The organism is Streptomyces sp. NPDC055099 (assembly GCF_053607685.1).
Genome location: NZ_JBSGUA010000008.1, coordinates 207403 through 264029 on the forward strand (window position 1 = coordinate 207403; position 56627 = coordinate 264029).

At 71.5% G+C, this 56627-nt stretch carries 50 protein-coding genes (2 of these 50 only partly in view); 19 read left to right on the plus strand and 31 right to left on the minus strand.

Annotated features, from left to right (window positions below; translation table 11 throughout):
* From ACWFRU_RS21410 to ACWFRU_RS21420, 3 genes are all read left to right on the plus strand, one after another.
* Positions 1–654, plus strand: the 3' portion of a protein-coding gene (locus tag ACWFRU_RS21410; RefSeq protein ID WP_453689215.1) for an acetate--CoA ligase family protein. The gene continues 1572 nt to the left of window position 1, outside the view; only the last 654 of its 2226 coding nucleotides appear in the window; its start codon lies beyond the left edge, outside the window; its stop codon occupies positions 652–654.
* 85 nt (positions 655–739) lie between these two features.
* Positions 740–1654 (plus strand): enoyl-CoA hydratase/isomerase family protein, encoded by a 915-nt coding sequence (locus ACWFRU_RS21415; RefSeq protein WP_453689217.1) that lies wholly within the window; start codon positions 740–742, stop codon positions 1652–1654.
* A gap of 115 nt (positions 1655–1769) precedes the next feature.
* Positions 1770–2411 carry a flavin reductase family protein gene (locus ACWFRU_RS21420; protein WP_453689472.1) on the plus strand — a complete coding sequence of 214 codons (642 nt, stop codon included), beginning with the start codon at positions 1770–1772 and terminating at the stop codon, positions 2409–2411.
* Here ACWFRU_RS21420 and ACWFRU_RS21425 read toward each other — a convergent pair.
* Complete coding sequence (locus tag ACWFRU_RS21425; protein ID WP_453689218.1) at positions 2404–3735, minus strand: MFS transporter; 1332 nt, start codon at positions 3733–3735, stop codon at positions 2404–2406. The genes ACWFRU_RS21420 and ACWFRU_RS21425 overlap by 8 nt on opposite strands.
* Positions 3736–3794: 59 nt before the next feature.
* On the opposite strand from ACWFRU_RS21425, the gene ACWFRU_RS21430 reads away from it, so the two are divergent.
* Positions 3795–4865, plus strand: a complete 1071-nt coding sequence (locus ACWFRU_RS21430; RefSeq protein ID WP_453689220.1) for a GlxA family transcriptional regulator — start codon at positions 3795–3797, stop codon at positions 4863–4865.
* Between the two features lie 143 nt (positions 4866–5008).
* Here ACWFRU_RS21430 and ACWFRU_RS21435 read toward each other — a convergent pair whose 3' ends face one another.
* From ACWFRU_RS21435 to ACWFRU_RS21445, 3 genes are read right to left on the minus strand one after another with little or no spacing between them, the layout of a single operon-like run.
* The gene (locus ACWFRU_RS21435; RefSeq protein ID WP_453689222.1) at positions 5009–6079 is read right to left on the minus strand and encodes a Zn-dependent alcohol dehydrogenase; all 1071 of its coding nucleotides are present in this window, start codon (positions 6077–6079) and stop codon (positions 5009–5011) included.
* Positions 6076–7326 (minus strand): acyl-CoA dehydrogenase family protein, encoded by a 1251-nt coding sequence (locus ACWFRU_RS21440; protein WP_453689223.1) that lies wholly within the window; start codon positions 7324–7326, stop codon positions 6076–6078. Before ACWFRU_RS21440 ends, ACWFRU_RS21435 begins: the two co-directional genes overlap by 4 nt.
* Before the next feature lie 17 nt (positions 7327–7343).
* A complete protein-coding gene (locus ACWFRU_RS21445; RefSeq protein WP_453689225.1) occupies positions 7344–8255 on the minus strand; it encodes an SDR family NAD(P)-dependent oxidoreductase in 912 nt (303 codons plus the stop codon).
* A gap of 84 nt (positions 8256–8339) precedes the next feature.
* On the opposite strand from ACWFRU_RS21445, the gene ACWFRU_RS21450 reads away from it, so the two are divergent.
* Entirely contained in the window at positions 8340–9323 is a 984-nt protein-coding gene (locus ACWFRU_RS21450; protein WP_453689226.1) for a cyclase family protein, read from the plus strand.
* Between the two features lie 388 nt (positions 9324–9711).
* On the opposite strand, the gene ACWFRU_RS21455 is transcribed toward ACWFRU_RS21450, so the two are convergent.
* The 4 genes from ACWFRU_RS21455 to ACWFRU_RS21470 all read right to left on the minus strand — a co-directional run bounded on the left by ACWFRU_RS21455 (position 9712) and on the right by ACWFRU_RS21470 (position 13989).
* Positions 9712–10215: an ATP-binding protein gene (locus ACWFRU_RS21455; protein ID WP_453689228.1), complete on the minus strand. Its 504-nt coding sequence runs from the start codon at positions 10213–10215 to the stop codon at positions 9712–9714.
* Positions 10216–10656: 441 nt separating this feature from the next.
* Positions 10657–11583: an acyl-CoA dehydrogenase family protein gene (locus tag ACWFRU_RS21460; protein WP_453689230.1), complete on the minus strand. Its 927-nt coding sequence runs from the start codon at positions 11581–11583 to the stop codon at positions 10657–10659.
* An 8-nt stretch (positions 11584–11591) separates the two neighbouring features.
* The gene (locus ACWFRU_RS21465; RefSeq protein ID WP_453689232.1) at positions 11592–12758 is read right to left on the minus strand and encodes an acyl-CoA dehydrogenase; all 1167 of its coding nucleotides are present in this window, start codon (positions 12756–12758) and stop codon (positions 11592–11594) included.
* A 1-nt stretch (position 12759) separates the two neighbouring features.
* Entirely contained in the window at positions 12760–13989 is a 1230-nt protein-coding gene (locus ACWFRU_RS21470) for an amidohydrolase family protein (protein ID WP_453689234.1), read from the minus strand.
* Positions 13990–14162: 173 nt separating this feature from the next.
* Between ACWFRU_RS21470 and ACWFRU_RS21475 the strand changes: the two genes are divergently transcribed.
* Complete coding sequence (locus ACWFRU_RS21475) at positions 14163–15740, plus strand: class I adenylate-forming enzyme family protein (RefSeq protein WP_453689236.1); 1578 nt, start codon at positions 14163–14165, stop codon at positions 15738–15740.
* A gap of 16 nt (positions 15741–15756) precedes the next feature.
* Here the strand turns inward: ACWFRU_RS21475 and ACWFRU_RS21480 are convergent, their stop codons facing one another.
* Complete coding sequence (locus tag ACWFRU_RS21480) at positions 15757–16269, minus strand: EF-hand domain-containing protein (protein WP_365821405.1); 513 nt, start codon at positions 16267–16269, stop codon at positions 15757–15759.
* A gap of 205 nt (positions 16270–16474) precedes the next feature.
* Positions 16475–16849, minus strand: coding sequence for an STAS domain-containing protein (locus ACWFRU_RS21485; RefSeq protein ID WP_453689238.1), 375 nt, complete (start codon positions 16847–16849; stop codon positions 16475–16477).
* A 245-nt stretch (positions 16850–17094) separates the two neighbouring features.
* Here ACWFRU_RS21485 and ACWFRU_RS21490 point away from each other — a divergent pair, with 245 nt between their 5' ends.
* Together ACWFRU_RS21490 and ACWFRU_RS21495 are read left to right on the plus strand one after the other, a co-directional pair.
* Entirely contained in the window at positions 17095–17694 is a 600-nt protein-coding gene (locus ACWFRU_RS21490) for a sigma-70 family RNA polymerase sigma factor (RefSeq protein WP_453689239.1), read from the plus strand.
* Positions 17691–19022, plus strand: a complete 1332-nt coding sequence (locus tag ACWFRU_RS21495) for an MDMPI N domain containing protein (RefSeq protein WP_453689241.1) — start codon at positions 17691–17693, stop codon at positions 19020–19022. Before ACWFRU_RS21490 ends, ACWFRU_RS21495 begins: the two co-directional genes overlap by 4 nt.
* A gap of 36 nt (positions 19023–19058) precedes the next feature.
* On the opposite strand, the gene purU is transcribed toward ACWFRU_RS21495, so the two are convergent.
* A complete protein-coding gene (gene purU / locus ACWFRU_RS21500; RefSeq protein WP_453689243.1) occupies positions 19059–19931 on the minus strand; it encodes a formyltetrahydrofolate deformylase in 873 nt (290 codons plus the stop codon).
* 131 nt (positions 19932–20062) lie between these two features.
* On the minus strand, positions 20063–20566 hold the full coding sequence (locus ACWFRU_RS21505; protein WP_453689245.1) for an SCO4402 family protein: 504 nt from the start codon (positions 20564–20566) through the stop codon (positions 20063–20065).
* Positions 20567–20683: 117 nt separating this feature from the next.
* Here ACWFRU_RS21505 and ACWFRU_RS21510 point away from each other — a divergent pair, with 117 nt between their 5' ends.
* The gene (locus ACWFRU_RS21510) at positions 20684–21958 is read left to right on the plus strand and encodes an ABC transporter substrate-binding protein (protein WP_453689474.1); all 1275 of its coding nucleotides are present in this window, start codon (positions 20684–20686) and stop codon (positions 21956–21958) included.
* 73 nt (positions 21959–22031) lie between these two features.
* Here the strand turns inward: ACWFRU_RS21510 and ACWFRU_RS21515 are convergent, their stop codons facing one another.
* Entirely contained in the window at positions 22032–24518 is a 2487-nt protein-coding gene (locus tag ACWFRU_RS21515) for a hypothetical protein (RefSeq protein ID WP_453689247.1), read from the minus strand.
* Between the two features lie 266 nt (positions 24519–24784).
* Positions 24785–26173 (minus strand): transcriptional regulator, encoded by a 1389-nt coding sequence (locus ACWFRU_RS21520; protein ID WP_453689249.1) that lies wholly within the window; start codon positions 26171–26173, stop codon positions 24785–24787.
* Positions 26174–26471: 298 nt separating this feature from the next.
* On the opposite strand from ACWFRU_RS21520, the gene ACWFRU_RS21525 reads away from it, so the two are divergent.
* The 3 genes from ACWFRU_RS21525 (at position 26472) to ACWFRU_RS21535 (ending at position 29646) form a co-directional block, all read left to right on the plus strand.
* Complete coding sequence (locus ACWFRU_RS21525; RefSeq protein WP_453689251.1) at positions 26472–27119, plus strand: bifunctional DNA primase/polymerase; 648 nt, start codon at positions 26472–26474, stop codon at positions 27117–27119.
* A 119-nt stretch (positions 27120–27238) separates the two neighbouring features.
* Positions 27239–28042 carry an ABC transporter ATP-binding protein gene (locus ACWFRU_RS21530; RefSeq protein WP_453689254.1) on the plus strand — a complete coding sequence of 268 codons (804 nt, stop codon included), beginning with the start codon at positions 27239–27241 and terminating at the stop codon, positions 28040–28042.
* Positions 28039–29646, plus strand: a complete 1608-nt coding sequence (locus ACWFRU_RS21535) for a transporter (RefSeq protein WP_453689256.1) — start codon at positions 28039–28041, stop codon at positions 29644–29646. The genes ACWFRU_RS21530 and ACWFRU_RS21535 overlap by 4 nt, the downstream gene beginning before the upstream one ends.
* A 293-nt stretch (positions 29647–29939) precedes the next feature.
* Here ACWFRU_RS21535 and iscB read toward each other — a convergent pair whose 3' ends face one another.
* A complete protein-coding gene (gene iscB, locus ACWFRU_RS21540) occupies positions 29940–31376 on the minus strand; it encodes an RNA-guided endonuclease IscB (RefSeq protein WP_453689476.1) in 1437 nt (478 codons plus the stop codon).
* Between the two features lie 587 nt (positions 31377–31963).
* On the opposite strand from iscB, the gene ACWFRU_RS21545 reads away from it, so the two are divergent.
* On the plus strand, positions 31964–33379 hold the full coding sequence (locus tag ACWFRU_RS21545; protein ID WP_453689257.1) for a PAS domain-containing protein: 1416 nt from the start codon (positions 31964–31966) through the stop codon (positions 33377–33379).
* 335 nt (positions 33380–33714) lie between these two features.
* Here the strand turns inward: ACWFRU_RS21545 and ACWFRU_RS21550 are convergent, their stop codons facing one another.
* The 4 genes from ACWFRU_RS21550 to ACWFRU_RS21565 are packed head-to-tail and all read right to left on the minus strand — an operon-like array spanning position 33715 to position 37227.
* Positions 33715–34923, minus strand: coding sequence for an ABC transporter permease (locus ACWFRU_RS21550; RefSeq protein ID WP_453689478.1), 1209 nt, complete (start codon positions 34921–34923; stop codon positions 33715–33717).
* 20 nt (positions 34924–34943) lie between these two features.
* Positions 34944–35645 (minus strand): ABC transporter ATP-binding protein, encoded by a 702-nt coding sequence (locus ACWFRU_RS21555; RefSeq protein WP_453689259.1) that lies wholly within the window; start codon positions 35643–35645, stop codon positions 34944–34946.
* On the minus strand, positions 35642–36709 hold the full coding sequence (locus ACWFRU_RS21560; RefSeq protein ID WP_453689261.1) for a peptidoglycan-binding protein: 1068 nt from the start codon (positions 36707–36709) through the stop codon (positions 35642–35644). Before ACWFRU_RS21560 ends, ACWFRU_RS21555 begins: the two co-directional genes overlap by 4 nt.
* Positions 36706–37227 carry a hypothetical protein gene (locus tag ACWFRU_RS21565; protein ID WP_453689262.1) on the minus strand — a complete coding sequence of 174 codons (522 nt, stop codon included), beginning with the start codon at positions 37225–37227 and terminating at the stop codon, positions 36706–36708. Before ACWFRU_RS21565 ends, ACWFRU_RS21560 begins: the two co-directional genes overlap by 4 nt.
* A 128-nt stretch (positions 37228–37355) precedes the next feature.
* Here ACWFRU_RS21565 and ACWFRU_RS21570 point away from each other — a divergent pair, with 128 nt between their 5' ends.
* Both ACWFRU_RS21570 and ACWFRU_RS21575 read left to right on the plus strand, forming a co-directional pair.
* Positions 37356–38024: a response regulator transcription factor gene (locus tag ACWFRU_RS21570; protein WP_453689264.1), complete on the plus strand. Its 669-nt coding sequence runs from the start codon at positions 37356–37358 to the stop codon at positions 38022–38024.
* Between the two features lie 146 nt (positions 38025–38170).
* Positions 38171–39337 (plus strand): sensor histidine kinase, encoded by a 1167-nt coding sequence (locus tag ACWFRU_RS21575; RefSeq protein ID WP_453689480.1) that lies wholly within the window; start codon positions 38171–38173, stop codon positions 39335–39337.
* A 23-nt stretch (positions 39338–39360) separates the two neighbouring features.
* On the opposite strand, the gene ACWFRU_RS21580 is transcribed toward ACWFRU_RS21575, so the two are convergent.
* Positions 39361–40125 carry an SIS domain-containing protein gene (locus ACWFRU_RS21580; RefSeq protein ID WP_453689266.1) on the minus strand — a complete coding sequence of 255 codons (765 nt, stop codon included), beginning with the start codon at positions 40123–40125 and terminating at the stop codon, positions 39361–39363.
* Between the two features lie 261 nt (positions 40126–40386).
* On the opposite strand from ACWFRU_RS21580, the gene ACWFRU_RS21585 reads away from it, so the two are divergent.
* Both ACWFRU_RS21585 and ACWFRU_RS21590 read left to right on the plus strand, forming a co-directional pair.
* Positions 40387–41079, plus strand: coding sequence for a metal-dependent transcriptional regulator (locus ACWFRU_RS21585; protein ID WP_361832210.1), 693 nt, complete (start codon positions 40387–40389; stop codon positions 41077–41079).
* 598 nt (positions 41080–41677) lie between these two features.
* Entirely contained in the window at positions 41678–42562 is an 885-nt protein-coding gene (locus ACWFRU_RS21590) for an alpha/beta fold hydrolase (RefSeq protein WP_453689268.1), read from the plus strand.
* Here the strand turns inward: ACWFRU_RS21590 and pdxH are convergent.
* A complete protein-coding gene (gene pdxH / locus ACWFRU_RS21595; RefSeq protein ID WP_453689482.1) occupies positions 42552–43304 on the minus strand; it encodes a pyridoxamine 5'-phosphate oxidase in 753 nt (250 codons plus the stop codon). The two genes, ACWFRU_RS21590 and pdxH, sit on opposite strands and share 11 nt — an antisense overlap.
* 309 nt (positions 43305–43613) lie before the next feature.
* On the opposite strand from pdxH, the gene ACWFRU_RS21600 reads away from it, so the two are divergent.
* The gene (locus ACWFRU_RS21600; protein WP_453689270.1) at positions 43614–44714 is read left to right on the plus strand and encodes a citrate synthase 2; all 1101 of its coding nucleotides are present in this window, start codon (positions 43614–43616) and stop codon (positions 44712–44714) included.
* A 94-nt stretch (positions 44715–44808) separates the two neighbouring features.
* Here ACWFRU_RS21600 and ACWFRU_RS21605 read toward each other — a convergent pair whose 3' ends face one another.
* The 9 genes from ACWFRU_RS21605 to ACWFRU_RS21645 all read right to left on the minus strand — a co-directional run bounded on the left by ACWFRU_RS21605 (position 44809) and on the right by ACWFRU_RS21645 (position 54845).
* Positions 44809–45426: a TetR/AcrR family transcriptional regulator gene (locus ACWFRU_RS21605; RefSeq protein WP_453689272.1), complete on the minus strand. Its 618-nt coding sequence runs from the start codon at positions 45424–45426 to the stop codon at positions 44809–44811.
* Complete coding sequence (locus tag ACWFRU_RS21610; RefSeq protein ID WP_453689274.1) at positions 45414–46148, minus strand: enoyl-CoA hydratase family protein; 735 nt, start codon at positions 46146–46148, stop codon at positions 45414–45416. Before ACWFRU_RS21610 ends, ACWFRU_RS21605 begins: the two co-directional genes overlap by 13 nt.
* Before the next feature lie 29 nt (positions 46149–46177).
* Entirely contained in the window at positions 46178–47356 is a 1179-nt protein-coding gene (locus ACWFRU_RS21615; RefSeq protein WP_453689275.1) for an acyl-CoA dehydrogenase family protein, read from the minus strand.
* Positions 47353–49257, minus strand: a complete 1905-nt coding sequence (locus tag ACWFRU_RS21620) for an ATP-binding protein (RefSeq protein WP_453689277.1) — start codon at positions 49255–49257, stop codon at positions 47353–47355. The genes ACWFRU_RS21615 and ACWFRU_RS21620 overlap by 4 nt, the downstream gene beginning before the upstream one ends.
* Before the next feature lie 44 nt (positions 49258–49301).
* Positions 49302–50909 carry an acyl-CoA carboxylase subunit beta gene (locus ACWFRU_RS21625; protein ID WP_453689279.1) on the minus strand — a complete coding sequence of 536 codons (1608 nt, stop codon included), beginning with the start codon at positions 50907–50909 and terminating at the stop codon, positions 49302–49304.
* Positions 50906–52678, minus strand: coding sequence for an acyclic terpene utilization AtuA family protein (locus ACWFRU_RS21630; protein ID WP_453689281.1), 1773 nt, complete (start codon positions 52676–52678; stop codon positions 50906–50908). The genes ACWFRU_RS21625 and ACWFRU_RS21630 overlap by 4 nt, the downstream gene beginning before the upstream one ends.
* Positions 52675–52881 (minus strand): hypothetical protein, encoded by a 207-nt coding sequence (locus ACWFRU_RS21635; protein WP_453689283.1) that lies wholly within the window; start codon positions 52879–52881, stop codon positions 52675–52677. Before ACWFRU_RS21635 ends, ACWFRU_RS21630 begins: the two co-directional genes overlap by 4 nt.
* A complete protein-coding gene (locus tag ACWFRU_RS21640) occupies positions 52878–53672 on the minus strand; it encodes a TIGR03084 family metal-binding protein (RefSeq protein ID WP_453689285.1) in 795 nt (264 codons plus the stop codon). Before ACWFRU_RS21640 ends, ACWFRU_RS21635 begins: the two co-directional genes overlap by 4 nt.
* 114 nt (positions 53673–53786) lie before the next feature.
* Positions 53787–54845, minus strand: coding sequence for an EamA family transporter (locus ACWFRU_RS21645; protein WP_453689287.1), 1059 nt, complete (start codon positions 54843–54845; stop codon positions 53787–53789).
* A gap of 210 nt (positions 54846–55055) precedes the next feature.
* Between ACWFRU_RS21645 and ACWFRU_RS21650 the strand changes: the two genes are divergently transcribed.
* On the plus strand, positions 55056–56087 hold the full coding sequence (locus tag ACWFRU_RS21650; RefSeq protein ID WP_453689289.1) for a hypothetical protein: 1032 nt from the start codon (positions 55056–55058) through the stop codon (positions 56085–56087).
* 277 nt (positions 56088–56364) lie between these two features.
* Here the strand turns inward: ACWFRU_RS21650 and ACWFRU_RS21655 are convergent, their stop codons facing one another.
* Positions 56365–56627: the final stretch of an FAD-binding and (Fe-S)-binding domain-containing protein gene (locus tag ACWFRU_RS21655; RefSeq protein ID WP_453689290.1), read on the minus strand. It continues 2557 nt past the right edge of the window; 263 of the gene's 2820 nt are visible here — the last part of the coding sequence; the start codon falls outside the window, past its right edge; its stop codon occupies positions 56365–56367.

The window sequence follows — 56627 nt, forward strand, 5'->3', positions numbered from 1 at the left end:
GGCCAGCAGCTGAGCGAGCACGCGGCGAAGCAGTTGCTGCGCGCGTACGGGATTCGCGTACCGCGCGAGCAGCTGGTGACCAGTGCGGCGGCGGCCGTGCGGGCGGCCGGGCTCGTCGGCTACCCGGTGGTGATGAAGGCGTCCGGGGCGCGGCTCGCCCACAAGAGCGACCTGGGTCTGGTGAAGGTCGGGCTGACCTCGGCGAGCCAGGTGCGGGACGCCTACCGGGACCTGACCGACATCGCCCGCTACGAAGGCATCGCGCTGGACGGCGTCCTGGTCTGCCAGATGGTGGAGCGGGGCGTCGAGATGGTGGTGGGTGTGACGCAGGACGAGCTGTTCGGGCCGACGGTGACCGTCGGGCTCGGGGGTGTGCTCGTCGAGGTGCTGCGGGACGTGGCCGTACGAGTGCCGCCCTTCGGCGAGGACCAGGCGCTCGCGATGCTTTCCGAGCTGCGCGGGCGGCCCTTGCTGGACGGGGTGCGCGGCGGGCCGCCGGTCGATGTGGACGCGCTCGTCGAGGTGGTGCTGCGGGTCCAGCGGATGGCTCTTGAGCTGGGCGACGAGTTGGCCGAGCTGGACATCAACCCCCTGATGGTGCTGCCCCGGGGGCAGGGCGCGGTCGCCCTGGACGCCTTGGCCGTCTGCCGCTGAGCGAGTCCTCGCGACACCGCTTCGCGGCACGCCTCTCCCACCTGCCCGCCTGAAAACCCCGCAGCGAAATGGAGTACGCAGCCCCATGACACCCCCCTCCCCCGACACCGAAACCGATCCAACCAATCCAACCGATCCAACTGATGCAGCCGACCCGACTGATCCAGCCGGCCCGACTGCTCCCCTCGACTCATTGGTACTCCACGCCACTGACAACGGCGTCTCGTGGATCACGCTCAACCGGCCCGAAGCCATGAACGCCGTCACCTGGGACCAGCGCGAACGCGTCATCTCGCTCCTCGCGGACGCCTCCGCCGACCCCGGCGTCCGAGCCGTCGTCCTCACCGCCACCGGCAAGGGATTCTGCGCGGGGGCGGACCTGCGCGGGTCCCCCGGCTCCGCCACCAGCTCCGCCACCGACTCCGCCACCGAGCGCGTGCCCGGCGACGTGGCCCGCATGATCAAGCTGGGCGCCCAGCGCCTGATCGCCGCCGTCCTGGACTGCGAGAAGCCGGTCATCGCCGCGGTCAACGGAACGGCCGCGGGCATCGGCGCGCATCTCGCGTTCGCCTGCGATCTCGTCATAGCCGCCGAACAGGCCAAGTTCATCGAGGTGTTCGTCCGCCGGGGACTGGTGCCCGACGGCGGCGGCGCCTATCTCCTCCCGCGCCTCATCGGCCCGCAGCGGGCCAAGGAGCTGATGTTCTTCGGGGACTCCGTGCCGGCCGCGGACGCCGAACGGCTCGGCCTCGTCAATCGCGTCGTACCGGCGGACGAACTGGAGAAGACGGCCCGCACCTGGGCGGAACGCCTCGCGACGGGCCCGACCCGCGCCATCGCCATGACCAAGCAACTGGTCAACGCGTCCCTCGAATCGGACCGCACCACAGCCTTCGCGGCGGAAGCGGCGGCCCAGGAGATCAACATGACGACGCGGGACGCGAACGAGGGCGTAACCAGCTTCGTGGAACGCCGCACACCTTCGTACGAGGGCCGCTGAACGCTACTCAGGACCGCATTCGGGCCCGCATGGGGCCGTCGACCCGGCACCCCCGCACCCTCGTCGGCTCTACCCCTTCCCATCTGACGACCCGTCAGCTTCAATGGCTGGTGTGATGGGACATGCAGGGATGGCGGCCACCGTCGTCCGATATCTCAGGTCGGTCGGAGCACCGACCGGCGCCGGGCCGGTCGAAGCCCTTCCGCGTCCGCAGTTGCGGGCCGTCGGTGAGGACGAGCGGGCGCCGCTCGGTGCGGGTGAGTTCCGGCGTGTGCTCGGGAACTTCGCGACCGGTGTGACCGTTGTCACGGCACCGGCATCCGAAGGGGAGGACGGTCCGGCCGGGTTCGCCTGTCAGTCCTTCTCCTCGCTCTCCCTCGACCCGCCCCTGGTCACCTTCATGGTCGCGCGTACGTCGACGACGTGGCCCCGCATCGCACGCGCGGGCGTCTTCTGCGTCAACATCCTGGGCGCCGACCAAGGAGACCTGTGCCGCGGCTTCGCGGTCAGCGGCGCCGACAAGTTCGCGGGGGTCGCGTACGACGCGGCGCCCGTCACCGGCTCGCCCCGCCTGGCCGGCGTACCGGCCTGGATCGACTGCACGATCCAGGCGGTGCACACCGGGGGCGACCACCTGATCGTGGTCGGCAGGGTGGACGCCCTGGACGCCACCGACGACGGCGAACCGCTGCTCTTCCACCGGGGAAAGTTCGGCAGGTTCGACGGATTCGGCGGTTCCGGCCCGTCCGCTACGTGAGCGCGGGCGACCGTACGGCCGACTCGTCACCGACCCGCCGGATCACCAGGGCCATCAGCGCCGCCGCCGCGCACAGCGCCCCCGAGGCGATCCACATCACGTCGTACGACCCGAAGGCATCGCGTACGACGCCGCCGATGACGGCCACGAGCGCGGCTCCCACCTGGTGCGAGGCGAGCACCCAGCCGAAGACGATGGCGCTGTCGTCGCCGTACTGCTCGCGGCACAGGGCCAGGGTCGGCGGCACGGTCGCCACCCAGTCGAGGCCGTAGAAGACGATGAAGAAGATCATCGGCGGGTGCACGGTCGGCGCGAGCAGCAGCGGCAGGAAGAGCAGCGAGACGCCGCGCAGCGCGTAGTACACGGCAAGCAGACGCCGCGCGTCGAAGCGGTCCGTGAACCAGCCGGAGGCAATCGTCCCCACGACGTCGAAGACTCCGATGACGGCGAGGAGCGAGGCGGCCGCCGTGATCGGCATGCCGTGATCGTGCGCGGCGGGCACGAAGTGTGTCTGGATCAGGCCGTTCGTCGAGGCGCCACAGATGGCGAAGGTCCCGGCGAGCAGCCAGAACGGTCCGGTGCGGGCCGCCTTGAACAGCACGGTGACCGCCCGCCGCGCGGCCCCCGTGGCGGGCGGCGGCTTCTCCACGAATTCCTCGGAACCGTACGGCTTCAGGCCCACGTCCGCCGGGTGGTCGCGCAGCAGCAGCCACACGAACGGGACGACGACGAGCGCGGCGAGGGCGACGGTCACCGCGGCGGGCCGCCACTTGTACGTCTCCACCAGCCAGGAGAGCAGCGGCAGGAAGATCAGCTGCCCGGAAGCGGAGGCGGCCGTCAGGATGCCCGTGACGAGTCCGCGCCGCGTGGTGAACCAGCGGTTCGTGACGGTGGCGGCGAAGGCGAGCGCCATGGACCCGGAGCCGAGCCCGACGAGCAGTCCCCAGCACAGAAGGAGCTGCCAGGCGTGCTGCATCCACACGGTGAGCCCGGAGCCGAGCGCGATCACGATGAGAGCGACCGCCACGACCCGCCGGATGCCGAAGCGGTCCATCAGCGCGGCGGCGAACGGCGCGGTGAGCCCGTACAGCGCGAGGTTGATGGAGACCGCGAGGCCGATCGTGCCGCGCGACCAGTGGAACTCGTCGTGCAGCGGGTCGATGAGCAGGCCCGGCAGGGAGCGGAAGGCGGCGGCGCCGATGATCGTCACGAAGGTGACGGCGGCGACGAACCACGCCCGGTGGATACGGCGGCGGCGCCTCGGCACCTCCAAGGGCGGCTCGACCGCCTGATTCACGTCTGTCTGGGTCACGACAACCAGCATCGGGATACGTCCATGCCCGAACGAGTGGCCCGAAGGACAGCATTGGCTAGGATCAGGCCATGACTGATCGCGCCATGATCCCAGCGAGCGTCGGCGCCCCGGGAGCGCCGGGAGTGCCGGGAGGGCCGGGAGGGCCCGTCACCGCACGTCACCGCGTGGTGGTCCTGGCCCTGGACGGCGTCATCCCCTTCGAGTTCGGCATCCCGCAGCGGATCTTCGGCCGCGCGCGGAACGCCGACGGCGCGTTCCTGTACGAGGTCCTGACCGCCTCCGTCCGCGAGCCGGGCCCGGTGCGCACGGACGCCGACTTCTCGATCCTCGTGGAGAACGGCCCGCAGGTCCTGGCCACGGCCGACACGGTCGTGATCCCCGCGTCGTACGAACTCGGGCCGGTCTACGAGGAGGGCCAGCTGACCGGCGAACTGGCGTCGGCCCTGGCGCACGTCCGGCCGGGCACCCGCATGATCTCCATCTGCACGGGCGGGTACGTCCTGGCCGCCGCCGGCTATCTCGACGGCCGCACGGCGACCACGCACTGGGCGTCGGCGGAGCACTTCCAGCGGCTCTTCCCGCAGATCACGGTGGACCCGGAGGTGCTCTTCATCGACGACGGTGACGTGCTCACCTCGGCCGGTGTGGCCGCGGGCCTCGACCTCTGCCTCCATGTCGTGCGCGGCGACCACGGATCGGCGGTCGCCAACGACGTCGCCCGCCGTACGGTGGTGCCGCCGCACCGGGACGGGGGCCAGGCCCAGTACATCGAACGCCCCGTTCCGGAACCGCAGTTCGCGACGACGACGACCGCGCGGGCGTGGGCGCTGGCCCGCCTCCACGAGCCGATCCAGCTCCGTGACATGGCGGACCAGGAGTCCATGTCCGTACGCACCTTCACGCGCCGGTTCCGCGAGGAAGTGGGGATCAGCCCAGGCCAGTGGCTCGCGCAGCAGCGGGTCGAGCGGGCCCGCCATCTCCTGGAGTCGAGCGATCTCTCCGTGGACCGGATCGCGCGGGACGCGGGCTTCGGTACGGCGCAGTCGATGCGGGGGCACTTGCAGGCGGCTCTGGGGGTTACTCCTACCGCCTACCGCCGTACGTTCCGCGCCGGAGCGTTCCCCGGGCCCGGGCGGTGAGCCCCCGTGGCGGTCGCCCCCTTACAGAACAAACCTTTCCCGCCCACCCACCCGATCACCCCGCAGCACCACCCGAACGAACAGACCCCAACTAACAGACCCCAACTAACAGACCTCTCCTGCACGCAAAGACCAACCCCCTCTCAAAACGTCAGCACCCCCCTCGCCACCCGCCCCGCCTCCGCGTCCCCCACCGCCTTCGCGAAGTCCTCCACCGGGTACGTCTCCGTCACCAGTTCATCGAGGAGCAGGCGTCCCGCCCGGTAAAGCTCCGCGTACAGGGCGAAGTCCCGTTGCGGGCGGGCCGAGCCGTAGCGGCAGCCCAGGATCGACTTGTCCAGGAACAGGGACGACACCAGGAACGACGCCTCGGCCGTGGCCGGCGGCACCCCAAGGAGGATCGCCTGGCCGTGCCGGTCCAGGAGGTCGATCGCCTGCCGGATCAGCTCGACCCGGCCCACGCACTCGAAGACGTGGTCCGCACCGGTCGGCAGCAACTCCTTGACCCCCTCCGCGTCCGCCGACGAGAAGAAGTGCGTCGCGCCGAACTGCCGTGCCACCGGCTCCTTCCCGGGGTTCGCGTCGACCGCCACGATCCGCGTCGCACCGGCGATCCTCGCCCCCTGCAGCACGTTCAGGCCGATGCCGCCGGTACCGATCACCACGACGCTGTCCCCCCGGTCGACCTTCGCCCGGTTGAGCACGGCGCCGACCCCCGTCACCACCCCGCAGCCGATCAGCGCGGCCGACGTCAGCGGAATGCCCGCCGGGATCTTCACCGCCTGCACGGCCTTCACCACCGTGCGTTCCGCGAACGCGGAGTTCGCGGCGAACTGGTAGATGGGCTCGCCGCCCCGCGAGAACGGCTGGTCCGGCATCCCGATCGCGCGCCGGCACATGGTCGGCCGCCCCCGGTTGCACTCCCCGCACGCCCCGCAGCTCGCGATGGTCGACAGCGCCACATGGTCACCGGCCGCCACATGGGTCACCCCCGCGCCGACCGCCTCCACCACCCCCGCCCCTTCGTGCCCGAGCACCACCGGCGAGGGGAAGGGGATGGTTCCGTCGATCACGGAGAGGTCGCTGTGACACAGGCCCGCGGCCTTGACGGCGACCAGTACCTCACCCGGCCCCGGGTCCCGTATCTCCAGGTCGTCGACGACCTCGACCCTGCTTCCCTCGGCCCTGCTCCTGTCGAAAACGACACCCCTCATCGCGACTCCCTCGGCAGGCCGAGCACGCGCTCGGCGATGATGTTCCGCTGAATCTCGTCCGAGCCGCCGTAGATGGTGTCGGCCCGCGTGAAGAGGAAAAGCCGTTGCAGCGCGTCGAGTTCGTAGGGGTCGGACTCGCTCCAGTCCCCTGGGCCGACCGCCCCCGCGGCGCCCCGCACCGCCATGGCCAGCTCACCCAGGCGCTGATGCCACCCGCCCCACAGCAGCTTGGCCACACTCGGCGCTCCCGCCCCGGCCTGACTGCCGCCACCGCCCGAACTCCCCAACGTAAGCAGCGCGTTCCACCGCATGACGCGCAACTCCGCCCACTGCCGTACGAGACGGTCCCGCAGCACGGGGTCGTCGACGGCGCCGCTCGCGACGGCCTCCCGGACGACGCCGCCCAGTTCCTCCGCGAAGCCGATCTGCTGCACGAGCGTGGAGACACCCCGCTCGAAGCCGAGCAGTCCCATGGCCACGCGCCACCCGTTGCCGGGGCCGCCCACCACGTGCGAGGCACGTGCGACCGCCCCGTCGAAGAAGACCTCGTTGAACTCGCTCGTTCCCGTCAACTGCCGTATGGGGCGCACCTCGACGCGCCCCGGCTGGTCCATCGGCAGGAGCAGGAAGGAAATCCCCTGGTGCCCGACGGACCCCGCCTCCGTCCGCGCGAGCACGAAGCACCAGTCCGCCTCGTGCGCGAGGGAGGTCCAGATCTTCTGCCCGGTGACGCGGTACACCTCACCGTCCCGCACCGCCGAGGTCCGCAGCCCCGCCAGGTCCGAGCCGGCCCCGGGCTCGCTGTAGCCCTGGCACCACAGCGCCTCGCCGCGCGCGATGGGCGGCAGGAACTCGTCCCGCTGCTCCTGTGTGCCGTACGCGAGGAGGGTGGGGGCAAGCAGGTTCTCGCCGATGTGGCCATAGCGCCCCGGCGCCCGCACGCGCGCGTACTCCTCGGCCCAGACGACCTGCTGGGTCAGCGTCGCCCGCCGATTCCCGTACGCACCGAGACCGGGCCCCGCGCCCGCACCATCCCCATCGCCCGCACCGCTGTCCCACCCAAGGCCGATCCACCCACCCCGCCCCAACTCCCGCTCCCAGGCCCGCCTTTCCGTCGCCCCCTCATGCTCGCTGCCGGGCCCGCCGCTCCCCGCCGCCCCGGCGAACACCCCCGTCAGGTGCTCCTCGAGCCACGCCCGTGCCTCCGCCCGGAACTCCTCGTCCCGCGGCCCGAATCCGAACTCCACCGCCCGGCCCGCCCGGCCTACGCGTTCGGCCGGTCTTTGGCGGCCGCGGCCTTCGCCATCGCCTCCAGCTGGGCCAGCATCGGCATCGGGTCGACCCCCACCGTCCCCGGCAGGAAGTCGGCGATCTTCTCCGGGGTCCAGCCGCCCTCGACATACCCGGCACGCAGCTCACGGGGCTGGGCCCATACGGCGATCTTCGGTCCGGCCACCGTGTAGACCTGCCCGGTGATCTTCTCCTGCCGGGCCCGCTCGCTCAGCAGATACGTGACCAGCGCGGCCACATCCTCCGGCTCCCCGATCTCCTTGAGCTCCATGGGGACGTTGGCGGACATCCGTGTGCGCGCGACGGGAGCCACCGCGTTCGCCGTCACGCCGTACTTGTTCAGGCCGAGGGCCGCGCTGCGCACCAGCGAGATGATGCCGCCCTTGGCCGCGCTGTAGTTGGCCTGCGCGACGGAACCCTGGTGGTTGCCGCTGGTGAAGCCGATCAGCGTGCCCGTGCCCTGCTTGCGCATGACCGCCGACGCGGCCCTGAAGACGGTGAACGTGCCCTTCAGGTGCGTGGCGACCACCGGGTCCCACTCCTGCTCGGACATGTTGAACAGCATCCGCTCGCGCAGGATTCCGGCCACGCAGACCACGCCGTCGATGCGCCCGTACTCGGCGAGCGCGATGTCGACGATCCGCTGCCCGCCCGCCATGGTGGAGATGTCGTCGGCGACGGCCACGGCCTCGCCGCCCGCCGCTTGGATCTCCTTGACCACGCCGTCGGCTATCTCACTGGTCGGTTCCGCGCCCTCCATGGAGACGCCGTAGTCGTTGACGACGACCTTCGCCCCCTCGGCCGCGGCGGCGAGCGCGACCGCTCTGCCGATGCCGCGCCCGGCACCGGTCACGGCCACCACCTTGCCTGCCAAGAAGTTCCCCACGTCCGGCCCCTTCCCGCGGTTTCTGACGGACCGTTAGATTCTATGACCCGTCAGATACCCGAAGACAAGACCCGGGGAGTACCCATGTCAGACTCGGCACCCACCGGCCCGGCATCCACAGACGCCGCGCAACCGACCGGATCAGCCCTGCCGCCCGAGTTCTTCGACATCGCCAAACGCGTGAACAACTGGGGCCGTTGGGGCACGGACGACGAGATCGGCACGCTCAACCTCATCACCGACGACGTCGTCCGCGAGGCCGCCGCGTCCATCCGCACCGGCCGCCGGGTCGCGCTCGCGCTGCCCCTCAAGGAGGACGGCGTCCAGACGGGCCTGATACCCGGCCGGGCCAACCCCCTGCACGCGATGGTGCAGATCAACCAGGAGCTCTTCGGCCCCGGCACGGTCGCCACCAGCGACGACGTCGTCACGATGGGGCTGCAGGCGGCCACCCACTGGGACGCGCTCACCCACGTGTCGCACTCGGGAAAGATCTACAACGGCCGCCCGGCGGACACCATCACCGCCCACACCCGCGCGCAGTTCAGCGGTATCGACAAGGTGCCGCACCTCGTCTCGCGCGGTGTGCTGCTCGATGTCGCCCGCGCCAAGGGTGTGGACCGGCTGCCCGGCGATCACGCGGTCACCCCCGAAGATCTCGCGGAGGCCGAGGAGTTCGCGGGGCTCACCGTGCGTGCCGGTGACATCGTCCTCGTACGCACCGGGCAGATCCAGACGTATCTGGCGGGCGACAAGCACGCGTACGGGTACCCGTCCCCCGGCCTCTCGGTGCGCACCCCGGAGTGGTTCCACGCGCGTGATGTCGCGGCGGTCGCCAACGACACCCTCACCTTCGAGATCTTCCCGCCGGAGATCGAGAACCTGTGGCTGCCCGTACACGCGCTCGACCTGGTGGAGATGGGGATGCTGCAGGGCCAGAACTGGAATCTGGAAAAGTTGTCCACAGCCTGTGCAGAAGTTTCCCGCTACAGCTTCCTTCTCTCGGCGATGCCCGAGCCGTTCGTCGGCGGCACGGGGACGCCCGTCGCGCCGGTCGCGGTGCTGTGAGCGTGCCGTGAGCGAGTCGTGAGCCTTCGGATGGCGGCGCCCCGGCTCCCGCCCCGAGCGCGATGCCGCGCGCCGCCATCCGGCTCCGGCGCCCTGGTCCTGCCCTACTCGGCCACGAAGGGACCGACGCCGACGGCGACCCACATCTCGCCGAGGTCCGGGTCACAGGTCACCGTCCCTCGACGTCCCCTCGCGGCGAATCGCTGCACACAAGCGTGATCAATCGGACACGGTACGTCAACACCCGTCCGGTGATTAATGAATTATGCCGCTTATGTACGGGACGCGCACGGCCGCGCATCGTGGCACGCGACGGCGCATGCGGGCGCCCGGGGCCGCCACACAGCCCGCTGGGACCGACAGGAGGCTCCGGACCGTCAAGCGGGGCTCAGACCGCCTCGTACGCCACGTCTTCGTAGGTCGTCCCGTCGAACGCGACCGCCGCGACGCCCGGCTCGCACCGGTCCACCTCGCACCAGATGCTCTTTCCCGCACCTTCGGCCTGCCAGCCCCAGCGGTCGGCGAGGCCGTCGACGAGTTCCAGGCCCCGGCCGTTGGTGGCGTCACCGTCGGCGTGCCGCTGCTTGGGCGGACGCGCGCTGGCGTCGGCGACCTCGACCCTGACCGTCCCCGCCGCCGTGCCCGCTCCCGCCTCCGCGGCTTCGTCGGGCACGTCCGGGACGTCGGGGAGCCGCATGCGCAGCACGGCCGGACAGCCCGTGTGCACCACCGCGTTGGTGACCAGCTCCGAGATCAGCAGGATCAGCGTCTCGGCCAGTGGCTCGTCGGCCCCTATCCCGGAACCGGCGAGCCGCGAACGCGCCCACCTTCGGGCCCGCCCCACCTCTGCGGGATCGGGCCTGACCTCCAGCTGAACTTGAAGCACCTGCACCGCTCACACCATCCGAACCGGCGGACACATCGCCTCGCGACTCCACAGGGTCACGGAACGTGATCCCCTTGAGAGACAGCATGGTTGACGTTCAGTCACCCCAACAAGCGCTTCAGGCATATTCCAGCGCGAAGGAGTACGCGTGCGGCATACTGTGCGACGCGCGCTGCGGGGGGTCGAACAGGCGGGCATACAGCCCCTTCCTGCACTGCGAGCGGCATGCATTGCCGGCTCCGGCGCCGCCTCGGGGGCAGCACCGGCATGGCTCGACCTCAGAACCACTCGCATCTGACACAAGGTACCGGAGCGGAAGCCCGACTCCATGCCGTGACGAGTCACGCATAGGACACAACCCGGTATCGACGCTCCGGTATCGACGCTCAGTAGCCTCCTCCCCCTTCGCGGACCGCACAAGTCGATCATTGCGCGCTCCTGTGGGGCTCACAGGGCCGCCGCGAGCTCCTCCTCGGCGCGGGCGGCCGACTGCCCGAGGCCGGCCCGCACCCAGGCCCGCTTCAGATGCAGGTGCACGTCGGCCTCCCAGGTGAAGCCCATCCCGCCGTGCACCTGGAGGCAGTCGCGCGCGCCGCGCACCGCCGCGTCGTCGGCGAGCAGCTTGGCCGCCGCGATCTCCGCCGCGTCACCGGTCACTGACGCCGCGTACACGGCGGCGCGGGCAATCTCGGTGCGGACGAGCATCTGCGCGCAGAGGTGCTTGACGGCCTGGAAGGACCCGATGGAGCGGCCGAATTGGGTACGTTCACGTGCATAACGGACTGCCATATCGCAGGTCCTGCCCGCACTGCCGAGCTGTTCCGCCGCGAGCAGCAGGTCGGCCTCCGAGGCTTCGGAGGCTACGGAGGCTACGGACGCTTCGGAGGCTTCGGACGCTTCGGAGGCCTTCGCGCCCTCCGTCCGTTCGCCCGGCACCCGGTGCAGCGGTGTCAGCGGGTCGACCGACCGCAGCGGCAGGGCTCCGGAGGCGTCGCCGTGGACCACGTCCGCCTCGTCGAGCCAGGGGACGAGGCCGCCGGACACGGCTGTCACCACGGTCGTTCCCTGGGCTGCTCCCGGTACGCCGGGCGCCGCGAGGAACGTGGCCACCAGCGGCCCGGGGAGCAGCGCGCGCCCCGCCTCCTCGAACGCCAGGACCGCTTCCGGAAGTCCGAGTCCGACCCCGCCCTGTGCCTCCGGCACCCGCAGCGAGAAGAACCCGGCGTCGCCGAGCTCCCGCCACAGGGCCCGGTCCAGCGTGGGCGTCCCGGAGTCCGCGGCCTCCCGCAGCGCGGCCCGGTCGAACCGCCCCTCCAGGACGTCGCGCACCCCGTCCCGCAACGCGATCTGATCCTCCGTGAGTTGGAAGTCCACGCGTGCCCTCACCGCCCCTTCGGGAGGCCGAGTATCCGCTCGGCCACGATGTTCTGCTGGATCTGCGAGGTCCCGGCGGCGATCGTGTACGAGAGGGAGGAGAGCCGGTCCAGGGTCCACTCGTGGCCGAGGTCCAGCGCGCCGGGGCCGAGGACCTCGCCGGCCGTTTCGTACAGCTCCTGGCGTGCGTGTGAGTAGCGCAGCTTGAAGACGGAGCCGCCGATGCCCGGCACTCCGGTCCCGGCCCGCTGCGACTCGCTGACGTTCCACTGCGTGAGCCGCCACAGCGCCCCGAACTCGGCGCTGAGCCTGCCGAGCCTGCGCCGGAGCACCGCGTCGTCCCAGCGGCCGTTCTTGCGGGCCTCGCGGGCGAGGTCGCCGAGGACCCGGCGGCAGGCGACGACCTCCCCCACGAAGGCCGTCCCCCGTTCGTAGGAGAGCGTCACCATCGTCACGCGCCAGCCGTCGTTCTCGGCGCCGACCCGGTTGGCGACCGGCACCCGCACCTCGTCGAGGAACACCTCGGCGAACTCGGTCGATCCGGCGAGCGTGCGCAGGGGGCGGACGGTGATGCCGGGGGCGTCCATCGGCATCGCGAGCCAGGAGATGCCGCGGTGCTTGGGCACGCCTTCGCTCACCGGTGTCGTGCGCACGAGGAGCTCGCACCAGTCGGCGACCTCCGCGTGCGAGGTCCAGATCTTGGAGCCGCTCACCACGTAGTGGTCGCCGTCGCGCCACGCGCGCGTGCGCAGCGACGCGAGGTCGGAGCCCGCGTCGGGTTCGCTGAAGCCCTGGCACCACACCTCGTCGCCGCGCAGGACGGGCGGCAGCCACCGGGCCCGCTGTTCGGCGGTCCCTTCGGAGGCGATGGTGGGGCCCGCGTGCAGCAGGCCGACGAAGTTCGCGCCCACGTAGGGCGCGCCCGCCTTCTCGGTCTCCTCCAGGAAGATCAGGTGCTGGGTGGGGGTGGCTCCTCGGCCGCCCGCGTCGACGGGCCAGTGCAGGCCCGCGTATCCGGCGTCGTACAGCCTGCGCTGCCATCCCATGTCGTAGGCCCGGCGTCCCGGCCAGTCCAACGGGTCGGGGCGCGGCGGGAGTTGGGGAAGGGTGCGGGCGAGCCATGCGCGCAGGCCCGCCCGGAAGGATTCCTCCTCCTCGGTGTAGGTGAGGTCCACGTCAGGCCCGCTTGCCCTGGTCCAGGTCGCGGTTGAGGTCGCGGTCCAGGTCGAGGCCGAGCATGCGGATGGCGTTGCCGCGCATCAGCTTGTAGATCGTCTCGTCGTCGAGGCCCTTGACGTGGTCGAGGGCGACTTCCTTGGTGTGCGGGAAGGTCGAGTCGACGTGCGGATAGTCGGTCTCGAAGGTGGCGTTGTCGCGGCCGACGACGTCGAGGGAGGCGACGCCGTGCTTGTCGCGGAAGAAGCAGCAGAACATCTGCCGGTAGTAGTACGTGGAGGGGGGCTCGGGGATCAGGTCGCGGACGCCGCCCCAGGCGCGGTGCTCCTCCCATACGTCGTCGGCGCGTTCGAGGGCGTACGGGATCCAGCCCATCTGGCCCTCGCTGTAGGCGAGTTTGAGGGTGGGGAACTTGACCAGAACCCCGCTGAAGAGGAAGTCCATCATGGAGGCCATCGCGTTGTTGAAGGACAGCGCGGCCTGGACGGCGGGCGGGGCGTCCGGGGAGGCGGCGGGCATCTGGGAGCTCGACCCGATGTGCATGTTGACGACGGTGCCGGTCTCCTGGCAGATCGCGAAGAACGGGTCCCAGTAGCCGGAGTGGATCGAGGGCAGTCCCAGATAGGTGGGGATCTCGGAGAAGGTGACGGCCCTGACGCCCCGCGCGGCATTCCGCTTGATCTCGGCGACGGCGAGGTCGATGTCCCACAGGGGGATGATGCAGAGCGGGATGAGGCGGCCGCCGCTGTCGCCGCACCACTCCTCGACCATCCAGTCGTTGTAGGCGCGCACGCAGGCCAGGGCGACCTCCTTGTCGTGTGCCTCGGCGAAGGTCTGGCCGCAGAACCGGGGGAAGGTGGGGAAGCAGAGGGACGCCTCGACGTGGTTCAGGTCCATGTCCTTGAGGCGTTCGGCCGGGTCCCAGCAGCCGCGGCGCATCTCGGCCCGGGTGATCCCCTCAAGGGTCATGTCGTCGCGGTCGAAGCCGACCGCCGCGATGTTCCGCTTGTACGGGAACTTGAGGTCCTCGTAGATCCACCAGTCGGTGGGAGGGCCGTCCGGGTCCATCGTGATCTGGTACTTGCCCGCCACGTACGCGAGTTCGCCGATGCCGGCGGTGAGGGGCTTGGGGCCGCGGTCGCGGTATCGGGCGGGCAGCCAGGTGTCGAAGAGATGCGGCGGCTCGATCACGTGGTCGTCGACGCTGACGATCCGGGGAAGCTCGGTCATGGTGTCCTGCCTTTCAAGGGGCCTCCGGTCATCTCTCCGGTCCCTCCGGGCTATCTGATGACCCGTCAGAAAGCAGGCTAGCCGCGCACCCCTGGACCGACAAGGCGGTGAGGCTTACGCTCTCGGCACGATCTGACTGGCCGTCAGTTCAGGTGCTGCCGTGAGGGGATCGCATGAGGACCTCGGAGAACGAGACCGCGTACGAGCTGGGGGCATCCCGCACCCTCTGGGAACTCATCGAGCACCGCGCCCGCCTCACCCCCGACGCGCCCGTCCTCATCCAGGCCGCGCCCGACCCCGCCGACGACCGGACCCTGACCTTCGGCGAGCTGCGCGACCGCGCCGAACGGATGGCCGCGGGCCTCCACGCGAGGGGCGTGCGCCCCGGCACCGTGGTGGCCTGGCAGCTGCCCACCCGCATCGAGACCGCCCTGCTCTCCTTCGCGCTCGCCCGCATCGGCGCCGTCCAGTCACCGGTCATCCCCTTCTACCGCGACCGCGAAGTCGGCTTCGCGCTACGGGAGTCGAAGGCGGAGTTCTTCGCCGTGCCGGGCGTGTGGCGGGGCTTCGACCACACCGAGATGGCGCGGCGGCTCGGCGCGCGGGGCGTCTTCGAGGCGTACGCGGACGACGACCTGCCCGACGGCGACCCGTCCACCCTGCCCCCGCCGCCCTCGGACGGCACGACGGTGCGCTGGATCTACTGGACGTCGGGCACGACGTCCGACCCCAAGGGCGTGCTGCACACGGACCGTTCACTGATAGCGGGCGGCTCGTGCCTCGCGCATGCGCTGCACCTCTCGGCGGACGACGTCGGCTCGATGGCGTTCCCCTTCGCGCACATCGCGGGCCCCGACTACACGGTGATGCTGCTCCTGTACGGGTTCCCCGCGGTGATGTTCGAGACCTTCGCGCTGCCCGACGCGCTCGACGGCTACCGGCGGCATGGCGTGACGGTGGCGGGCGGCTCGACCGCGTTCTACTCGATGTTCCTCGCCGAGCAGCGCAAGCTGGCACCCGGCGCGAAGGTCATCCCCACTCTGCGCCTCCTGGCGGGCGGCGGTGCGCCGAAGCCGCCGGAGATCTATCACGCGGTCGTACGCGAGATGGGCTGCCAACTGACCCACGGGTACGGCATGACCGAGGTGCCGATGATCACCATGGGCGCGCCGGACGACACCGCGGAGAACCTGGCCACGACGGAGGGGAAGCCCCCGGAGGGCATGGAGATCCGGATCACGGACGCCGAGGGCAAGGAGGTACCCGCCGGGGTCGACGGCGAAGTGCGGCTGCGCGGGGAGGCCGTCTGCCAGGGCTACCTGGACCCCGAACAGAGCGCGGGAGTCTTCGACGCGGAAGGCTTCCTGATCACCGGCGACCTGGGCCACGTACGGCCGACCGGGCACCTGGTCCTCACCGGGCGGGCCAAGGACATCATCATCCGCAAGGGCGAGAACATCTCCGCGAAGGAGATCGAGGACCTGCTGCACCGGCATCCGGCCGTCGGTGACGCGGCGGTGATCGGCCTCCCGGACCCCGAACGGGGCGAGCGGGTCTGCGCGGTGATCGAGCGGCGCCCGGGGGGCCACGAGGCCCTGACGCTCGACTCCCTGACGGCGTATCTGCGCGGGGAAGGACTCTCCACGTACAAGCTGCCGGAGCAACTGGAGCTGGTGGAGGCCCTCCCCCGCAACGAGACGCTGCGCAAGGTGCTCAAGTACAAGCTGAGGGAGCGGTTCACACAGGGCTAGTGCGCGCGAGCGCCTCTCACTCAGGGACGGTGAAGTACGCCGAGAACGCCGCGACGATCTCTTCCTCCGTCACACGCCCGTCCCCGTCGGTGTCGAGCGAGCCGCCCGCGGCGCTCGCGACGTCCGCCGGGACACCGAGGGCCTTGAGCACGCGCTCGACCTCCTGCGGGCTGACCGCGCCGTCGGCGTCGCCGTCCGCGACCGAGATCACGGCGTCCAGGAACGGCCGCGCGATCTCCGCGAACCGGGCGGGGTTGTCGCGCAGACGCTTGACCGCGCCGCCCACGAACTCCGGCTTGGTGATCCGCTGGTCACCGTCACGGTCGGCGATCCCGGCCATGCCCTGCCAGAAGGCCTCGGCCCCGATGTAGAGGGCCTGCCCCTTCTCGGAGCGTGCCGTCGCGCCGAACTCGCTGAGCAGGGCGGCGGTCGCCGTGCTGAAGTCCTCACGGGAGATGTAGCCGTTGCCGTCCTGATCAAAGCTGGCGAAACGGGCCGCGATCTTACGCTCGTACTCGGCACTGTCCATGGTGTTCGGGCCGCCTCACTTCTGCGGTTGGGTGCGTGTGCACAGGGGGTCCCCTGGGTGTGTCTGGCAGCGAGCGTACGTGTTCGGCGACCGCCCGGAGGCCGGAAGCCGACGCTTGTGCCAAGACCGGGACAAGAGAGGTTGTACCAGGAGCCCGGCCTCGGTGATCTTTTGGGTCCACCCGGGTCCCGCGCGGGGAGCGGTCTCACGCGGAGAGGGGGATCGCCTCGTCGTCCACCGCGGCGGTCACGTCCGGGAAGACCTCGAAGAGCCTGCGTACGCCGAGGGCCGCGAGGACGCGGTTCACGTGGGAGCCGTCCTCGGCGCCCTTCGCGGGCAGTATCAGGCGCAGCCGGCCCTGGCAGGAGCGGAACAGGCGGCGCGTGGCGATCAGCACGCCGACGCCGCTGGAATCGCAGAACAGCACGTCGGAGAGGTCCAGGACGAGGCTGTGCCGGCCGTCGGCCACGGCGTCGTGCACGCGCTGGCGCACGACAGGCGAGGTCACCAGGTCCATCTCGCCGGACACCCGCAGGACGGCCCAGCCGTCCTGGTCGTCCACGGCCACCTGCAGCGTCACTCGCACGCCTCTCGCTCGCTGATACCGCTCGCTCGTAGCTCGCCGATGCGGAAGCCTTTCCTACGCTTCCTACGTCGCGGCTGCCCCAGCTCCTCTCCATGAAACACCAGGGACACCGCCTCCTATCATCCGAGGCCGGGAGCTTGCGTACTTTGCCTCAAAGGGAGTGCGTTGTCGGTGGTGGCGACTACATTCGACAGAGGGTTTCGGGACGGACAAGGAACGGCACGCGCAGAGGGGGCCGCATGGCGAAGGACGCGCCGCGCCGCTGGGACCGCCGCATGCAGCAGCGGCTGGCGCACGGGGAGGCAGCCGCGCTCGGCGAGCTGTACGACCACTTCGCCTCGCTCGTGCACGGCCTCGCCCACCGCGTGCTCGGTGACGAGGACGCCGCCGACCGCATAACCCGCGAGGTCTTCGCCCACATCTGGGAGAACCCCGACGCGTACGACCCGAAGCAGGGCCCCCTGCGCTCCTGGGTCGCCACGCTCACCCACCAGCGGGCCGTCCGGCGGCTGCGCCAGACCGAGTCCGCGGCCCTGGCCCGCGGCGGGGAAGGAACCGCGGAGGACCTGGAACGCAAGGTCCGCCGCGCCTCGGCCGCCGCCCGCGCGGACTACATCGTCACGGCCATGCCCGCCCCGCTGCGGGCCGCCCTGGAGCTCGCCTACTTCCAGCGGCGCGACTACCGCCAGACGGCGGCCGACCTCGGCGTGACGGAGGACGAGGCGCGCCGCCGCCTCCGCCTGGGCCTGCAGCTTCTCTCCACGGCGAACGACGCGGCGGGCCCCGCGGAGCCGCACCCCTCACCGGGGACCCGCCCCGGGTACGGGAGAGCGCTGTGAAGGGGCCCGACCGGCAGGACCCCATCGAGGAACCGGACCTCCCGGAGAGCGGCGGGGGTACGGATGGCCCCGGCGGCCCCGGCGGCCCGGACGGTTCCGGTGACGGGGACGCCCGGCGGCCGCCCCGCATACCGCTGCCCCGCGCCTCCATAGAGGACACGGGACACCCCCTGCCCGACCCTCCGCTCGCTCTCGACCACCGGGTCCTGAAGTCCCTGCTCGGGGCCTGGGCGCTCGCCGCCTGCTCCGTCGAGGAAGCCCTCGCCGTCGAGGTGCACCTGGGGCACTGCGGCCCCTGCGCGGAGGAGGCGCTGCGGCTGCGCGACGCCGTGGGCCTGCTGCATCAGGAGGAGAGCCTCGATCTCGACCCGGGCCTGCGCAACCGCGTCATCGAGAACTGCCTCGGGCGGCGCCCGCCCCGTATCCCGGTCCCCGAGTGGGCCATTCCGTACGACGCCGAGACCGCCCGCCTCGACGCGCTCCTGAGGGACATCGGCGACTCGGAGTGGCACGCTCCGGTGCGCCTGCGGTGGTTCGACGAGGACCAGCCGGTCAGCCGCAAGACGACGGTGGCCGGGGTGATCGCCCACCTCCTCGCCGTCGACGGCCTGGTCGCACTGGCCCTCGGCCTCGACGACCCGCTCGGCAGGGAGGCGCCGGCGCGGTCCGACCCGGGCCACCGCACCGAGGCGTACTGGCGCGCCTCGTACTTCCCGCCCACGCGCGCGGTGCGCGGCCCCTGGCGCGAGCAGTCCCACGAGCTGATCCGCACGGTGTCCTTCACGGCGGGAGGCTCGCACGGCTCCGGCTCCGGCGGCCTCTCCGTCCCCTACAGCGCCCCGGACGACCAGGGCCGCCGCGTCGAGCTGCCGCTGCGGGACTCCATGCTGGACCGCGCCTTCGAGTGCTGGATCCACGCCGATGACATCGCGGAGGCGGTCGACTATCCGTACGAGCCGCCGTCGCCGCGCCATCTGCACCGCATGATCGACCTCGCCGCCCGGCTGCTCCCCGGCACGCTCGCCGAGCGCCGCCGCTCGGGGCTCGCCGCCCCGGCGCACGGTCTGGTGGCGGCGGGCGCCCCGGGCCGTAGCCTGCGCCTGGAGGTCGAGGGCATGGGCGGCGGAGAATGGTTCATTCCGCTCGACTCACCCGGCGCCAGTGCGTCGGCGGACCGCGAGGTCGCCCATGTCGCACTGGACGGTGTCGAGTTCTGCCGCCTTGCCGCGGGCCACGTGTCTCCGGAGGAGGCGGCAGCGGGTCAGGTCGGGGACCGCCAGGCGATCAGGGACGTGCTGTTCGCGGCGGCGTCACTGAGCCGGATGTGAGTCCCGAGCGGGGCCCGTAAGCGGTGACCGCCGCGATCAGGCGAAGACGACCGTGCGGTGACCGTTGAGCAGAATCCTGCGCTCGGCGTGCCACTTCACGGCGCGCGCGAGCGCCTGGCACTCCACGTCACGGCCGATCGCGACCAGTTGGTTCGGCGTGACGTCGTGGCCGACGCGCTCGACCTCCTGCTCGATGATCGGGCCCTCGTCGAGGTCCGCCGTCACATAGTGCGCGGTCGCACCGATCAGCTTCACACCGCGCGCGTGCGCCTGATGGTACGGCTTCGCGCCCTTGAAGCTCGGCAGGAAGGAGTGGTGGATGTTGATGATCCGGCCGCTGAGCTGCTTGCAGAAGTCGTCCGAGAGGACCTGCATGTAGCGGGCCAGGACGACGAGCTCCACGTCCTGAGCACGCACGAGCTCCAGGATCTGCGCCTCGGCCTGCGCCTTGTTCTCCTTCGTCACCGGGACGTGGTGGAAGGGGAGGTCGTACGAGGCGACGAGCTCCGCGAAGTCCGTGTGGTTCGAGACGACCGCGGCGATCTCGACCGGCAGCGCGCCGATGCGCGAGCGGAAGAGGAGGTCGTTCAGGCAGTGCCCGAACTTCGACACGAGCAGGACGACGCGCATCTTGTCGTCGGCGCGGTGCACCTGCCAGTCCATGTGGAAGGAGTCACCGATCGCGGCGAAACTCGCCCGCAGCTTCTCGACCGTCACCGGCGGCTCCGCCGAGAAGTGGACGCGCATGAAGAAGAGCCCGGTGTCGTGGTCACCGAACTGCTGGCTGTCCTCGATGTTGCAGCCGGTCATGAAGAGATAACTCGACACGGCGTGCACGATGCCCTGCTTGTCCGGGCAGGAGAGGGTGAGGACGTACTGCTCAGCGGGGGCGGGGACCTTCTCGTTCATGCGCCCAAGGTTCCCACAATCAGGGCACCCCACGGGACCACGGTCCATGCCCCGGACGGAGAAAGATCCAAGCCCCCGCACGGGAGAAAGGTTCGTGCCCGGACGGGGAAGCGTCTAGCTCGCCGACCGGGTCAGGTCGCCGACCGGGTCAGGATGCGCAGCACCTCGAGCGTCCGGGGAGCCTCGTCTGGGTCCTCCCCGTCACTGACGGCAAGCCGCACATGGGCCTCGCGCGCGGCGCGGACCGCCTCCGGCCACCCCGGGTGGTCGAGATAGGCGGACACCAGCGCGTCCGGCCCCACCTCGTGCATGATCCGCAGGACCCGCAGCACCGCGGTGTCGACCAGGGCCGCCTCCTCCGCGTCGCGGAAGATCGTCCCGACGTACTTCTCGGCGGACCAGTTGTCGAGCCACGTGTCCTCGACCAGGCGGTACACGGCGTCGGTCACGTCCCCGTACTCCTCGCGCCCGGCGAGCCAGCACTCACGCTGGAACCCCGGGTCGGAGAGCATGTGAAGAGCCGAGCGCACGTTGCTGCGCCAGCGCCACCATGGCATGTCGTTCGTTGGCATGCCGCCCATGGTGCTTGAGCGACGGCCGCGACGGGAAGAGTTCTCCGAACCTTGCACGGTCATCGATCGTACGTTCCCCCTCGACGCAGCCGAATCGGCCCCTGTCATTCACCTTCTTGTCACCATGCGTTGAGAACGCGTCACTCCATGGTTGGCACTGCGGCGGAATCGTGCATGACCATGCCCGTCTCGCGACGCACCTTGCTCCCCCGCCCCTCCAAGACCGCAATCCTCACCGCGACCGCTTTGGTGGCGGCGGGTGCGTCCCTGACCACCGCGTGCGGGGTCATCCCTGGTTCCACGGGGGGATCCAGGGAAGACCCGGTGACCGTCATGACCTGGGCCCCCGAGAAGACCAAGGCCACGAACAAGCCCGGAATCCCCGCGATGGCGCAGGCCTACGCGCGCTGGGTCAACGCGAACGGCGGCCTCGACGGCCGCGAGCTCAAGGTCATCACCTGCAACGACCACAACGACCCGGTGGGCGCCGCCGACTGCGCCCGCAAGGCCGTCGACAAGGAGGTCGCGGCCGTCGTCGGCTCCTACAGCCAGCACGGCCGCTCCTTCCTCTCCCCCCTCGAAGTCGCCGGCATCCCCTACATCGGCGGGTACGGCGTCACCGACGAGGAGTTCAGCAGCCCCCTGTCGTACCCCGTCAACGGCGGCGAACCGGCGCTCATGGCGGGCAACGGCCGTCAGCTCGCCGCCCGCTGCGAGCGCGTCTCCCTCGTACGCCCCGACACGATCGCCGGCGACGACCTTCCCGGTCTCCTGGACGCGGGTCTCTCCGAGGGCCGCCACAAGCCCGCCGCCGACATACGGGCGCCCGAGGACGGCACCGACTTCACCGCGCAGGCCGAGCAGGCGCTGGAGCGCGCGGGCACCGGCGGCTGTGTGACAGCGGCGCTCGGCGAGCGCACCGACACGTTCTACGACTCCTACCGGCGCACCTCGGACGCGTACCCGCCCGCGAAGATCTCCTCCGTGCTGGGCAGCGTCGACCAGTCCCTCGTCGACCGCACGGGCGGCGGCAACGGGCCGTACGAGGGCGCCTACCTCACCGGCTGGTACCCGGCCGCCAGCGATCCCCGCTGGGACGACATGCGCGAGGTCATCCGCCAGCAGGCGTTCGGCGACAACCGGGTCGACCCGACGGACGCGGGCGTGCAGACGACGTGGATCGCCTACACCGTCCTGAAGCAGACCGTCGAGTCACTGGAGGGCGGCGAGGTCTCCTCGCGGACGCTGCGGCGGGCCCTCGACGAGGGGCTCAAGGTGGAGACGGGCGGGCTCACGCCCACCTTGAGCTGGCGCTTCAAGGACATGCTCGCGGCCAGCGACTTCCCGCGCCTGGTCAACGCCGACGTCACGTTCCAGATGGTGCGCGACGGCCGCCTCGTGCCGGCGCGCAAGGGCTTCGTGAACGTCTCCAAGACCCTGGAGCAGGTCACGTAACCCGCTCCCCGGCCTAGCTACCGGCCTCGCTTCGGGCCTCGTCGCCGCTCTGCCGCTCTGCCGCTCTGCCGCTTTAGAGCTGCGACTTGTCGCGCGTGGTGAGGCCGTACTGCTTGGCGATGGCGTTCCACAGCCCGGCCGCTTCCTGCTTGGCCGTGGTCGCCTCGCCGCTCGACTTGTTCGCGGCGACCGCCTGCGGCGTCGTGCGGGCGTGGCCCTTCTTGCAGCCCTTCTTGCCCGCGACCTGGCCCGCCCAGGCGGCGTAGTGGTTGTCGGCAGCGGCGGACGCCTTCCACGCCTTGGTGAGGGAGGCCGTGAGCTGGGCGTTGGCCGGGAGCTTGTCCACGGAGAGCTGCGAGAGCCGTGTGACCAGGCCGTTGCGCTGCTTGGCCGCGTTGCGCAGGTCCGTGGCCGACTGGGCGAGGTCGGTGCACTTTCCTACGTTGCGTACGGCGGCGATCACCGAGTCGCGGCTGTTGTTGCTGTCGGCCAGGAGCTTGTCCAGGGCGACGGCCTGCTCCTTGGCGGGGTCGACGGAGGGCGAGGGTTTGTCGTCGGCGGGCGCGGACTCGGAGACGGTCTGCGGGCTGTCCTTCTCCTCGTCACCGCCACCGCCGCTGAGGAGGGCGCCCGCTCCGACGCCGACCAGCGCGATGACGACTCCGACGGCCGCGAAGAGCGGCACCTTCGAGCCGGTGCGGCCTCCGCCGCGTGACGCGGGGGCCGCGGCGGCGGCGCGGCGTGCGGCCCGGCCCCCGCCGTCGCCGCCCTGGCCGTGGCCCGCGGGCTGCGGCGCCTCGAAGCGGGGCATCTGCTGGGTGGAGGCGGGGCCTTCGTCTTCCGGAGCCTCGGTGCGGAAGAGGCTGTCGAACTCGGCGGGCGGCTGCCGGTCGCCCGGGGCGCCGGGCCGTATCCCGAAGGGGGCCTTGCCGGGCTCGGCGGGCACGGGGGCGATGAACTGCGTGGGCTCGTTGTCGGAACCGGCCGCCGGGGGCATCGGTGTGCGCCCCAGGAACTGCGTGGCCTCCCCTACGGGCGCCTCGGGCGGCAGGGCGCCGGGGGCGACGGGGGGTATGTACTGGGTGGCGCCTTCATCGATGCCTGCACCGGCGCCTGTGCCTGCGGCGGGCGTCGCGGGTATGTACTGCGTCGCGTCCGCGTCACCCGCACCGGCGGGCGCGAGCGGCGCGAGGCCGCCCGCGACGGGCGGCAGGGGTGCGCCACCGGAGCCACCGGAGGGAAGCTGCCCTGCCTGAGCGGCGGGCGGAAGCGGGTTCGCCTGCGCGGCGGGCGGAAGCTGATTCGCCTCCGCGGCGGGCGAAAACTGGCCGGCTCCCCCGGCCTGCCCGGCCTGGGGAAGCGGCTGACCCGACTGCCCGGGGTACGAGGCGTCGGCGGACTGGCCGGGGTAGGAGGCGTCGGGCGACTGGCCGGGGTACGAGGCGTCGGCGGACTGGCCGGCGTGGGCGCCACCTGCCGCCGGTCTCGCGTGCGCGCCACCCGGCGACTGGGCCGCGTGCTGACCGCTCTGGGGCTGTCCTGCGTGCTGGCCGCCGTGCGACTGGGCCGCGTGCTGACCGCTCTGGGGCTGTCCTGCGTGCTGGCCGCCGTGCGACTGGGCCGCGTGCTGACCGCTCTGGGGCTGGCCTGCGTGCTGACCGCTCTGGGGCTGGCCTGCATGCTGCCCGCCGTGCGACTTAGTCGCGTGGCCCGCCTGGGGCTGACCCGCGTGCTGACCGCCCTGCGACTGAGCCGCTTGGCCCCCCTGGGGCTGACCCGCGTACTGCCCGCCCTGCGACTGAGCCGCTTGGCCCCCCTGGGACTGCCCCGCGTGCAGACCGCCCTGCGACTGGCCCGCGTGCTGGCCGCCCTGCGTGTGGCTTACGGGCTGGCCGCCCTGAAGCTGCCCGGCGTTGTACTCACCCTGCGACTGAGCCGCGTGCTGGCCGCCCTGGGGCTGACCCGCGTGCAGACCGCCGTGCGACTGCCCTGCCTGCTGGCCGCCCTGAAGCTGCCCGGCGTTGTACTCACCCTGCGACTGAGCCGCGTGCTGACCACCCTGGGACTGCCCCCCATACGGTGCGCCCGCGCCCTGCGCCGAGCCGTAAGAGCCGCCCTGCGGCTGGCCCCCGTAGGCGCCGTCCGCAACCTGACCGCCGTACGTACCGCCGGGGGCCTGACCACCCTGCCCCTGACCGCCGTACGTCCCGCCGTAAGCCCCGCCCGGAGCCTGGCCGCCGTACGACCCGCCCTGCGCCTGACCGCCGTACGAAGCCTGCTGGCCATAGTCCTGGTGCTGGGCGCCCTCCGCGGGCGAAGGGGTGCCGTGCTGTTGCTGGTGGGAGTCCCAGGGGTGGCCCGTGCCGGGGGGTGGGGTGGCCGGGGCCGGGCCCCACGGCTGGCCCCAGGGGCTGCCGCCCGCGGGGGCCACGTGGTCGCCGGTGGTGCCGGGCATCAGGGGCTCGCTTCCGTCGGCAGGCAGCACGATGCCTTCGTGCGCGTGCCGGTCCGCGGAATGCGGATCGGAGGAAGCGGCACCCTGCCCGCCTTGCTGCGTCACCGGGACTCCTACGAATGGGGGACCTACGGAACCGTCGGCTCACGCTACCGGGTCGCCACAGCCGTCTGCCACGCAGCTCAAACCTCCGCGACCGCATCAATCGCGGAAGTAACAAAAGCTCTCCTCGAAACGCTGATTACGTCACCAGGGAGTTCCGAACGCGCACAGGAGTTGCCGTTCACGGGGCGGAAAGGGCCGGGACGGGCGACGTTCACCGGAGCGCGACACACGTCACAAACCCTTCACGCACCCGATCCCGCGCTCCCTCACGCCGCCTGGATGTCCATCCGCGCCCCGAACTCCCTTACCACCGGCTCCTCGCGGTAAGGATCGAGCCGCTGCTGGAAGTCCTCCAGATACTCGGCACCGCGGTTGGACCGCAACGTGCCGAGCAGTTCGACCGCCTTCAGACCCGTGTGGCACGCCTGCTCGATGTCACGCCGCTGCACCTGCGCCGTGGCGAGCAGGACCAGGCCGATCGCCCGCCGCCGCGCCCGTGTCTCCGGATGCCCCGCGAGGGACTCCTCGGCACTGCGCGCCGCCGCGTCCGCCTGCCCCAAGTCGCGGTGGCAGTGCGCGAGTTCGTCGGCCAGGTAAGCGTGGTCGAAGTGTTTGATCCATACCGGGTCGTCGCCCGATTCCGCCTCCGTGGACGCCCGGTCCATCGCCTCGACCGCACGGCCCGCGACGACCTGCGTCGAGCGCCCGTCGCCGAGCAGCGCGTGGCCCCTGGCCTCGGCGGCGTAGAACATGGCCTCCGCGCGCGGGGTGACCCGCCCGCGCGTCCCCTCCTGGGCCGCCCGCGCCAACTGCGCGATCTCCCGCGGGTTCCCGAGCTGGGCCGCGAGGTGGCTCATGGACGCTGCCAGTACGTAGCCGCCGTACCCGCGGTCGCCCGCCGCCTGCGCGAGGCGCAGCGCCTGGATGTAATAGCGCTGGGCCAGGCCCGGTTGGCCCGTGTCCACCGCCATGTACCCGGCGAGTTCCGTCAACCGCCCGACGGCGGCGAACAGTTCGCGTCCCACCGCCTCGCGGTACGAACCGGCGAGCAGTCCCGACACCACGCTGTTCAGGTAGTGCACGACCACCGGCCGCACATGCCCGCTGCCGTACTGGTGGTCGAGCTGCGTCAGCGCCTCCGTCATGGCCTTCACCGCCGCGACGTCGGAGAGTCCGACCCGCGGCCCGGCCATCCGGCCGACCTGCGCGTCCGGGGACGAGATCAGCCAGTCGCGGCTGGGCTCGACGAGCGCGGAAGCGGCGACGGACGAGCCGGACAGGAAGTCCCGCCGCCCCACGTCACTGCGCCACAGCTCGCAGACCTGTTCGATGGCGCCGAGCACGGTGGGCGAGAACTGCAGACCGACGCCGGAGGCGAGGTTCTTGCCGTTCGCCATGCCGATCTCGTCGATCGTGACGGTCCTGCCGAGTTTGCGGCCGAGCGCCTCCGCGATGATGCCGGGCGCCCTGCCACGCGGCTGCTGACCGCGCAGCCACCGGGCGACCGACGTCTTGTCGTAGCGCAGATCGAGACCGTGCTCCGCGCCGCACATGTTGACCCGGCGGGCCAGGCCCGCGTTCGAGCAGCCCGCTTCCTGAATGAGTGCCTGCAGCCTTTCGTTGGGCTGCCGCGCGACGAGCGGCCTTGCGGCCATGGCGTACCCCCTGATGTGCACCGTGGTTCATCTGGACGGAGGGGCCGGATTCGGCCACCCCAGATGATCAATGCCCTTGGGACAAACGGAAGATGCACCACAAACGGACCATAAGTCGGTAACTGGGCTTCTTCGGAGTGCCCCAGCCTTGGCTACCCGCACATGGAACCCATTCCCCATGCGCGCCCCCGCCCGTGCACCCATGCGCCCCACATGCAGGATCGATGCTCCGCCCCCGCGCACGCGACAGCCGTAACCGTAGGTGTCGGGCGGAGTTGAGAAGTCCGTGGAAGAGACCATGGGAGTCACGTCAGCCGCGCACATCCCGAAGCAGCGCGGAGAATCCTTGCTGGACACGGCCGTGCGATACGCGGAAGAGCGCCACTGGGACGTGTTCCCCGGGACGTGGCTCGAGTCCGTCGAGGGAGCCGAGATCTGCTCGTGCGGTGACACCGCGTGCACGACACCCGGTTCGCACCCGGCGCGCGAGGACTGGGCGACACAGGCGACGGGCAGCGCCACCGTCGCGAGGCGGCTCTGGTCCAAGCAGCCGAAGTCATCCATCCTGCTGCCGACAGGCCGTACGTTCGACGCCATCGACGTGCCCGAGACGGCCGGGTTCCTCGCGCTCGCCCGCATGGAGCGGATGGAACTGACGCTCGGCCCCGTGACCTGTACGCCCGACCGCCGCATGCAGTTCTTCGTCCTTCCCGGCGCCACCGCCAAGGTCCCTGACCTGGTACGCAAGCTGGGCTGGCCGCCCGCAGCGATCGACCTGGTCTCGCTCGGCGAGGGTTCCTACGTCGCCGCGCCGCCGACCCGCTTCGGCGCGACCGGCGCCGTGCAGTGGGCCTGCCGCCCCACCGCCGCCAACCGCTGGCTCCCCGACGCGGAGGAGATCATCTCGCCACTCGCGTACGCGTGCGGGCGCGAGGCGCGGCGGTAGGACACCCGGCATCACGGGGGGGGCGCGCGAACGCCGGACGGGCTGGTTTTCCAGCTCCCGTCCGGCGTTTGTGCTTCCCCCGACGTATCGTGCGGAAACGGCGACGAAAGGCGGACACGGTGACCGAGGTGACCAAGGTGACCGAGGCAGTACCGCCCGCGGCGGTAAGGGTGCAAGGGCTGTGGAAGGCCTTCGGCCAGCAGGTCGCCGTCGCCGGGATCGATCTCACCCTGCCCGCGGGCAAGTTCATCGGCCTCGTCGGCCCGAACGGCGCCGGCAAGACCACCACCCTCTCGATGGTGACCGGCCTACTTCGCCCCGACCGGGGCACGGTCGAAGTCGTCGGCCACGACGTCTGGACCGACCCCGTCCAGGTCAAGGCCCGCATCGGCGTCCTCCCCGAAGGACTGCGCCTCTTCGAACGCCTCTCGGGACGCGAACTCCTCGCGTACACCGGGCGCCTGCGCGGACTCCCCGGCGACGAGGTCGACAAGAGAGCCACCCAGCTCCTGGACGTACTCGACCTCGCCGGCGCCCAGCACAAACTCGTCGTCGACTACTCGACCGGCATGCGCAAGAAGATCGGCCTCGCCGCCGCCCTGCTCCACAACCCCGAGGCCCTCTTCCTCGACGAACCCTTCGAAGGCGTCGACCCCGTCTCCGCACAGACCATCCGCGGCGTCCTGGAGCGCTACACCGCCTCCGGCGCCACCGTCGTCTTCTCCTCGCACGTCATGGAACTCGTCGAATCCCTCTGCGACTGGGTCGCCGTGATGGCCGCCGGCCGCATCCGCGCCCAGGGCACCCTCGCCGACGTGCGCGGCGACTCCCCCTCGCTCCAGCAGGCGTTCCTCGAACTGGTCGGCGCGGGCGGCCGCGACACCGGATCACACCTCGACTGGCTGGGCGGCGGCACCCGATGAGCACGCCACCCGTGGCCGCGGCCACCCCCTCCATCACCCCGGTCTTCGTACGCCTGAAGCTGTCACTCCTGCGCAACGGCCTGCACCAGTCGACCGGCCGCCGCGCCGCCTACATCACGTCCGTCGTCGCCGCGCTCCTCGTCGCAGCCCTCCAGCTCCTCGGCCTGATCGCCCTGCGCGGCAACGAACACGCCGCCACCGTCGCCGTCCTGCTCACCGCCGTGCTCGCGCTCGGCTGGGCCGTGATGCCGCTGTTCTTCCCCAGCGGCGACGAGACCCTCGACCCCACCCGCCTGGTCATGCTGCCGCTGCGCCCCCGCCCGCTGGTGCGCGCGCTCCTCGTCGCCTCGCTGGTCGGCATCGGCCCGCTCTTCACCCTCTGCCTCGCCCTCGGCTCGGTCATCGCGCTCGCTCACGGCGCGACGGCCGCCGTCACCGGCGTCCTGGCCATCGCACTCACCCTGCTCATCTGCGTGGCCCTCGCACGCACCGTCGCCGCCGCCAACATCCGCCTCCTGACCAGCCGCAAGGGACGCGATCTCGCCGTCCTGAGCGGCCTGCTCATCGCGGTCGGCGCGCAGGTCGTCAACTTCGGCGCGCAGCGCCTCGGTTCGTCGGGACTCTCACAGCTCGACCCGGCGGCGGACGTCCTGCGCTGTGTCCCGCCCGCGGCGGCGATCGGCGCCGTCGACTCCGTCAGCGAGGGCTCGTACGCCACCGGGGCCGCCCAACTCGCCCTGAGCGCCGCGGCCCTCGCCGGCCTCCTCACCCTCTGGCAACGCAGCCTGACCCGCCTCATGACCACCCCCGACGGCTCGACCCTCGCGGCGGCGGAGCCCACCAAGGCCCGCGCGACGCACGGCCTGGGACGCCTGCTCCCCGGCGGCCGCACCGGCACGGTCATGGAACGCAGCCTGCGCTACGTGTGGCGCGACCCCAAGACGAAGGCGGCCTGGGTGACCTCCCTGGCCATCGGCCTCATCGTGCCGCTCTTCAACGCCCTGCAAGGCACCGGCTCCATCTACTTCGCGTGCTTCGCGGCCGGGATGCTCGGCGTCCTGATGTACAACCAGTTCGGCCAGGACACCTCGGCGTTCTGGATGGTCGCCATGACGATCTCCTCGACGCACGACGCGTACATCGAGATCCGCGCCCGCGCCCTGGCCCTCCTCGTCATCACCCTCCCGTACGCGACGCTGGTCACGGTCATCACGGCGGCCGTGCTCGGCGACTGGACCGGCCTGGCGGAGGGACTCGGCCTCTCCTTCGCCCTGCTCGGCGCGATGCTCGCGACGGGCGCCTGGTCATCGGCGCGCTTCCCCTACTCGATCCCGCAGGAGGGCTACAAGAACGTGGCCCCCGGGCAGGCGGGCCTGGCCTGGATCTCCATCTTCGGCGGCATGGTCGCCGCGGCCCTGCTCTGCGCCCCGGTGCTCGCCGGCACGATCTGGCTGCACGTCGCGGGCGAGAGCTCCTGGTCCTGGGTGCTGCTGCCGCTGGGCGGCGCCTACGGAGCACTGATCACGTACTGCGGCCTGCGGCTCGCGGCACCGAGGGTGGCGAGGCGGCTGCCGGAGATCCTCACGGCGGTCAGCAAGGGCTGAGGGGCGACAGGGGCGACATCGCGGGGTACTGAGACGCAGACGACCCGCGAGCCGTGGTCCCCGCCGTACGAGACGGCGGGAAGCCGGCCGGACTCACCGGCGGCTCGCGGGTCGGGTGACTGCTTGGGATTGGGCCGGTCGCACGCACATCACACGTGCTGGTCCGGCGCCGAAATCGAGTTGCGACGACGGGCCACTAGCCCGCAGTCACCTCACGCGTCCGGTTTCCATACATCTGCCGAACCACCTCCTCTCCGTGATGACTCACACCCTAGGAACGGTCGCGGCTCACCTCAACCGGTTTTTCGAGACGGCGACGCAACGGGCTCCTGCCGGGTGTCGTAGGCGTATCCGTCGCCGCGTTGAAGCAGCCGCAGATTGCGGTGCGAGACGCTGAACCGACCCGTCGGTGAAGTGTGTTGCCCCCTGGCTCGTACCGTGATGCGTCCGATCCAGGTGCCCGCCCACTTCCCGACGGGCACTGTCGCGCGTACGAGATCCCCCGTGATGTACCCGAAGTGCTGCTTGTCGCGGGCCCGCCGAAGCCGCGGGAAGCCGAACCGGTCAGGGGTGGTACGGGCGCAGGAGCCGCGTCCGGTGCACTTCACGACCAGGACGCGCGCGGCCACTCGGACGATCCTGCCGCCGTTCTCGCGATCCAGGTCGCCGACGACGAGGGCGTCGACGGTGTGGGTCTTGGCGAGTCCCATCGCAGTGCGGTTCTGCTGAGTACGGCCGCCCCACCAGGCATGCACTGGCGGGCCGAGAGCACTCAGTGCCTCGATGAGCTGTCGGCAGGTCGAGTTCATCACCGCGGTGTCACGCAGCGGGGTCCGCGTCTGAGCAAGGATCTCCGTGAGGCGTTCCGGCCGGTGGGCGAGGAAGACCGCGACGCGTGCGTTGCCCTTGGCCTGGTTACAGGGGACGCACGCCGGCACCAGGTTGGAGGTTCTGCTGGAGCCGCCGCGGCTGCTGGGGTGGATGTGGTCGAGATTGAGAGGAACGCCGGTCGCGCCGCAATAGGCGCAGGATCGGCCCCACGCGGAGAGCAGGTACGCGCGAGCGACGGTTTTGGCGTGTGCGCCGATCTGGTGTTCGTCACCTCTGAGCTGCTTGCCCGCGCTCATGGAGCGGGAGTCGAACGCGACGCTCTCCACGTGAACCTCTGTGACCGGCGCATACCGGCAGAAGCGACTCGCGAGGGACAGGGTGGTGTCGATGCGGTGCCGCAGTGACGGGGCGAGCCAACCCTTCGGGCGGCCTCGGTTGTTGCTCATCTGCGCTCGGTAGCGAAGATTCGCGGATCTCCGTCTGCTCCGGTACCCGGCGCGCTTCTTCATGCGGAGCTGGATCTGGTCGCCGCGGTGCCGGAGTTCGGCCGTCACCAGGCCCCGGCGTACGAGGACGGCTTTCCCGCGATCACGGGTCTCCGTCTTCTCGTCCGTGAGCGCGAGGCCGGTCGCCTTGGATCCGGGGTCGATGCGCAGTTGCACGCCGTCGACTTCCGAGTCGGCGCTCATACGGTCCTTGAGCCGGATGGTGAACGGAACTCGCCGATGGACGACAGCCCGTCCCCCGGTGAGCAGTTCACGGGCGCGAGCAGGGTGGCACGGCATCAACGGCCGTCTGTCAGCGGCAAGGACGAAGACTCTGCTCGCGCCTACGCCTCCGGTGTACGTGCGGTCTGTGGGAGCGTCACCGCTCCCGCTCTCTGTCGCCTCCGCCGCCAGGGCGACAGGTTCGACGTGACGCCGACGGGGTCTGGCGCGCTGCCCGTCGGTCTCCCCTCGCCCATGTTCCTCGCCGGTGCCCCGCATGGTGGCGGGGAGTCCGTGAGCCGTTTCGTCCTTGCTCCGGAGGGTGTCTGCTCTCTCGGATTCCAGTGCGGGCTGCTGAGGAAGCACAGCCCGGTGGGTCTGCTCACCTGCGGGAAACGTAGTCATCGAAGGGCACCTTCCTTTGACCTGGAGGTCTTGATGACTCGGGCTGGTCACTCTGCTTGTCCGTGCGACGGAAAGCCCGGCCGTGAGCCGAGGGGCGAGTGACCCTTCGTGTGTATGTCCCGCCGACGCTAGCGATCACCTGTCGCCCGGCGAACTGAATCATTCAGGGTCAACCAATTGTGCGAACCTTTGGACGTGCGTCCGATTCCGAGCGACCGCGCCCGCTCTCAACCGTTCACCGGCAACGATTTCGTCCGACTTCTGGGAAGTGGCTGTGGGCTGCGTCACGTTCGAGTTCAATGATCTGACGTGCGGTATACGCGGAACTCGCAGAACATGCAGCTCATGAGGACACGGCCTGCAGGGGGTGCCAGGTGAGTGCTTCCCGGCGTAGCGGGACCACCGACGAACTCGGGCCCGAAGAGCCTGAGCCCGGTGGGGCCGAACTGCTCGCGGCATTGCTGGACGGGATGGACGCCGCCCTGTGCGCGTTCGACGCCGACGGGGTGGTGACGCACTGGAATCGTGAGGCCGAGCGGATTCTCGGGTGGTCGGCGGCGGAGGCCGTCGGGCGGCAGGGGTTCGCGGGGTGGGCGGTGCGGACCGCCGACGCCGAGGAGGTCGAGACGCGGCTGATGTCGTCCATGGAGGCGCATGGGCGGCAGGTGCACGAGTTCGCGCTGCTCACGAAGGACGGCGGGCGGGTGCTCGTGCGGACGCAGTCCGCCGCCGTGCTGGGCGGGGACGGGAAGCCCGCGGGGGTGTACTGCGCGTTCAGCGAGGTTCACGCGCAGATCGATCTGGAGCGTTCCATCGCGCTCAGCGAGGCGCTGTTCGAGAGCGCCTCATGGGGTGTGGTGCTCGTCGACGCGGATCTGCGTCCCGCCGTGGCGAACGAACATGCCGCGCGGTCCCTGGGGATGGGGCGTACGGCGTTGCTGGGGCGGCCCCTCGGGGAGTTGCTCGGGCAGGGCGTGGAGGAGCTGGAGAGCGCGCTGAGCCATGTGCTCGCCGAGGGGGCGCCGCCCGCGCCCGCCGAGATGTGGGTGTCGGTGCGGGGCACGGAGAGCGGTGAACCGGAGCGGCGTTGCTGGCGCAGCGGCTTTCTGCGTCTCGCGTCGCCGCTCGCGGAGGAGCCGGTGCCGTTGGGGGTCGCCTGGCTCTTCCTGGATGTGACGGAGGCCAAGCAGACCGAGCAGGACGCGGCGCAACTCCGTTTTCGATCGCAGCAGTTGCACCGGGCGGCGCGGGCCGCGGGTGAGTGCGAGGACCCCATGGAGGCGGCGACGGTCCAGCTTGACTTCGCCCTTGCCGGGTTCGCCGATCACGCGTTGATCGATCTGGTGGCGGGAGACGCGGGGGATGCGGGGAGTGCGGGGGGTGCGGGGGGTGCGGGGAGCGAGGAGCGGGTACGGCTGATTCGTGTCGCCGCCACGCCTGCCGGTGCTCCGGGGCCGTGCCTGCCGGTGGCAAAGGCGGGGCTTCCCGTGCGGTATCTGGAGGGTCATCCGGCCCCGCAGTGCGTGGACCGTATGGGTTCGGTCCGGGCCAGTGCGGGGACCGCGCCGCCGGAGCGTGCCCGGGAGTGGGCGGCGGCCAGGCAGTGGCCGGAGGACACGGTGCATGCGTTGTGCGCGGTGTTGCGGAGTCGGGGGCGGACGTTGGGGGTGGTGACGTTCTTGCGGGGCGCGAGCCGTACCCAGTTCGAGCGTGCGGACGCGTCGTACGCGGAGAGTGTCTCGGCGAGGGTTGCGGCCTCGCTTGACCTGGCTCATGTTTTGGGCGGTTGACGGCGCTCCCCGCCGGGGGGCGGTGTTCAAGGCCGCCGCTTCCCCGCCGGGGGTGGCGTTCAAGGCCGCCGCTTCGCGGCGGATCTTTCCCGCCCACCCACCCGTGCACCCTGCGGTGCATCGAGTGGGTGATCCTTCGTCGCCGGGTTAACGGGTGGGCGGGTGGGGGAATCCGCCGCGAAGCGGCGACTCAGAGTCCGCCCGCCAGCCAGACCCCGGCGACCAGCAAACCCGCCCAGCGCAGCCTCCCCCGTCAGCCAACCGGCCAGCCAGGCGCCCGGGGCCAGCCCGACCGCCCAGGCCTCCCGGGGCCTGGAACCCGTCCCCCCGGCCGGCTAGGCCGCGTGCAGCGCCAAGGTCGGGGAGAGGCGGGCCGCTCGTACCGCTGGGTAGAGGCCCGCCACCGTGCCGATGGCCAGCGTTGCTCCGAAGCCGCCTGTGACCGCCCAGAGGGGGATCACCCAGGGGAGGTCGCCGGACACCGCATACGCGGCTGTCGCCGTCGCGCCGAGGGCGATTCCCGCGAGGCCGCCGAGGCCCGACAGCAGGAGGGACTCCGTGACGAACTGGATGCGGATCTGCCCCTTCGTCGCGCCCATGGAGCGGCGCAGGCCGATCTCGTAGCGGCGTTCCAGGACCGAGATGATCATGGTGTTGGCCACGCCGACTCCGCCCACCAGCAACGCGATCCCGCCGAGACCGAGCAGCAGCGTGGAGAACGCGCCCTCCGTCGCCGCCTTCGCCTGGAGGGCCGAAGAGGGGTCCGTCACCTGGACGTTGCGCGGGTTCTCCGGGTCGATCGACGCGGCGAGCAGCTTGCGTACGTCGTGCACGGAGGCGTCGGTCGACCGTTCGTACACCGAGGTGGGGCGGCCGTCGAAGCCGAGCTCGGTTTTCGCCGCCTCCCAGCCGACGAGGGCCGAGCGTTCCACGTCGGGCGAGAGGGGCAGCGGGTCGAGGATGCCGACGACCGTGAAGTAGCGGTCGCCCAGCCAGACTTGTTGACCGGGTCGCGTGATGCCTAGGCGGTCCGCCGCGACATCGCCGAGGACGATCGAGGGGTAGCGGCTGTTCGCGGCGTTGAACCACGTGCCGCGCCCCATCTCGCCCCGCAGGACCTTCAGCAGGCCCTCGGTGGTCGCCTTGACGGAGATGCCGCCGGTCTCGTCCTCGGGGATCTTCTCGCTGCGCCGCACGCTGTGGTCGAGGTCGCCGGTCGCGCCGACGTCCTGGACGCCCTCGATGCGGGAGACCCGTCCGGCCGCGTCACGCGGGAGCACCACCTTCTCGCCGGAGAACATGGGCTCTCCGGGCGCGGCCACCAGCATGTTCGTTCCCAACGCGTCCAGTTCGCGCATGAGTTGGGCCTTGCTGGAGGAGGAGACTCCGACCACCGCGATCATCGTGGCGATCCCGATGGCGATACCGAGGGCGGAGAGCACGACCCGCACGGGGCGGCTGCGCAGGCCCGCCGAGCCGACGTGCAGGACGTCCCGCGGTCCGAGCCGCGCCGCCTTCAGGCGGGTGTTCCTCACTCGTTTCATCCCGGTCCGGTTCGTACGCGTCACTTCGCGCTCACCTCCTCCCCCGCCGCGGCCCGCACATCCGCCACCACCTGCCCGTCCCGGATCCGCACCTGCCGTGGCAGCCGTTCGGCGATCTCCGTGTCGTGCGTGATGACGGCGATGGTGGCGCCCTCCGCGTTGAGGTCGTGCAGGAGTTCCATCACCGCCTCGCCGGACGCGGAGTCCAACGCCCCCGTCGGCTCGTCCGCGAGGAGGAGGTCCGGCGCACCGACCACCGCACGCGCGATGGCGACGCGTTGTTTCTGGCCGCCGGAGAGTTCGTGCGGGCGGTGTCCCATGCGGTCCGCGAGGCCGACGCGGTCCAGGGCGTCGGCGGCTCTCGCGCGGCGCTCCCCGCGCGAGAGGCCCGAGTACAGGAGGCCCTCCGCCACGTTGTCGCGTGCGCTGATCCCCGGCACGAGGTGGAACGCCTGGAACACGAAGCCGATGTGCCGTGCGCGCAGGGCGGACAGGCTGCGGTCGGCGAGCGTGGCGACGTCGTGTCCGGCGATGGCCACGGAGCCCTCCGAGGGGCGGTCCAGGGTGCCGATGATGTGCAGCAGGGTCGACTTGCCGGAGCCGGAGGGGCCGACGATGGCGAGGAGTTCGCCCTCCTCCACCGTGAGGTCCACGCCGCGCAGGGCGGCGACCCCGCCCGGGTACTTCTTGGTGACCCCGCCCAGCTCCACGACGGCGCTCATATCTTGGGCACCCCGACCTTCGTGCCGGCCTTGAGGCCGCCCCCGGTGACCTCGACGCGTCCCTGGCCGAACATGCCGAGTCCGACCTTCACCTGGCGGGCGCGGCCGTTCTCGACGACCTGGACTCCGTAGCCGCCGCCGGGCAGCGCGAGGAGGGCGTTGACGGGGACGGAGAGGACGTTCTCGCGGGTCTCTCCGGTGAGGTTGACGGTGACCGGGGACTGGTCGAAGCCGTCGACCTTGCCGGGGTCGTCGAAGGAGACGGTGACCGGGATCTTGGGGGTCTTGTCGGCGGGGTCGTCGCCGGGCTTGGCGGTCTTGCCGACGGAGGCGATCTTCCCCTTGGCGGTGGTGCCGTCGGGCAGGTCCACGGTGACCTTGGTGCCCACCTCGGCGAGCTTGCCCTCGGCGACGTCGAGCTGGAGACGTACGACTCGCTCGGCGCTCGTGGTGGCGAGCACCGGCTTGCCCGGAGCGACCTGGTCGCCGACGGCCGACTCGGTGGACTTCACGCGGACGCCGCCGGGCAAGAAGGCGATCTGGTCGGGGCCGACGCGGCCCGTCCGCTTCTGGTCGTGTGCCTTCTGCCACTGCTTGACGGCGGCGGCGGTGCCGTCCGTGTACGCGTCGTCGACGGCGAGCCCGGCGCCGTACCCGAGGGCCCGGAGGTTCTCTTCGAGCTGCCGTACGTCGTTGCCCTCGTCGCCGGGCTTCAGCGTGCGGTACATGGGCTCGGTGCCGTACATGAGGCGTACCGGGACGCCGTTGACCTCGTACAGGCGTCCGTCGCGCTTGATCGTCGAGCCGCTGCCCGTGGACCAGGTGAGGGTGCCGCTGGTGCCGGCGTTGATCTTGCGTTCCTTGGCGTAGCCGAGGGTGCCGTCGGCCTGGGTGCCGCTGCTGAGGTCGCCGCGTTCGACGGGGGCGGTGGCGGGCGGGAGTCCGGCGTCCTGGTGCGTGGCCCCGTCCTTGCCGTTGTCGGCGAGGGCCGTGACGGCGACGCCGCCGCCGGTGATCGCGAGGAGGGCGACGACGGTGGCGGTGACGGCGGTGCGGCGCCTCACGCGACGATGTCCTTGCACGCCTTGGCGGCCTTCTCCATCTTCTTCGCCTCGGCGCCCTGGGGGATCTTCTGGGCTTCCATGGCGCCGCCCTCGAACTTCGGGTCGGGCATGTTGAAGCCGTTCTTGCGCATGCACCGGGCGTACTTGAGCATCTTGTCCTTGTCGGCCTGGGAGATGGAGCCGCCGCCCGCGCCGCCGCCCTTGCCCGTGTTGCAGGCCTTCATGGCGGCCTCCATCTTCTCCTTGGTCATGTCGCCGCCGATGGTGATGCCGCGGGTGTCCTCGCCGGACTTGGGCTCGCTCACCTTGAGGCCGTGCTTGCGCAGGCACTCGCGCTCCTTGAAGGCGGCGTCGGCCTGCTTGCCCTTGCCGCCGTCGGCCTTGTCCCGGCTCCCGCTGCCGCTGTCGCCGCCGGAGGAGCAGGCTCCGGTGAACAGGGCGAGGGCGGCCATTCCCGATGCGATGGCCGCGCCGCGCGTACGAGACCTGCGAGTCCTGAGCGTCCTACGAGTCCTCATGGCTTCCCCTTCACTTCTCACGTCTTGCTGTCGCGTGACGCGCTCAGGCTGGTGGGAAGGGAGGTTTCGTTTCTCTCAACGGAGACGCTTACACCGACGAAAGGTGCACTTCAGGTACACAGGGCCGCATGCGCGTACTGCTGGTGGAGGACGAGGAATTCCTGGCCGAGATGATCGCCGTGGGGCTGCGCCGTGACGCGCTCGCGGTCGATGTCGCGGCCGACGGCCTGACGGCGTTGCGCAAGCTCCAGCTCGGTGAGTACGACGTCGTCATCCTCGACCGGGACCTGCCGGGCCTGCACGGCGACGAGGTGTGCCGCAGGGTGGTGGGGCAGCGGCTGCTCACGCGCGTCCTGATGCTGACGGCGTCGGCCGCGGTCCGGGACAGGGTGGCGGGCCTCGGTCTGGGCGCGGACGACTACCTGACGAAGCCTTTCGCGTACGACGAACTCCTCGCCCGCGTCCTGGCGCTGGGCCGCCGCACGCGCCCCGCGCTGCCACCGGTGATCGAACGTGCGGGTCTGGTCCTGGACACCGCCCGCCGCCAGGCGAGTCGCGACGGCCGTCATCTGGCGCTCTCGCGCAAGGAGTTCGCGGTACTTGAGGCGCTGCTGCGGGCCGAGGGCGCGGTGGTCAGCGGCGAGGACCTGATCGAACAGGTCTGGGAGGAGGACACCAGCTACCGCACGAACGCGGTCCGCGTGACCCTCTCCAAGCTCCGCACCAAGCTGGGCGACCCCCCGGTGGTGGAAACGGTCCCGGGCGCGGGCTACCGCATCGCGGGCTGGTCGGCGTGAGGGGGCGGATCGGCGTGAGGGGGCGGGGCGGCGTGAGGGGGTGGGGCGGGGGCTTCGGCGGACGTTCTGGTGTCGGGCGCGGCAGGCGTTTTCGTGTCGCGCGGCTCAGCAGTGAGCGTGGGCGGCTGACCGCGCTCTACGGCGGCATGCTCCTCCTGGCGGGGGCGCTGCTCACCGGGCTCGTCTACTTTCTGGTGCGGCAGGGGCTGTACTCCTCGATCAGCGCCGCCGTCACCACGGCCGTCCCCCGCAAGGTCGACCCGCCCTGGGTGGTGCCCACCCCGGCCAGGTCCGCCGTGCCGGCCCAGCGGGTGCCGTCCGACGCCGCCTCGTCCCTCGACCTCACGCAAGGCCTCGCCGTCACGAAGATCAGTGACGTCGCCGAACAGGCGGCCCTGAGCAGGCTGCTCACCGTGTCGGTGATCGTGCTGTTCGTCTACGCGGCGCTCTCCATGTTCCTCGCCTGGTGGATGGCGGGCCGTGTCCTGCGCCCGGTCGGCGTGATCACCGGCACCGCGCGGCGTCTGTCGGGCGAGAACCTGCACGAACGGATCGCGCTCGACGCGCCGCCCGGCGAGCTGAAGGAGCTGGCCGACACCTTCGACGAGATGCTCGGGCGGATAGAGCAGCTGGTCAGCGCGCAGCAGCGGTTCGCCGCCAACGCCGCGCACGAACTGCGCACCCCGCTCGCCGTCCAGCGGGCGGCCGCCGAGATCGGGCTCGCGGGTGAGCCCGACGCGGGGCAGGTGGCCCGCATCCGTACGAAGCTCATCTCCGTCGCCGACGACAGCGAGCATCTGATCGAGGGGCTGCTGCTCCTCGCCACCTCGGAGCGGGGCCTCGAACTGCGGGAGCCCGTGGCCCTGGACGTCATCGCCGACGCGGTGACGGAAGGGCTCGCGGACCGGGCGGCCGAGCGGGACGTCACGCTTTCCCTGCGTGCCGAGCCGCTCACCGTGACGGGCGACGGGGTGCTCCTCGACCGTCTCGTGCACAACCTGGTGGCGAACGCCGTGGACCACAACGTCAAGGGCGGCCGGGTGGAGGTGCGCACCGGCCGGGACGGCATCGAGGTCGTCAACACCGGCCCGGTCATCCCGCCGGACACCGTCCCGCACCTCTTCGAGCCCTTCCGGCGCCTTCGGGAACGTACGCACGCGCGCGGGGACGGCGCGGGCCTCGGTCTGTCCATCGTGGCCGCGATCGCCCGCGCCCACGGCGCGGAGGCGACCGCCGAGGCGAACGGGGAGGGAGGAGGGCTCAGCGTGCGGGTGCGCTTCCCCACGGGCCCCCGGAGACCTCCGCAGCGGTGACTCGGCAGGAGCGGCTCAGCGGCTCAGCGGCGGTAGAAGATCCTGTCGCCGTACTCGGCGAACACGCGGCCGTTCCACTCGTGTCCGCCGTCCACGTTCCCCGAGCGCAGCACCGGCGGTTCGGCGCCCCGCGCGGCCAGTCGTTCGACGGCCGTGGCCATCATCGCCTGCATGATCGCGTTGGCGACCACGCTGGAGGCGGGGCCGAAGGGCGCGCCGACCGTGTCGAGGGCGAGCTCCGCGTCGCCGACGGTGATCTTGGAGTCGATCACGACGTCGCAGTGGTCCTTCAGGAAGGTCCCGGACACGTGCCGCGACTTCGTCTCCGTCGCGTACGCCACCGACGTCACCCCGATGACCTTCAGGCCGAGGGCGCGGGCGTTCATCGCCATCTCCACGGGCAGCGAGTTGCGCCCGGAGAGCGAGATGATCACGACGACGTCGCCGGATCGGGCCGGCGAGGAGTCGAGGACGGCGCCCGCGAGCCCGTCGACCCGCTCCAGGGCGGAGCCGAGCGTGGCGGGCATGACGTCGACGCCGACGACCCCGGGGACGGCGAGCAGGTTCATCAGGGCGAGGCCGCCCGCGCGGTAGACGACGTCCTGGGCGGCCAGCGAGGAGTGCCCGGCGCCGAAGGCGAAGAGCCTGCCGCCGGCCTCGACCGCGTCGGCGAGCAGCGTGCCCGCGGCGTCGACGTTGCCGCCCTCCTCGTCGCGCACCCGCCCGAGCAGGCCGATCGCGGCGTCGATGTACTGACCGGCCAGCTTGCTCTCGCTCTTCGAGCCCATGCGCCGTGGGACCTTTCCGGGTACGTATGTCGTGTACGTATTTCCTGCTGCTGCCTGCATGTGTTTCCTGCTGCTTCCAGCACGTGTTTCCCGTGTGCCGCGGATCACGTTGCGGTCTGGACCAGTGCCCTGTCAATACGGCCCGAGCACCCCGTCAAGGCCGCCTGGACCGGGTTTTCCCCTGGCGCGACCCGGTTGTCAGCGGTATGCGTCAGACTTGAGGGCAGGGCCGGCCGCACGAGCGAGATCTGAGGGGCACCCATGTCGGGGCTTATTGACACTACTGAGATGTATTTGCGCACCATCCTCGAGCTGGAGGAGGAAGGTGTGGTCCCCATGCGCGCCCGGATCGCCGAGCGTCTCGACCAGAGCGGGCCGACGGTGAGCCAGACGGTCGCGCGCATGGAGCGTGACGGCCTGGTGGCCGTCGCCAGCGACCGTCACCTGGAGCTGACCGAGGAGGGCCGCAGGCTCGCCACGCGCGTGATGCGCAAGCACCGCCTCGCGGAGTGCCTCCTGGTCGACGTGATCGGCCTGGAGTGGGAGCAGGTCCACGCGGAGGCGTGTCGCTGGGAGCACGTGATGAGCGAGGCGGTGGAGCGCCGCGTCCTGGAGCTCCTGCGCCACCCCACCGAGTCTCCGTACGGGAACCCGATCCCGGGCCTGGAGGAGCTGGGCGAGAAGGACGGGGCCGACCCGTTCCTGGACGAGGGCATGGTGTCCCTGGTCGATCTCGACCCCGGCACGGAGGGCAAGACCGTGGTCGTGCGCCGGATCGGCGAGCCGATCCAGACGGACGCGCAGCTGATGTACACGCTGCGTCGCGCGGGCGTGCAGCCCGGCTCCGTGGTGAGCGTGACGGAGTCCGCGGGCGGGGTGCTGGTGGGCAGCAGCGGTGAGGCCGCCGAGCTGGACACGGAGGTCGCCTCGCACGTCTTCGTCGCCAAGCGCTGAGGGCCGCCGGGACCGGGCTCCGGCGGGTTCCGGCCGGTCGCTGCCCCTGTTACCGAGAGTTCATGTCAACTGGCGGTAACGGTTGGGCAGTTGCGAAGACCGCGGGATCCGGTGGGGTCCAAGATTCAGTGTGCGGAATCGCAGCGCCCGGACGTTTTGCGTGCGAGGCTGTCGCGAGAGGCATATGACTTGAGGGCTCTTGCCGTGCCGGTGCCTGGTCGCCGCCACGGCCGTGGGAGGGGGCAGGAGGATGTGCCCATCTGGTGAGCGGGAGCGCGTACGCGAACGGTGCGCGTCATCGCCCCCTGAGCACGCAGAGGGCCCCGGCGCCCTTGAGCGCCGGGGCCTGTCCTCCCCTGTTCTGACCCGGAGCCCCGAGCTCCCAGGGTCGTCCCCCTCGGACCGTTTTCCCCGAGCGGCCCGCCTCCCGATGAAGATCTCCCCTCGGCTGCGGCGGCCAATCCTTGAGCGTGGTCACTCGAATGAGGGGTGTTGGCGGCGAACTGGCCGCTTTCGAAAAAGAGTTCGATAGCGTGCGGGGGTGCGTGACGGAACCAGGCGTTCGGCCCGAGAGGATTCAAGGGGGGTGCCAGGAAACATGGTGCGGCGCATTGACGTGACAGGCGCGGGTGGCGTACGCCTCGCGGCCTGGGAGTTCGCCGATCCTCCCAAATCGAGGGAGACCGACGGTCCGCCCGGCGGCGTGCTGTTACTGCACGGCCTGATGGGCCGTGCGTCCCACTGGGCGGGCACCGCCCGCTGGCTCGCCGAGCGACATCGCGCGGTCGCACTCGACCAGCGCGCGCACGGCCAGAGCGACAAGCCCCCCGAGGGCCCCTTCACCCGCGATGCCTACGTGGACGACGCCGAGGCCGCGCTCGTCCAGCTCGGCCTCGCTCCCGCCGTCCTCATCGGCCACTCCATGGGCGCGCTCACCGCCTGGCAGCTCGCCGCGAAGCGCCCCGACCTCGTCCGCGCCCTGATCATCTGCGACATGCGGGCCTCCGCGCTCGGGGCCGCCTCGCAGCGTGAGTGGGAGGACTGGTTCAAGGCCTGGCCCGTGCCCTTCGCCACGCTCGCCGACGTACGCAAGTGGTTCGGCGAGGACGATCCCTGGGTCGAGCGGCCCAACCCCTCCCGCGGCGAGTTCTTCGCCGAGGTGATGACCGAGGGCCCCGACGGCTGGCGCCCCGTCTTCGACCGCGAACAGATGCTGAAGTCCCGCGAGACGTGGGTGTTCGACGCCCACTGGGAGGATCTGGCGCAGGTCCAGTGCCCCGCCCTGGTCGTCCGCGGCCTGGACGGCGAGCTGGGCCGTGCCGAGTCCCAGGAGATGGTGCGGGTGCTGCCCCGCGGGGAGTACGCGGAGGTGGCCGACGCCGGGCACCTGGTGCACTACGACCAGCCGGAGGCCTGGCGCGAGGCGATCCAGCCGTTCCTGGACGAAGTCCTGACGGGGCAGGGCCAGGACCTCAGGGGCTGAGGCGCTCCACCGTCCAGCCCGGAGCGGGGGCGGAGGCGTCCTGCTCGGTCCGTGTGTAGCGCAGGCGGTCGTGCAGGCGGTTCGCCCTGCCCTGCCAGAACTCGACGCTCCGGGGCACGACCCGGAAGCCGCCCCAGTGCGGCGGCGCCGGCACCTGCTCGCCCTCGGGGTAACGCGCCTCCAGGTCGGCGTACGCGCGGTCGAGTTCCTCGCGCGTGGCGATCACCGAGGACTGGGCGCTGGCCCAGGCGCCGAGCTGCGAGCCGTGCGGGCGGGTGCGGAAGTACGCCACCGTCTCCTCGCGGGCGACGCGCTCCGCCGTGCCCGTGACGATCACCTGGCGGGCCATCGGGTGCCAGGGGAAGAGCAGCGAGATGTTCGGGTTCACGGCCAGGTCACGGGCCTTGCGGGACTCGTAGTTCGTGAAGAAGACGAAGCCGCGCTCGTCGTACCCCTTCAGCAGGACCGTGCGGGAGCCGGGGCGGCCCTCGGCGTCCACCGTCGAGACGACCATGGCGTTCGGCTCGTGCAGCAGTCCCGCCCCGGCCGCGGCGAGCGCCTGCGTGAACCACACCGCGAACAACTCGACGGGCGTGGCGGGCGCCTGGGCCTCGGTGAGTCCGTCCATGCCGTAGTGGGCACGTATGGCGGCGGGATCGGACACGGGAGGGACGGGAGCGGCAGATGAGGAGGCTGATGCTGAGGCGTCGGCTCGATCGGTCACGCGGTCATCTTGCCGTATACGAAGGGCCGGGCGATGAGCCGGGCGACAGGCCGTCGTACGCCACGGGGAGGTGACGTGTGGCACTGAGTGCCGCTTACCATCGCCAAGGGTGGCACCAAGGGATATCGTTCCGACGCCGAATCGGTTGGGTGACCACCAGCCGCACGGGGCATCACCGGGGTGTCCGATCCGGACCGCGAGTCGAAGGCCGGCAGCCGTCCACGCACCGGCAGACCGCGGAACCGGACCGAACACGCCCACTTCTGACACATGGTCACGAGCTGTCTGTCACCACCATCTGTCGTACACATCACGAGGAGCCGCCTGATGTCCGACTTCGTACCCGGACTTGAAGGAGTCATCGCGTTCGAGACGGAGATCGCCGAACCCGACAAGGAAGGCGGCGCGCTTCGCTATCGCGGCGTCGACATCGAGGATCTGGTCGGCCACGTCTCCTTCGGCAACGTCTGGGGCCTGCTCGTCGACGGGGCCTTCAACCCCGGCCTGCCGCCCGCCGAGCCGTTCCCGATCCCGGTGCACTCCGGCGACATCCGCGTCGACGTCCAGTCCGCGCTCGCGATGCTCGCCCCCGTGTGGGGCCTGAAGCCTCTCCTGGACATCAGCGAGCAGGAAGCCCGCGACGACCTGGCACGGGCCGCCGTCATGGCCCTCTCGTACGTCGCCCAGTCCGCCCGCGGCCAGGGCCTGCCGATGGTGCCGCAGCGTGAGATCGACAAGGCCGACACGGTCGTGGAGCGCTTCATGAAGCGCTGGCGCGGCGAGCCCGACCCCAAGCACGTGCAGGCCGTCGACGCGTACTGGACGTCGGCCGCCGAGCACGGAATGAACGCCTCCACGTTCACGGCCCGCGTCATCGCCTCCACGGGCGCGGACGTCGCGGCGGCGCTGAGCGGGGCCGTGGGCGCCATGTCCGGCCCCCTGCACGGCGGCGCGCCCTCCCGTGTCCTCGGCATGATCGAGGAGATCGAGCGGACGGGCGACGCGGTCGCGTACGTCAAGCAGGCCCTGGACAAGGGCGAGCGGCTGATGGGCTTCGGTCACCGGGTGTACCGGGCCGAGGACCCCCGCGCGCGGGTCCTTCGCCGCACGGCGCGCGAGCTGGGCGCTCCGCGCTTCGAGGTGGCGGAGGCGCTGGAGAAGGCGGCGCTCGACGAGCTGCACGCCCGCCGCCCCGACCGGGTCCTGGCGACGAACGTCGAGTTCTGGGCCGCGATCGTCCTCGACTTCGCCGAGGTGCCGGCGCACATGTTCACGTCGATGTTCACGTGCGCGCGGACCGCGGGCTGGTCGGCGCACATCCTGGAGCAGAAGCGGACGGGGCGGCTTGTCCGCCCCTCGGCGCGGTACATCGGCCCCGGGTCGCGGGACCCGCGGGCGGTCGAGGGGTACGGGGACATCGCCCACTAGGGAACCCCTGGCCGCCGTCATCACCGGCTCCGCCGAGTTCGTCCTCAAACGCCGGACGGGCTGGAATTCCAGCCCGTCCGGTGTGCGGGGCCGCTCACCCCAGGGCCACGTCCAGCAGCTTCGCCCACTCCCGCACCACCCGTTCCCGCCGCGCCCCGTCGTCCGTCAGGAGATTCGCGAGGCCCAGGCCCCGCGCCATGTCCAGGAGCCCCTGGACCGTCTCCCGCACCCCGGGGCGGGACTCGTCCGCCCCCAGCAGCCGTACCGCGATCCGGTGCGTCTCACGGCCCACCCGGGCCTCCAGCTCCGTCACCCGGGAGCCGAGTTGCGGCTCGTTCGACGCCGCCACCCACAGATGCAGCGCCGCCCGGAACAGGGGGCCCGTGTAGAGGTCGACCAGGGCGGCCACCACGGAGGCGCGGTCCTGGGCGGGGAGCTCCCGCAAGGCCGTGGACCGCTGTTCGGCGACGTACTCCACGGCCGCCGTGAACAGGTCCTCCCGCGTCGGGAAGTGATGCTGGGCCGCCCCGCGCGAGACGCCCGCCCGCTCGGCGACCACGGAGACCGTGGAGCCCGCCCAGCCGCTCTCGGCGAGGCACGCCACCGCGGCCTCCAGGAGCCGCTGACGCGTCGCGCGGCTGCGGTCCTGCTTGGGCGAGCGGTCGGCGCGATCGGACCGGTCGGCCCGGTCGTCCGCGGTCACAGCACCCATGGGCACTCCCGTCGTTCGAGGAACGCCCCCATACCCTCCCGCGCCTCCGCCGATGCGAAGAGCCGCGCGGACAGGGCGACGAGGGAGTCCGTGTGGTGGTCGAATGCGTCGAGCACCCTAGCCGTGAGCAGCTTCTTCGTCTCGGCCAGGGCCTGCGGCGCCCCCTTCCGCAGCCCCTCCAGGAGAGGCGCGAGCTCCGCGTCCACGTCGTCCCCGGCCGCCGTCACCAGGCCGATCCGCGCCGCCTCCGCCCCGCCGAAGCGCTCCCCGGTGAGGAAGTAGCGCGAGGCCGCGCTCGGGTCGAGCCGGGACAGGAGCGGCATGGAGATGACCGCGGGCGCCACCCCGATCCGTACCTCCGTCAGCGCGAACGACGCCCCGGGACCCGCGGCCGCCATGTCGCACACGCCGAGAAGGCCGAGCCCGCCCGCGCGCACGTGCCCGTCCACCCGCGCCACCACCGGCTTCGGCAGCTCCAGGATCTGCCGGAGCAGTCCCACGAAGACCGCCGGGTCCGGCGGCTCCCGCAGGTCGGCGCCCGAGCAGAACGTGGAGCCGGTGTGCGTGAGGACGATCGCGCGTACGTCGGGGTCCTTGCCGCAGTCGCCGAGCGCCTCCGCGAGGCCGTCCAGGAGGCCCGCCGAGAGGGCGTTGCGGTTGGCGGGGTTGTCCAGGGTGAAGATGACGATGCCGCGCTGCGGGGAGGAGCAGACAAGGCTCATGGGAACTCCCTTTCTCCGGAGGAGACGGCTCAGTACGACTTGGGCAGGCCCAGCGTCTGGTGCGAGACGTAGTTGAGGATCATTTCCCGGCTCACGGGGGCGATCCGGGCCACCCGTGAGGCCACGATCAGCGAGGCCAGGCCGAACTCCTTCGTCAGGCCGTTGCCGCCGAGCGTGTGCACCGACTGGTCGACGGCCTTCACGCAGGCGTCGGCGGCCGCGAGCTTGGCCATGTTGGCGGCCTCGCCCGCGCCCATGTCGTCGCCCTCGTCGTACAGCCTGGCGGCCTTCTGCATCATCAGGCGGGCCAGCTCGATGTCGATGTGGGACTGCGCGAGGGGGTGCGCGATCGCCTGGTGGGCGCCGATCGGGCTCTTGAAGACGCTGCGTTCCTTGGCGTATCCGACCGCACGGGCGAGGGCGAAGCGTGCCATGCCGAGCGAGAACGCCGCCGTCATGATCCGCTCGGGGTTGAGGCCGGCGAAGAGCTGGAGCAGCCCGGCGTCCTCGTCTCCCACCAGGGCGTCGGCGGGCAGCCGTACGTCGTCCAGGGTCAGTTCGAACTGCTTCTCCGGGGCCTGGAGTTCCATCTCGATCCGCCGCCGGTGGAAGCCCTCCGTCTCGCGCGGGACGATGAAGAGGCAGGGCTTGAGGCTGCCGGTGCGGGCGTCTTCCGTGCGGCCCACGATCAGTGTGGCGTCGGCGATGTCGACGCCCGAGATGAACACCTTGCGGCCGGTCAGGAGCCAGTCGCCGCTCGCCTCGTCCTTGCGGGCGGTCGTGGTGATCCGGTGGGAGTTGGAGCCCGCGTCGGGCTCGGTGATACCGAACGCCATGGTGCGGCTGCCGTCGGCGAGGCCGGGCAGCCAGGCCCGCTTCTGCTCGTCGGTGCCGAAGCGGGCGATGACGGTGCCGCAGATCGCGGGCGAGACGACCATCATCAGGAGGGGACAGCCGGCGGCGCCCAATTCCTCCAGGACAATGGAGAGTTCGGCTATGCCGCCGCCTCCGCCGCCGTACTCCTCGGGCAGGTTCACGCCCAGGTATCCGAGCTTGGCGGCATCGGCCCACAGTTCGTCGGGGTGGCCTTCGCCCGCCACGACCCGGGACATGTAGTCGCGGCCGTACCGCTTGCCGAGCGCGGCGACGGCCGCGCGCAGGGCCTGGTGCTCTTCGGTTTCGAGGACGGTGCTCGGGACGGTGCTCATACGGATTGTTCCTCCTGTACGACGTCTACGACTGCGAGCAGGGCGCCGACCTCGACCTGGCGGCCGGGCAGGGCGTGCAGGGTGGTGAGCGTGCCGGAGGCGGGGGCGCAGATGCGGTGCTCCATCTTCATGGCCTCCAGCCAGATGAGGGGCTGCCCGGCGGTGACCCGCGCCCCTTGCGTGAGCCCCTCTGCCAGGCGCACGACGGTGCCGGGCATCGGGGCGAGCAGGGAGCCGGGCTCCTGGCGGGCGGTCGGCTCGGGGAGCAGCGGGAGCGCGGTGAGGGCGGTGTTGCCGACGTACACGCGATCGTCGCCGTACCGGCTCACGGTGAACTGCCTGCGTACGCCGCCGACTTCGAGCACGACGAGCTCGCGGGACACGGACAGCACCCGCACCCCTTCGGTGTCCCCTTCCGCGCTCAGCCCCTCCCGCGTGTGGCGGTAGCGCACCTCGTGCTCGGTGCCATCGGGCTCGCTGCGGAAGAGCTTGACCTGCGGCTGCGACGCGAGGTTGCGGAAGCCGCCGAACCGGGAGCGTCCGTGCGCGTCGGCGAGCGCGGCGGCCAGCGGGGCGTAAGGGTCCGGGGCGGGGGCCGCGAGCTCGGTGAGGTGCCGGTCGTAGAAGCCCGTGTCCATGCGGGCCCCGACGAACTCCGGTTGCCGCAGGGACCGTACGAGCAACTCCCGGTTGGTGACGGGCCCGTGCACGACCGCGCGCTCCAGCGCTCCCGCGAGACCGCGCAGGGCCTGCGCACGCGTGGGGGCGTACGCGACGGCCTTGGCCAGCATCGGGTCGTAGTGCACGCCGATCGTGTCGCCGTCCACGTACCCCGTGTCGAGCCGCACGCCCGGCACGGACAGCCGGTGCAGGGTGCCGGTCTGCGGGGCCCACTGCGCGGCCGGGTCCTCGGCGTAGAGGCGGGCCTCCACCGCGTGGCCGCGTGCGGTCGGCGGCTCCTTCGCGAGGGGCGCGCCCTCCGCCACCTGGATCTGCAGCGCCACGAGATCGATGCCGAACACGGCCTCCGTGACCGGGTGTTCGACCTGGAGCCGGGTGTTCATCTCCAGGAAGTGCGCCCGGTCGCCCGCGACCAGGAACTCCACCGTGCCCGCCCCGCGATACCCGGTCACCCGCGCCGCGCGCACGGCCTGTGCGTGCAGTTCGTCGACGAGTTCCGCCGTCAGGCCCGGCGCCGGGGACTCCTCGATGACCTTCTGGTGTCGGCGCTGGAGCGTGCAGTCCCGGGTGCCGAGCGCCCAGACGGTGTCGTGCGCGTCGGCCATGATCTGCACCTCGACGTGCCGGCCGCCCTCCAGATAGGGCTCGACGAAGACCTCGCCGTCGCCGAAGGCGCTGGCGGCCTCGGCACGCGCGGCCTCCAACTCGCCCTTCAGGGCTTTCAACTCGCGTACGACGCGCATGCCGCGCCCGCCGCCGCCGGACGCCGCCTTCACCAGGACCGGCAGATCGTCCTCGGTGACCTCGTCCACGGCCATCGGCGCGATGCCCATGAGTTCCTTGGCGCGGGTCTTGGACGCCATGGATTCGATGGCCTCGGGAGAGGGCCCGATCCACACGAGCCCGGCGTCCAGGACCGCGCGGGCGAAGTCCGCGTTCTCCGAGAGGAAGCCGTAGCCGGGGTGGACGGCGTCCGCGCCCGCCGCCTGTGCGGCCTTCACGACGAGTTCGCCGCGCAGATACGTGTCGGCGGGGGACGAGCCCGGCAGCCGTACGGCGGTGTCGGCCTCACGGACGTGCAGGGCGTCCGCGTCGGCGTCCGAGTAGACCGCCACGGTGGCGATGCCGAGGTCGCGGCAGGTGCGGAAGACGCGGCAGGCGATCTCGCCGCGGTTGGCGACGAGGACGCTGCTGATCGTTTTCGTCAGGGGGGACGTCATGGGGGTCCTCATGGAAGTGGTCATGGGAGTGGTCATGAGGGTCCTCACATCCGGAAGACGCCGAAGCCACCGCGCGCGCCCTCGTAGGGGGCGGTGTGGATCGCGGACAGGCACAGGCCGAGGACCGTGCGGGTGTCGCGGGGGTCGATGACGCCGTCGTCGTAGAGACGGCCGGAGAGGAACATCGGCAGCGACTCCGACTCGATCTGCTGCTCCACCATGGCGCGCAGGGCCGCGTCCGCGTCGTCGTCGTAGGGCTGCCCCTTCGCGGCGGCGGACTGCCGGGCCACGATCGACAGGACTCCGGCGAGCTGCTGCGGCCCCATGACGGCCGACTTGGAGCTGGGCCAGGCGAAGAGGAACCGCGGGTCGTAGGCGCGCCCGCACATGCCGTAGTGACCCGCTCCGTACGAAGCACCCATCAGGACGCTCAGGTGCGGCACGCGCGAGTTCGACACGGCGTTGATCATCATGGCGCCGTGCTTGATGATGCCGCCCTGCTCGTACTCCTTGCCGACCATGTAGCCGGTGGTGTTGTGCAGGAAGAGCAGCGGGATGTCGCGCTGATTGGCCAACTGGATGAACTGGGCGGCTTTCTGGGACTCCTCGCTGAAGAGCACGCCCTGCGCGTTGGCGAGGATGCCGATGGGATAGCCGTGCAGGGAGGCCCAACCGGTGGTGAGGCTCGGCCCGTACAGCGGCTTGAACTCGTCGAAGTCGGAGGCGTCGACGATGCGGGCGATGACCTCGCGCGGGTCGAAGGGGATCTTGAGGTCGCCGGGCACGATGCCGAGCAGCTCGTCCTGGTCGTACTTGGGCGGCTCCACGACCGTGGTCGCGGCCGGATCGGCGTACGCCTTGCGCCAGTTGAGGCGTTTGACGACCCGCCGCGCCTGCCGCAGCGCGTCGCGCTCGTCGTCGGCGAGGTAGTCCGCGAGGCCGGAGGTGCGGGCGTGCATCTCGGCGCCGCCGAGCGACTCGTCGTCGCTCTCCTCGCCGGTGGCCATCTTCACCAGGGGCGGGCCGCCGAGGAAGACCTTGGCGCGCTCCTTGACCATGATCACGTGATCGCTCATGCCGGGGACGTACGCGCCGCCCGCGGTCGAATTGCCGAAGACGACGGCGACCGTCGGAATCCCGGCGGCCGACGACTGGGTGAGGTGCTTGAAGAGCGCCCCGCCCGGGATGAAGATCTCCTTCTGGGACGGCAGGTCGGCGCCCCCGGACTCCACGAGGTGGATGGACGGCAGCCGGTTGGCGTGCCCGATCTCGTGCGCGCGAAAGGCCTTCTTCAGGGTCCACGGGTTGCTGGCACCGCCGCGTACGGTCGGGTCGTTGGCGGTGATCAGGCACTCCACGCCCTCGACGACGCCGATGCCGGTCACCATCGAGGCGCCCACCGGGTAGTCGCTCCCCCAGGCGGCGAGCGGCGACAGTTCGAGGAACGGCGTGTCGGGGTCGAGCAGCAGCTCGATCCGCTCGCGGGCGAGGAGCTTTCCGCGCTTGCGGTGCCGGGCCACGTACTTCTCGCCGCCGCCCTCCAGGGCCTTGGCCTGCTCGGTGCCGAGTTCGGCGAGCTTGGCCAGCATGGCCTCGCGGTGCTCGGCGTACTCGGCGCTCGCGGGGTCGAGCGCGGACGCGAGGACGGTCACGGGAGTACCTCCGTCGGTTCGGTCGCTTCTACGAACGGTTCGTCCGCGCCCAGGAGTTGGGCGGGCAGGTCGACGTGGCGGGCGCGCAGCCACTCGCCGAGGCCCTTGGCCTGCGGGTCGAAGCGGGCCTGGGAGGCGACGCCCGCGCCGAGGATTCCTTCGACGACGAAGTTCAGCGCGTGCAGGTTCGGCAGGAGGTGACGCACGACGTTCAACTCCGCCGCTTCAGGGATGAGTTCACGGAACCGCTCGACGGTCAGCTCGTGGGCGAGCCACCGCCAGGCGTCGTCGGTGCGTGCCCAGACGCCGACGTTCGCGTCCCCGCCCTTGTCGCCGCTGCGGGCCCCGGCGATGCGGCCGAGGGGGGCGCGGCGGGTGGGGCCGGGCGGGAAGGGTGCGGGCAGGGGAGGCTGCTCGTGGAGATCTTCGAGTACGAGGGTGTCGCCGGGGCCCTGGACCTGGATCCGCTCGCCGCCGGGCAGTACGGCCACATGGTCGACGGTGCCGCGCTCGACGTACGCGGCTTCGAAGACTCCGTAGGGCGCGCCCTTGCCCGGGGGTGCCGTGACGTGGAAGCCGGGGTAGCTGCCGAGGGCCAGTTCGATCGCGGCGCCGCTCAGGGCACGGCCGACGGGCTCCTGCTGCGGGTCGCGAACGACGAGCCGCAGCAGGGCGGAGGCGGTCTCCTCGCTCGGGGCGTCGGGCCGGTCGGTGCGGGCGAGTTCCCACCGCACTTCCTGCGGACGGGACTTGGACCGCGCGAACGCGTCCTCGACCTGGGCGCGGACGAGATCTGCCTTGGCCTCCACGTCGAGCCCGGTGAGGACGAAGACGACTTCGTTGCGGAAGCCGCCGAGCCGGTTCAGGCCGACCTTGAGGTCCGGTGGCGGTGCCTCGCCGCGCACTCCGGAGACGCGGACCCGGTCCGGCCCGTCCTGCGTGAGGGTGACCGTGTCCAGCCGGGCGGTGACGTCGGGCCCGGCGTAACGGGCGCCGGAGGTCTCGTAGAGCAGTTGCGCGGTGACCGTGCCGACGTCGACGAAGCCGCCGGTGCCGGAGTGCTTGGTGATGACGCTGCCGCCGTTCTCGTAGATCTCGGCGACCGGAAAGCCGGGCCGCAGCAGGTCGCTCTGTGGGCGCTCGCCGAAGAAGGCGTAGTTGCCCCCGGTGGCCTGCGTCCCGCATTCGAGGATGTGCCCGGCGACGACCGCGCCGGCGAGCCGGTCGTGGTCGTCGTCGCCCCACCCGAAGTGGGCGGCGGCGGGCCCGGTGACGAGGGCGGCGTCGGTCACGCGCCCGGTGACGACGATGTCGGCCCCGGCGCGCAGGCAGGCGGCGATTCCGGCGCCGCCGAGGTAGGCGTTGGCGGTGAGGGCATCCGGGAAACGGGCCCCGAGGTCATCGCCCTCCACATGCGCAACCCGCACACCGATCCCGAGCCGGTCTGCCAACTCCCTTACGGCGTCCGCGAGCCCGGCGGGATTGAGCCCCCCGGCGTTCGCGACAATCTTGACGCCCCGTTCCTGGGCGAGCCCAAGACACTCCTCCAGCTGCCGCAGGAAGGTCTTCGCGTACCCGCGGGTGGGGTCCTTGAGCCGGTCACGACCGAGGATCAGCATGGTCAGCTCGGCGAGGTAATCACCGGTGAGGACGTCGAGGGGGCCGCCGGTGAGCATGTCACGCATGGCGTCGAAACGGTCACCGTAGAAGCCGGATGCGTTGCCGATGCGGAGGGGGGCGGGGGGTGGGGAGGGGCGCGGGTCGCTCATCGCCCGCCTCCCTTCGCGGGGCGACCCGGCCCCGGCGGGCCCGCGAAGGCTTGCGCGATGCCGAGCCAGCGCTCGGCATCGGTGCCGTTCGTGCGTACGGCGAGGCGGCCGGGGGTGTTGGCGAGGCACGGCCGGGCGGCTGGCGGGGTTGTCCGTGGGGCGGCCTGCGGGGTTGTCCGTGCGGCGGCCTGCGAGGCGCTCATCGCCCGCCTCCCTTCGCCGGGCGGCCCGGTCCCGGTGGGCCCGCGAAGGCCTGGGCGAGGCTCAGCCAGCGCTCGGCGTCAGTGCCGTTCGTGCGTACGGCGAGGTCGTCTCGGTGGGCGCGTTGCGTGACGAGGAGGCAGAAGTCGAGCGCGGGGCCGGTCACGCGCTGGTCGGCGTCTTCGGGGCCGCTGGTCCAGGGCTCACCGGAGGGCAGCCGGAGCTCCACGCGGAAGGGGGACGCGGGCGCGTCGAGACCCCGTACCCCGAAGGAGAAGTCCCGGGCGCGCACCCCGATGTGCGCGATGTGCCGCAGCCGGTCGGTGGGCACCCGCTCGACGCCGAGCGCGTCGGCGACGTCCTGGCCGTGGGCCCAGGTCTCCATCAGCCGGGCCGTCGCCATGGAGGTGGCCGACATGGGCGGCCCGTACCAAGGGAAACGGGTGCCGCGCGGGGCGGCCGTCAGAGCCTTCAGCAGGGCGTCACGCCCGGCCCGCCACTGGGCGAGCAACTCGCCCGGCGGCTGCGCGGCCCCCTCCTCGGCCCCGGCGTCGACGAACGAGTCGGGAGCGGCGAGGGCCTCCTCGACGAGCCGGCCGAAGGCGTCCCCGTCGGTGACGGCGGTCAGCGCGGCGCGGTCGGTCCAGGCGAGATGGGCGATCTGATGGGCGACGGTCCAGCCCTCGGCGGGGGTGCCGAGCGCCCAGCGCTCCTCACCCAACCCCCCTACCAGCTGGTCGAGTTCCTCGCTCTCACGGCGCAGATCATCGAGTACGGGCACAGCTTCGGACACGGAGCGCTCCCCTCGGGGCACGAATGGGGTCTCCCCTGCTCGAACGAAGTTGAGAGCTTGGGGAAGTGCCCCGGAGCATGGCAGCGCCCGGAGAAACAAGCAAGCGTGCTTGCATTACTTTCCGGACGTCTCCGGGACGGGCGCTTCGGCCGCCCGCCCGTCGCCGTCCGCACACTCGCCGCCTTCGGCACCCTCGGCAGGCGCCAGGACCGCGTCCGGGGTGGCCCCCGTAACGACGTTTCCGCCGCCCCCACCGTCCCCGCCGTCCCCACGGCGCACCCGCCCCCGCCCGACCTGCGTCCGCACGGCCCCCATGCTGGCGGCGATGACGAGCGAGATGGCCAGCGCCTCGTTGACGGAAAGCGCCTGGTTCAGCACCAGGAATCCGGCGACGGCGGCGATCGCGGGCTCCAGGCTCATCATGATCGCGAAGGTGGAGGCGGGAAGGCGGCGCAGGGCGAGCAGTTCGAGGGTGTACGGCAGCACGGAGGACATCACGGCGACGGCCGCGCCGAGCGCGAGCACCTCGGGCCGCACCAGCTTCTCCCCGGACTCGATGAGGCCGAGCGGCAGGAAGAGGATCGCCGCGACGACCATCGCGAGGGCGAGCCCGTCGGCCTGCGGGAAGCGGCGCCCCGTACGGGCGCTGAACATGATGTACGTGGCCCACATGGCACCGGCACCGAGCGCGTACGCGACGCCGACGGGATCGAGCCCGCTGAACCCGCCCCCGCCACCCAGCAGGAAGACACCGCACAGGGCGAGCCCGGCCCAGATCAGATTCACGGCGCGGCGCGACGCGAAGACGGAGAGGGCCAGCGGCCCGAGCACCTCCAGCGTCACGGCGGGCCCCATGGGAATCCGGGCGACGGACTGGTAGAAGAGCCCGTTCATCCCGGCCATGGCCACACCGAAGGCGACGACGGTCCCCCAGTCGGCGCGGGAGTGCCCGCGCATCTTGGGCCGGCAGACGATCATCAGGACCAGGGCGGCGAAGGCGAGCCGCAGGGTCACGATGCCGAGGGCTCCGGCCTTGGGCATCACGCTCACGGCGATGGCCCCGCCGAACTGGACGGAGACGCCGCCCGCGAGCACCAGGCCGACGGGCCCGAGGGCACCCCACCGCCCACCGGATGCCGCCTCCTGGCCACTCCTCGACGCGTCCACAGCCATCCCTTCCACTTCTTGAGCCCCAACCAGCCTCGACCAGTCCACTCACCTGAACTACCCCGTCCAAGGTAGTAGACCACGTCAGGATTGTGGAGCCCTTTCACTGCTGTACGCAAACCGGGTCCACATGACGGTTGGCCGTGGAACCCCCCACACCCCGCCCCGCGTCTTGGGTGCAGTCACCACGTAACCGTACGGAAGTCAGGTCAGGGCATGACGCGCGACGGAAATCAGGCGACCGGGCGGCTGGGCGGGGGGTGTCGGAGCTACCGAGGCGCGGCGTACGGATTCGCGCTGCGGGTGTCCGGTCTCACTGCACTCCTCGGGTGCGCGATTCTGGCCGGGGGGTTCGCCGCGGCGTGGGACACCTTCGAAGGGGTCAGGGACTACGCGGACCGCAACATCGCCAACGAGGACTCCTACGTGGCCTACGCCGACGGCGGCTGGTTTCCGCTGGTGAAGGTCGGTCTCGGGGTGTCGTTGCTGCTGCTCGTCCTGGGACTTTTCGTCGTCTCCGTGCTGCACGCCGCGTACGCCGTCGCCGAGTCCCACTCCACGCGTGAGGGTGGTGGGGCGCTGACCGTACGCGAACTGTGGCGGCGTACCCGCGGGCGTTTCCCCGCCGCCCTCGCGGTCAACGCGCTGAGCGGTCTGATCGTGGGTGCCATGGCGCTGGCGAGCTACGTGCTGTGGATGACCGTCGAGCGTGGCGAGGTGCCCGGCGTCGAGCCCACGCCCATCGGCGAGACCGCGACCCCGCTCTACACGCTGGTGGGATGGGTGCTGCCGTTCGCCGTCATGTACCTGGGCCCGCTGCTGTACTTCCGCCTCTCGCTGGCCACCGCCGAGACGGTTCTGGAACGCCGCTCTCCGTTCGTGGCGCTGTACCGCTCTTGGGTGCTGACCCGCCGGGCACGCATGCGCACCCTCGGCCTCGGCACGCTGTCCGTGGCGGCCACGGCCCTCGTCATCTTCCTGACCGGCTACGCGGCCGCCCCTCTCGCCCATTACGCCGGGCTCGGCATGCTGTGGCTCAGCGACGACAACGTATGGATCACGGGCGTACTGATGCAGATTTTTCCCACAACCGTGGCCCTGCTCCTGCTCCCTCCGCTGGTCATGCCCCTGGTGTGCGGGACGACGGCCCGCTTGTACTGGGAGTTGCGGGCGGGCGAGGCGGACGCGAGGGGCGCGGAGACGGGCGCACCGCGGGCCGGCAGTGCGGCTGGCGGTGAGGGCTGGTGACGGCTGGTGGCGGCTGGGGCTGAGGGGCGCGGGATTCTCTGGCGCGGGAGCGGGCCGTGACGCCCGGGCAGGCGGGGCAGGTGGGTGGGGACGAGGCCGCACCGCATGGTGTCGAAGCTGGGGCCCGGGGGGTTGATGCGTCCGGCCAGGCGGGGGTGGGTGGGGGCGAGGCCGCGCCGCGTAATGCCGGAGCTCCGACGCCGTGGGCAGCACTCCGGCCCCCGTAACCCGGCCGCCCCCGTCCGGAATCCGTGAACCCCCGCACCCCGCGCCCCCCTCACCCCCCATCCAGCCCCTCCGCCAGCACCTCCGCCAAATGCCGCCCCCGTGCCCCCTCCCCCAGCTGTTCCAGCTGGGTTCGGCAGGAGAAGCCGTCTGCCAGGATCAAGGGGCCGCCCTCCGGCTCCGGGGTGGCGGCCCGTACCGCCGGGAGCAGTTGTTCCTCCGCGCAGGCCACCGAGACCTCGTAATGGCCCGCCTCGAAGCCGAAGTTGCCCGCGAGGCCGCAGCAGCCGCCGCTCAGCTCGCCCTCCAGACCCG

Coding starts and splice junctions, on each gene's coding strand:
- ACWFRU_RS21415 (WP_453689217.1), top strand. CDS start 740: ATGACACCCCCCTCCCCCGACACCGAAACCGATCCAACCAATCCAACC.
- ACWFRU_RS21420 (WP_453689472.1), top strand. CDS start 1,770: ATGGGACATGCAGGGATGGCGGCCACCGTCGTCCGATATCTCAGGTCG.
- ACWFRU_RS21425 (WP_453689218.1), bottom strand. CDS start 3,735: ATGCTGGTTGTCGTGACCCAGACAGACGTGAATCAGGCGGTCGAGCCG.
- ACWFRU_RS21430 (WP_453689220.1), top strand. CDS start 3,795: ATGACTGATCGCGCCATGATCCCAGCGAGCGTCGGCGCCCCGGGAGCG.
- ACWFRU_RS21435 (WP_453689222.1), bottom strand. CDS start 6,079: ATGAGGGGTGTCGTTTTCGACAGGAGCAGGGCCGAGGGAAGCAGGGTC.
- ACWFRU_RS21450 (WP_453689226.1), top strand. CDS start 8,340: ATGTCAGACTCGGCACCCACCGGCCCGGCATCCACAGACGCCGCGCAA.
- ACWFRU_RS21470 (WP_453689234.1), bottom strand. CDS start 13,989: ATGACCGAGCTTCCCCGGATCGTCAGCGTCGACGACCACGTGATCGAG.
- ACWFRU_RS21475 (WP_453689236.1), top strand. CDS start 14,163: ATGAGGACCTCGGAGAACGAGACCGCGTACGAGCTGGGGGCATCCCGC.
- ACWFRU_RS21480 (WP_365821405.1), bottom strand. CDS start 16,269: ATGGACAGTGCCGAGTACGAGCGTAAGATCGCGGCCCGTTTCGCCAGC.
- ACWFRU_RS21490 (WP_453689239.1), top strand. CDS start 17,095: ATGGCGAAGGACGCGCCGCGCCGCTGGGACCGCCGCATGCAGCAGCGG.
- purU (WP_453689243.1), bottom strand. CDS start 19,931: ATGAACGAGAAGGTCCCCGCCCCCGCTGAGCAGTACGTCCTCACCCTC.
- ACWFRU_RS21505 (WP_453689245.1), bottom strand. CDS start 20,566: ATGACCGTGCAAGGTTCGGAGAACTCTTCCCGTCGCGGCCGTCGCTCA.
- ACWFRU_RS21510 (WP_453689474.1), top strand. CDS start 20,684: ATGCCCGTCTCGCGACGCACCTTGCTCCCCCGCCCCTCCAAGACCGCA.
- ACWFRU_RS21520 (WP_453689249.1), bottom strand. CDS start 26,173: ATGGCCGCAAGGCCGCTCGTCGCGCGGCAGCCCAACGAAAGGCTGCAG.
- ACWFRU_RS21525 (WP_453689251.1), top strand. CDS start 26,472: ATGGGAGTCACGTCAGCCGCGCACATCCCGAAGCAGCGCGGAGAATCC.
- ACWFRU_RS21535 (WP_453689256.1), top strand. CDS start 28,039: ATGAGCACGCCACCCGTGGCCGCGGCCACCCCCTCCATCACCCCGGTC.
- ACWFRU_RS21550 (WP_453689478.1), bottom strand. CDS start 34,923: ATGAAACGAGTGAGGAACACCCGCCTGAAGGCGGCGCGGCTCGGACCG.
- ACWFRU_RS21555 (WP_453689259.1), bottom strand. CDS start 35,645: ATGAGCGCCGTCGTGGAGCTGGGCGGGGTCACCAAGAAGTACCCGGGC.
- ACWFRU_RS21565 (WP_453689262.1), bottom strand. CDS start 37,227: ATGAGGACTCGTAGGACGCTCAGGACTCGCAGGTCTCGTACGCGCGGC.
- ACWFRU_RS21570 (WP_453689264.1), top strand. CDS start 37,356: ATGCGCGTACTGCTGGTGGAGGACGAGGAATTCCTGGCCGAGATGATC.
- ACWFRU_RS21575 (WP_453689480.1), top strand. CDS start 38,171: ATGCTCCTCCTGGCGGGGGCGCTGCTCACCGGGCTCGTCTACTTTCTG.
- ACWFRU_RS21580 (WP_453689266.1), bottom strand. CDS start 40,125: ATGGGCTCGAAGAGCGAGAGCAAGCTGGCCGGTCAGTACATCGACGCC.
- ACWFRU_RS21585 (WP_361832210.1), top strand. CDS start 40,387: ATGTCGGGGCTTATTGACACTACTGAGATGTATTTGCGCACCATCCTC.
- ACWFRU_RS21590 (WP_453689268.1), top strand. CDS start 41,678: ATGGTGCGGCGCATTGACGTGACAGGCGCGGGTGGCGTACGCCTCGCG.
- ACWFRU_RS21600 (WP_453689270.1), top strand. CDS start 43,614: ATGTCCGACTTCGTACCCGGACTTGAAGGAGTCATCGCGTTCGAGACG.
- ACWFRU_RS21605 (WP_453689272.1), bottom strand. CDS start 45,426: ATGGGTGCTGTGACCGCGGACGACCGGGCCGACCGGTCCGATCGCGCC.
- ACWFRU_RS21610 (WP_453689274.1), bottom strand. CDS start 46,148: ATGAGCCTTGTCTGCTCCTCCCCGCAGCGCGGCATCGTCATCTTCACC.
- ACWFRU_RS21615 (WP_453689275.1), bottom strand. CDS start 47,356: ATGAGCACCGTCCCGAGCACCGTCCTCGAAACCGAAGAGCACCAGGCC.
- ACWFRU_RS21620 (WP_453689277.1), bottom strand. CDS start 49,257: ATGACGTCCCCCCTGACGAAAACGATCAGCAGCGTCCTCGTCGCCAAC.
- ACWFRU_RS21630 (WP_453689281.1), bottom strand. CDS start 52,678: ATGAGCGACCCGCGCCCCTCCCCACCCCCCGCCCCCCTCCGCATCGGC.
- ACWFRU_RS21635 (WP_453689283.1), bottom strand. CDS start 52,881: ATGAGCGCCTCGCAGGCCGCCGCACGGACAACCCCGCAGGCCGCCCCA.
- ACWFRU_RS21645 (WP_453689287.1), bottom strand. CDS start 54,845: ATGGCTGTGGACGCGTCGAGGAGTGGCCAGGAGGCGGCATCCGGTGGG.
- ACWFRU_RS21650 (WP_453689289.1), top strand. CDS start 55,056: ATGACGCGCGACGGAAATCAGGCGACCGGGCGGCTGGGCGGGGGGTGT.